The 42,534-nt window shown below is 39.6% G+C and carries 34 protein-coding genes and 1 pseudogene; 11 read left to right on the top strand and 24 right to left on the bottom strand.

What is annotated here, in order from left to right; genetic code table 11:
- Both JOC31_RS10100 and JOC31_RS09945 read left to right on the top strand, forming a co-directional pair.
- On the top strand, nt 1–2,607 hold a 2,607-nt coding region (locus tag JOC31_RS10100; protein WP_476715126.1), incomplete at its 5' end, for an MSCRAMM family adhesin.
- 1,026 nt (nt 2,608–3,633) lie between these two features.
- The gene (locus JOC31_RS09945) at nt 3,634–4,134 is read left to right on the top strand and encodes a hypothetical protein (protein WP_275586108.1); all 501 of its coding nucleotides are present in this window, start codon (nt 3,634–3,636) and stop codon (nt 4,132–4,134) included.
- Between the two features lie 296 nt (nt 4,135–4,430).
- Here JOC31_RS09945 and JOC31_RS09940 read toward each other — a convergent pair.
- From JOC31_RS09940 to metK, 7 genes and pseudogenes are all read right to left on the bottom strand, one after another.
- A pseudogene (locus JOC31_RS09940) lies at nt 4,431–4,511 on the bottom strand (KxYKxGKxW signal peptide domain-containing protein); the annotation flags it as partial.
- A gap of 336 nt (nt 4,512–4,847) precedes the next feature.
- The gene (locus JOC31_RS06240) at nt 4,848–5,723 is read right to left on the bottom strand and encodes a glycosyltransferase family 2 protein (RefSeq protein ID WP_205017302.1); all 876 of its coding nucleotides are present in this window, start codon (nt 5,721–5,723) and stop codon (nt 4,848–4,850) included.
- Nucleotides 5,724–7,466: an SP_1767 family glycosyltransferase gene (locus tag JOC31_RS06235; protein WP_338058833.1), complete on the bottom strand. Its 1,743-nt coding sequence runs from the start codon at nt 7,464–7,466 to the stop codon at nt 5,724–5,726. It lies immediately after the preceding gene.
- On the bottom strand, nt 7,459–8,445 hold the full coding sequence (locus JOC31_RS06230) for a sugar transferase (protein WP_205017300.1): 987 nt from the start codon (nt 8,443–8,445) through the stop codon (nt 7,459–7,461). Before JOC31_RS06230 ends, JOC31_RS06235 begins: the two co-directional genes overlap by 8 nt.
- 5 nt (nt 8,446–8,450) lie before the next feature.
- Complete coding sequence (locus tag JOC31_RS06225) at nt 8,451–9,329, bottom strand: glycosyltransferase family 2 protein (protein WP_338058832.1); 879 nt, start codon at nt 9,327–9,329, stop codon at nt 8,451–8,453.
- 276 nt (nt 9,330–9,605) lie between these two features.
- A complete protein-coding gene (locus JOC31_RS06220) occupies nt 9,606–10,865 on the bottom strand; it encodes a UDP-N-acetylglucosamine 1-carboxyvinyltransferase (RefSeq protein ID WP_205017299.1) in 1,260 nt (419 codons plus the stop codon).
- A gap of 454 nt (nt 10,866–11,319) precedes the next feature.
- Nucleotides 11,320–12,510: a methionine adenosyltransferase gene (gene metK, locus JOC31_RS06215; RefSeq protein WP_205017298.1), complete on the bottom strand. Its 1,191-nt coding sequence runs from the start codon at nt 12,508–12,510 to the stop codon at nt 11,320–11,322.
- Between the two features lie 251 nt (nt 12,511–12,761).
- Between metK and birA the strand changes: the two genes are divergently transcribed.
- Nucleotides 12,762–13,700 (top strand): bifunctional biotin--[acetyl-CoA-carboxylase] ligase/biotin operon repressor BirA, encoded by a 939-nt coding sequence (gene birA / locus JOC31_RS06210; protein WP_205017297.1) that lies wholly within the window; start codon nt 12,762–12,764, stop codon nt 13,698–13,700.
- Here the strand turns inward: birA and JOC31_RS06205 are convergent.
- From JOC31_RS06205 to udk, 10 genes are all read right to left on the bottom strand, one after another.
- Nucleotides 13,681–13,875 (bottom strand): DUF3272 family protein, encoded by a 195-nt coding sequence (locus JOC31_RS06205; protein ID WP_205017296.1) that lies wholly within the window; start codon nt 13,873–13,875, stop codon nt 13,681–13,683. The genes birA and JOC31_RS06205 overlap by 20 nt on opposite strands.
- 51 nt (nt 13,876–13,926) lie before the next feature.
- Nucleotides 13,927–15,588, bottom strand: coding sequence for a DNA polymerase III subunit gamma/tau (dnaX, locus tag JOC31_RS06200; protein WP_205017295.1), 1,662 nt, complete (start codon nt 15,586–15,588; stop codon nt 13,927–13,929).
- Nucleotides 15,588–16,085, bottom strand: a complete 498-nt coding sequence (locus JOC31_RS06195; protein ID WP_338058831.1) for a GAF domain-containing protein — start codon at nt 16,083–16,085, stop codon at nt 15,588–15,590. The genes dnaX and JOC31_RS06195 overlap by 1 nt, the downstream gene beginning before the upstream one ends.
- Before the next feature lie 45 nt (nt 16,086–16,130).
- Nucleotides 16,131–16,655, bottom strand: a complete 525-nt coding sequence (locus tag JOC31_RS06190; protein WP_205017293.1) for a GNAT family N-acetyltransferase — start codon at nt 16,653–16,655, stop codon at nt 16,131–16,133.
- Nucleotides 16,656–16,734: 79 nt separating this feature from the next.
- The gene (gene leuD / locus JOC31_RS06185; RefSeq protein WP_205017292.1) at nt 16,735–17,325 is read right to left on the bottom strand and encodes a 3-isopropylmalate dehydratase small subunit; all 591 of its coding nucleotides are present in this window, start codon (nt 17,323–17,325) and stop codon (nt 16,735–16,737) included.
- 11 nt (nt 17,326–17,336) lie between these two features.
- Nucleotides 17,337–18,722, bottom strand: a complete 1,386-nt coding sequence (gene leuC / locus JOC31_RS06180; protein WP_205017291.1) for a 3-isopropylmalate dehydratase large subunit — start codon at nt 18,720–18,722, stop codon at nt 17,337–17,339.
- Nucleotide 18,723: 1 nt separating this feature from the next.
- The gene (locus JOC31_RS06175) at nt 18,724–18,996 is read right to left on the bottom strand and encodes a DUF1294 domain-containing protein (RefSeq protein ID WP_205017290.1); all 273 of its coding nucleotides are present in this window, start codon (nt 18,994–18,996) and stop codon (nt 18,724–18,726) included.
- Nucleotides 18,993–20,027, bottom strand: a complete 1,035-nt coding sequence (leuB, locus tag JOC31_RS06170) for a 3-isopropylmalate dehydrogenase (RefSeq protein WP_205017289.1) — start codon at nt 20,025–20,027, stop codon at nt 18,993–18,995. Before leuB ends, JOC31_RS06175 begins: the two co-directional genes overlap by 4 nt.
- Nucleotides 20,028–20,046: 19 nt before the next feature.
- Nucleotides 20,047–21,609, bottom strand: coding sequence for a 2-isopropylmalate synthase (locus JOC31_RS06165; protein WP_205017288.1), 1,563 nt, complete (start codon nt 21,607–21,609; stop codon nt 20,047–20,049).
- Between the two features lie 496 nt (nt 21,610–22,105).
- Nucleotides 22,106–22,729: a uridine kinase gene (gene udk / locus JOC31_RS06160; RefSeq protein WP_205017287.1), complete on the bottom strand. Its 624-nt coding sequence runs from the start codon at nt 22,727–22,729 to the stop codon at nt 22,106–22,108.
- 95 nt (nt 22,730–22,824) lie between these two features.
- On the opposite strand from udk, the gene JOC31_RS06155 reads away from it, so the two are divergent.
- Nucleotides 22,825–23,907, top strand: coding sequence for a DEAD/DEAH box helicase (locus JOC31_RS06155; RefSeq protein ID WP_205017286.1), 1,083 nt, complete (start codon nt 22,825–22,827; stop codon nt 23,905–23,907).
- 224 nt (nt 23,908–24,131) lie between these two features.
- Here JOC31_RS06155 and JOC31_RS06150 read toward each other — a convergent pair whose 3' ends face one another.
- The 6 genes from JOC31_RS06150 to acnA all read right to left on the bottom strand — a co-directional run bounded on the left by JOC31_RS06150 (nt 24,132) and on the right by acnA (nt 32,989).
- A complete protein-coding gene (locus tag JOC31_RS06150; protein WP_205017285.1) occupies nt 24,132–25,559 on the bottom strand; it encodes an NADP-dependent glyceraldehyde-3-phosphate dehydrogenase in 1,428 nt (475 codons plus the stop codon).
- A 278-nt stretch (nt 25,560–25,837) separates the two neighbouring features.
- Entirely contained in the window at nt 25,838–27,571 is a 1,734-nt protein-coding gene (gene ptsP / locus JOC31_RS06145) for a phosphoenolpyruvate--protein phosphotransferase (protein ID WP_205017284.1), read from the bottom strand.
- A 2-nt stretch (nt 27,572–27,573) separates the two neighbouring features.
- Entirely contained in the window at nt 27,574–27,837 is a 264-nt protein-coding gene (locus JOC31_RS06140; protein WP_205010018.1) for a phosphocarrier protein HPr, read from the bottom strand.
- Nucleotides 27,838–27,997: 160 nt separating this feature from the next.
- Nucleotides 27,998–29,188: an NADP-dependent isocitrate dehydrogenase gene (gene icd, locus JOC31_RS06135; RefSeq protein WP_205017283.1), complete on the bottom strand. Its 1,191-nt coding sequence runs from the start codon at nt 29,186–29,188 to the stop codon at nt 27,998–28,000.
- Nucleotides 29,189–29,205: 17 nt separating this feature from the next.
- Nucleotides 29,206–30,324 (bottom strand): citrate synthase, encoded by a 1,119-nt coding sequence (locus JOC31_RS06130; protein WP_205017282.1) that lies wholly within the window; start codon nt 30,322–30,324, stop codon nt 29,206–29,208.
- Between the two features lies 1 nt (nt 30,325).
- Complete coding sequence (gene acnA / locus JOC31_RS06125) at nt 30,326–32,989, bottom strand: aconitate hydratase AcnA (protein ID WP_205017281.1); 2,664 nt, start codon at nt 32,987–32,989, stop codon at nt 30,326–30,328.
- A 315-nt stretch (nt 32,990–33,304) separates the two neighbouring features.
- Between acnA and nrdH the strand changes: the two genes are divergently transcribed.
- The 7 genes from nrdH to JOC31_RS06090 all read left to right on the top strand — a co-directional run bounded on the left by nrdH (nt 33,305) and on the right by JOC31_RS06090 (nt 41,350).
- Nucleotides 33,305–33,529 (top strand): glutaredoxin-like protein NrdH, encoded by a 225-nt coding sequence (nrdH, locus tag JOC31_RS06120; protein ID WP_205017280.1) that lies wholly within the window; start codon nt 33,305–33,307, stop codon nt 33,527–33,529.
- Between the two features lie 144 nt (nt 33,530–33,673).
- On the top strand, nt 33,674–35,833 hold the full coding sequence (gene nrdE, locus JOC31_RS06115) for a class 1b ribonucleoside-diphosphate reductase subunit alpha (RefSeq protein ID WP_205017279.1): 2,160 nt from the start codon (nt 33,674–33,676) through the stop codon (nt 35,831–35,833).
- A gap of 214 nt (nt 35,834–36,047) precedes the next feature.
- Nucleotides 36,048–37,010, top strand: a complete 963-nt coding sequence (gene nrdF, locus JOC31_RS06110; RefSeq protein ID WP_205017278.1) for a class 1b ribonucleoside-diphosphate reductase subunit beta — start codon at nt 36,048–36,050, stop codon at nt 37,008–37,010.
- Nucleotides 37,011–37,374: 364 nt separating this feature from the next.
- Nucleotides 37,375–38,736, top strand: coding sequence for a GHKL domain-containing protein (locus tag JOC31_RS06105; protein ID WP_205017277.1), 1,362 nt, complete (start codon nt 37,375–37,377; stop codon nt 38,734–38,736).
- Nucleotides 38,717–39,988: a hypothetical protein gene (locus tag JOC31_RS06100; protein ID WP_205017276.1), complete on the top strand. Its 1,272-nt coding sequence runs from the start codon at nt 38,717–38,719 to the stop codon at nt 39,986–39,988. The genes JOC31_RS06105 and JOC31_RS06100 overlap by 20 nt, the downstream gene beginning before the upstream one ends.
- A gap of 287 nt (nt 39,989–40,275) precedes the next feature.
- On the top strand, nt 40,276–40,656 hold the full coding sequence (locus JOC31_RS06095) for a CidA/LrgA family protein (protein WP_205017275.1): 381 nt from the start codon (nt 40,276–40,278) through the stop codon (nt 40,654–40,656).
- Entirely contained in the window at nt 40,649–41,350 is a 702-nt protein-coding gene (locus tag JOC31_RS06090; RefSeq protein ID WP_205017274.1) for an LrgB family protein, read from the top strand. Before JOC31_RS06095 ends, JOC31_RS06090 begins: the two co-directional genes overlap by 8 nt.
- A gap of 134 nt (nt 41,351–41,484) precedes the next feature.
- Here JOC31_RS06090 and JOC31_RS06085 read toward each other — a convergent pair whose 3' ends face one another.
- Nucleotides 41,485–42,402, bottom strand: coding sequence for an LPXTG cell wall anchor domain-containing protein (locus JOC31_RS06085; protein ID WP_205017273.1), 918 nt, complete (start codon nt 42,400–42,402; stop codon nt 41,485–41,487).
- Between the last annotated feature and the right edge of the window lie 132 nt (nt 42,403–42,534).

Raw genomic sequence — 42,534 nt, 5'->3', positions numbered from 1 at the left:
ACTGACTCACTTAGCGATTCTGAAACCGACTCACTTAGTGACTCTGAAATTGACTCACTCAACGATTCTGAGACGGATTCACTTGTTGATTCTGATATTGACTCACTTAGGGATTCTGATACTGATTCGCTTAATGATTCTGAGATTGACTCACTTGAAGTTTCTGAAGCGGATTCGAGTAGTGATTCTGAAACTGATTCACTCAATGACTCTGAAGCCGATTCGCTCAATGACTCGGAGACTGACTCACTTAGCGATTCTGAAACCGACTCACTTAGTGACTCTGAAATTGACTCACTCAACGATTCTGAGACGGATTCACTTGTTGATTCTGAGACTGACTCACTCAAGGATTCTGAAACTGATTCGCTTTGTGACTCGGACACTGACTCACTTATTGATTCTGAAACCGACTCGCTCAACGATTCTGAGACCGATTCACTTATTGATTCTGATACTGATTCGCTCAACGATTCTGAGATTGACTCACTTGAAGTTTCTGAAGCGGATTCGAGTAGTGATTCTGAAATTGACTCGCTCAAGGATTCTGAAACTGATTCGCTCAACGATTCTGAGACTGACTCACTTAGCGATTCTGATACTGATTCGCTCAACGATTCTGAAACGGACTCACTTAGTGACTCTGAAACTGATTCGCTCAAGGATTCTGATACTGATTCGCTTATTGACTCTGAAGCCGATTCGCTTAATGACTCTGAAGCCGATTCGCTTAATGACTCTGAAGCCGATTCGCTTATTGACTCTGAAGCCGATTCGCTCAAGGACTCGGACACTGACTCACTTAGCGATTCAGATACTGATTCGCTCAATGACTCGGAAAGTGACTCACTCAAGGATTCTGAAACTGATTCGCTTTGTGACTCGGACACTGACTCACTTAGGGATTCCGAAACGGACTCGCTCAATGATTCGGAAAGTGACTCACTTAACGATTCTGAGACGGACTCGCTCAAGGATTCTGAAACTGATTCACTCAATGACTCGGACACTGATTCGCTCAACGATTCAGATACTGATTCGCTTATTGACTCTGACACTGACTCACTTAACGATTCTGAAATTGACTCGCTCAACGATTCTGAAACTGATTCACTTGTTGATTCTGAAATTGACTCACTTAACGATTCTGACACTGATTCACTTTGGGACTCGGAAACTGATTCACTTAGGGATTCAGATACTGATTCGCTTATTGACTCGGAGACTGACTCACTTAGCGATTCTGAAACTGATTCGCTCAACGATTCTGAAACTGATTCACTCAATGACTCGGAAACTGATTCGCTCAACGATTCTGATACTGATTCGCTTTGTGACTCTGACACTGACTCGCTCAACGATTCTGAGACTGATTCGCTCAATGACTCGGACACTGACTCACTTAGCGATTCTGAAACTGATTCGCTTTGTGACTCGGACACTGACTCACTTAATGATTCTGAAACCGACTCGCTCATTGATTCTGAAAGTGACTCGCTCAAGGATTCTGAAACTGATTCACTCAATGACTCGGATACGGACTCACTTAGCGATTCAGATACTGATTCGCTCAATGACTCGGAAACTGATTCACTCAAGGATTCTGACACTGACTCGCTCAAGGATTCTGAGATTGACTCACTTGAAGTTTCTGAAGCGGATTCGAGTAGTGATTCTGAGATTGACTCACTTAGCGATTCAGATACTGATTCGCTCAATGACTCGGATACGGACTCACTTAGCGATTCTGAAACCGACTCACTTAGCGATTCTGAAACCGACTCACTTATTGATTCTGAAACTGATTCGCTCAACGATTCTGAGACGGACTCACTTAGCGATTCAGATACTGATTCGCTCAATGACTCGGATACGGACTCACTCAATGATTCTGAAACCGACTCGCTCAAGGATTCTGAAACTGATTCGCTCAATGACTCGGAAACCGATTCACTTGTGGATTCGGAAACCGATTCGCTTAACGATTCTGAAACTGACTCGCTCAACGATTCTGAAACTGATTCGCTCAATGACTCGGATACTGATTCGCTCAAGGATTCTGAGATTGACTCACTTAACGATTCTGAGACGGATTCGCTCAATGACTCGGATACCGATTCGCTAGTTGACTCAGAAACAGATTCGCTCAACGATTCTGAGACCGATTCACTAATTGATTCTGAAACTGATTCGCTCAATGACTCTGAAACTGACTCACTTAGCGATTCTGACACTGATTCGCTTAATGATTCTGAAGCCGATTCGCTTAACGACTCTGACGCTGACTCACTCAACGATTCTGAAACTGATTCGCTGGTTGACTCGGAGATTGACTCACTCAACGATTCTGAGACTGATTCACTTTGGGACTCGGAAAGGGATTCATTTTGTGATTCTGAGACTGACTCACTCAATGACTCAAGACTTGATTCGGAAGCAGACTCACTCAATGATTCCATTAACGATTCCGAAACAGATACACTAGCAGATTCTGACAACGACTCACGCATTGATGCTGACGATGACTCAGAGGCCGACTCTGATAATGATTGGAGTTTCAGAGATTCTGACTCACTCTGCGATGTGTTATCGACAATCTTTTCATAAACATATCGAACATTTTGTCCTTGCTCTTTATAAGGACTTGCCACCGTTACATAGTGATTCAAATCATACCTAGAGTCCGTTGGGTCTGGATACGTATCCTTGATGTATGGATATTTACCACCAATAACCCCCTCATTATTACCCAATGGCTCAATAGTTATAGGACCTGTATATGGCTTAGTTGTTCCATCAGGATAATTAACATCTCCAGTAAATGGAGAACCATTTTTCAACAATTCAACACTCATGGTTCCCTTATCGTCAATCTGTGTATAACGGAAAGTCAATCCACCAGTGTAAGTTTTATCAAACGTATACCCTTTAACAAAATTAGAGAATGTTCCTTCCGTTTCCGTAGGTACTTCAACTAATTGATAACCATCATATTCTTTCGGTCCAGGTATCGTATAAGTCTGTCCAGCAAGACCTTCTAGAGTCTTAGTTTCAACAACTGTCTCTGTACCATCAGCCTCACGCAAGACGTACTGTGTTATTTGTGTTGATTTACCTGGAATCAACTCATTAATTTGTTTATAAGCTTCTGTGTTAGCATCTTGATAAATCGAATATTCCTGGAACATCAAGTTCTTATGAGTATCAACCTCAACTGGATCATCACCTACGCGGATATTGTAGGTATTTGTCCCTTTTGTGATATACCAGTTTTCACTCGCTTTAGCATACTGGTATACCCATGTTTTAGAAGATGAAATTTCACGGGCATTCCGATAGACAGAATTATCAGAACGTTTGACAATCGTCATGTAAAGTTTACCGCTACCGTCACTATCAGTTGATAAAACAGCATAGTAATCTGAACCATCTTGAGTTCCTGTCGTCGTCAAACCAATGATTTGGAAGGAATAACGTCCTGTCGCAGTATCTTTCCAGTACTTATCACTAGGATACTTATCATCATGAACAACACCCTCAGAATCTACTGCAAGACCATTACTGACACTATTCGAATAAATCGCTTTAGCACCAACTAACTCTTTTTCATCTAATTTTGACGATGTCTCAAGGGTGGTTACTACCATAGCAGATAGAGCTGTTGAGGTTGCTGAAGTATCATCAAGTAAACTTTGTGCTACTTGTAAAGTCTTTGCCTCAACAGAGACATCAATCCCACGGTTTTTCGCTTCTGTTATTGATTCTTTAAGAGTAGTGATGGCATCCGCCAAATCAGCACGATCTTGTGTTACATCTTGCTCAGAATTATTTTCTGCTAACGTTGTGCTAGTACTATCAGTGGTTCTAGTTGAACGCGGTGTTAATTGTGACACTTCTGAACGACTACTGCTTTCTGACTCAGACGATGACAAAGATTCTGATGTTGATAGTGACTCAGATGCTGAAAGCGATTCCGATGTCGACTCGCTAACTGACTCAGAGATTGATGTTGATACAGACTCTGAGACAGATTCTGAAATTGATTCAATTACCGATTCTGACACTGACACCGAAACAGACTCTGATACAGAAGCTACTTGCAAATCTGAATTCGGTGCTTCACTACTCTCTTGAGTCACTTCTGAAGTCACTTGAACTTCCGTCTGTGCCGGCTCAACAGTTGTTGTCTCTGAAGCAGTTGTCTCAGTTGACATGGCTACAGTATCAGTCCCAGCAAGGACAGTTGTTGTACTAGAAACCTCTAGGCTCTGTGTTGCAACATCTTCATCGGCGTAAACCTCATGTTCTACAAGAGCACCAGCACCTACAACCGCTCCTGCAGCTACTGCTCCACGTAACAGACCAATCATAGCAGAATGACGATCTGTCATGCTTGTCACATCTTTTACCCTAAGAGGACTTGTTGTCCCTCTCTTCATAAATCGGATAAAACCAATCTGTGACATCACTGTTGTTACCCAGTGTTTACCAGATTTGTGCATCTTAACACGTGTTTTACGTGAAGACTCTCCATAAGAATGATCAAATTTTTTTTACTCATTCAGTTCTCCTTACGTTATCCTATATATCTATATTCTACAGTTCCGTTGCTTATTTTAACATTTTTTTGCCCTATATACAACAATAAAAGAAAAGATAAATTAAATTTTAAAACATCTCTAAAATCATAAACCTCGATTTAACAACTATATAAGCATTATTTTTTTAAGTATGTATTTGAATATCTCGAATATTCTGATAATAATAGTTTTATTTCTACTACAATAGGTTCTTTTGTTTCTTTTTATGCAAAAAAGGTCCAAATATTTCAGACCTTTAGTTTTATACTATTTCCATTTCTCCAAAATAGACAGTTTTTGAAGACAATTATGATATTCCTGCATTCGACCAGCCTCCAAAAAAGACTCACGATGCAATTGTAAACGCCAGCGATAAGCTCTTAATTCCTCTGAAATATCAAAACCAATCAAAGCTAAAATCGCTACTCGCTCTTCGATGCTACGCAAAGGAAAGACAAAGGACTTGTCTACCGTCTTAGTGACACTTGTCGAACGCTTTCTGTGAAAATAAATACCGGTATTAGAATAGACAATACGATCAGCCATTAGATACAGTTTCCAAGTTGTGTAGTCATCTTCCACCTTTTCCTTTTCAGGATAGACAATATTCTCAAACAAACTAGCCTTGTAAAGCTTAACCCAAGGAACAGTGAAGCATTGGCTAAAAGCAAAGTGACCATCATATTGCTTTTTAAACCATTCCTGAGGCGTATAAACCTGTTGAAAATAATCCTCTGGACGAAGGTGAAACGAAAACGTCCCACGTTCCTGAATAAATTCTGTGAAATTGGCAACAGCGATATCACTATCAGTTTCCTTCAAGGAATCATATAAAACACGAATATGATTTTCCTCTAGCCAATCATCATTATCCACAAAAAGAACATAATCACCTGTTATCAAAGGTAAGGCTGAGTTACGTGCAGCACCGACACCACCACCACCCAAGGCTTTATTGATCAGACGCACACGCGCATCCTTTTGGCGGTACTCCTCACAAATCGCTGCCGAACCATCTGTTGAGCCATCATTGACAAGGATAATCTCTAGATTGTCATAAGTCTGATTGACAATACTGTCTAAGCATGGTCTAAGAAAGTCACCTGCATTAAATACCGGCACAATTACTGAAACTTTTTCCATCTATTCCCCTTTCCGACGAAATCGGTCATACAAATCAAGCTTAGCAGATAACTCTTGATAAAGACTAATTTGACCAGAACTAAGAGCATCCGACTGACATTTTCGTAAACGACCAAGATAAGATTCAAGTTGCTTACTTGGGTCATAGCCTAATAGGACCATAAGAGCCAATCTTTCCTCTGCATTAGTCACCATTGTTGCCACATCCTTGAGCATACCGTTTCGTGATAAGCCTTCTGAACGTTGCGAATAATAGTAAGGACCGGCATTCGTATAAGCAATTTGATTAGCCTGCAAATACACCTTATAGATAGTGGCATCATCTTCTCTCAAGCGCCCCACTGGAAAACGAACCAAATCCCATAACTCTGCCTTATACAATTTAAGAGGTGAGAAAACCCAGGCCAGATGCAGGTTATGCTTCATATTCCCTTCTTGGTCTAACCAATCTTGAACAGTATAAACACGTTGGAAATAGTTATCCTGATTGTGGAAAAAGAGAAAACTTGACCGTTCTTCGTTGAAGGAGGTAAAGCTTGTCGCTGCAATATCAGAGCCTGTTTCCTTGAGGTGCATCAACAGATTTTCCAGATAAGTCTCTTCGATGAAATCATCTGAATCAATAAAAGTAATATAGTCACCAGACACATGGTCTAAGGCCAAATTACGAGCAGCAGATGGACCAGCATTCTCCTGATGAAACAGTTGGAAACGCGAATCCTGTTCGACAAAACTCTGACACATTGCTGCACTACCATCTGTTGAGCCATCATTGACTAAAAGCACTTCAAAATGAGAGTGGGTTTGTTTTGAAATTGAGGTCAAACAACGCTCTAGATAACCTCTCACATTGTAAACAGGAACAATAATACTGATGAGATCAGACGCTGCTTTTTTCGGAACAACTTGTTTAGACTCTACCCCAATAACTTCAAGAATCTGCTCATTGTAAAAGTCGTCGTCAACAAAGGTGATATCTAAGTCTTCATTGAATTCTGCTGTGTGCTTATGACCCAACTTGACTTTGTAAGGAGCTTGCATCTGAAACCACTCATACTCTGAATCGATATGCCCTAAATCAATGGCTTGATGCCCTAACCTAGATAAGTCATAAGTCAAGACCTTAGCAGTTGGACCTAACATCAAAATAACCAACTTATCCTTTTTGTGCTTGATAATAGCAGACAAAATGTCATCATAGTAAGCAAAGGCGTCTCGCGATGGACAAATCAAGCGTGATACCGATGTGGCGTTGGCAAATAAATCATTTCCGACACCAGAGCGTGACGTCACCCCTTCAACAAGCAAGATGTCGCGGTCTTGCCATAATTTCTTGATTTCTGTGAAATATGCTGCAGAGGCAGTCTTGTCCTCTAAGTCAATGTAAGGGCGCGATAAAAAGGTAGAACCATACCAGTCTGACCGACAGTTTTCCTCATAGAAATCCTCATAACGCTCAAAATGACCCTTCCAAAACTGACGCGCATTTTGATTATAACGCTCCAAGCCGTCAAAGACGTCTGGCAAACAAACCAAGAGTTCTGGACTACTTGGTGTCTGTAAAATATGCTTCAAAGAAGCAGCCAGTTTAGGATCATAAGACTGATAAGGAATGCTCAAACCTGTCATCAAATCAATCTCACCATCTCCAAAACGAGCTACTGACGAATGATGCTGATTAATAAACTGTAAGGACTCCAAAATAGGACGCACTTTGATTTCTGATAATTTTTTCTTAATCACATAACACCTCAAACACTGCATTTGTTAAAAGTCGACGTGTGAAGTAACCATACCTCAACAAACGGTTAAATTCTCGAACACGACCGATCATTTCCTGATAAGTTTCTTGATTCATTTGCTGTATAATAGCAACTACTTCATCAAGACTATCCACAACAAAACCAAGATGATTTTTTTCAATGATATCTTGATTAGCTATTCCTCTTTGGACAAAAACAGGAATTCCTGCAGTCAAAAAAGTACCAAGTTTGTGGGGGCAATACAAGGTTTGATACTCCTTATCATGGTCATCCATCCACACCAAACCAAACCCTCCTTGAGACAGAGTCAACAAAAGCTCCTCATCAGGCATATAGGTATGATAATGAACTTGTGATGGTAGATTATCCCCATGTCGTGAGTAAAGGTGCAAAGGAATATCATACTCCCAAGAACGAACAAAACTAAAGCGTTCCAAATCACCTGGAAAATGAATTTCTTTTTTAAACTGCGCAGGCAGACTTGGAATTTCTGTCGGGTGATCCCACATTCTTTGCACAATCGTTTTAGGAACCGTCAAGCCATAGTGACGTAAAGTATCAATCATAGCTTGACTAGGTGCAATAATCAAATCCGCCTTGTTGTAATAAGCAATAGTCCGCTCCATTAGATAGAAATTTCCAGCAAACATCAAAGGCACAACATCATGAATAAAAATAACAATTTTAATACGATAAGCCTGCAATTTTTCCATCAAGCGTTCATCAAAAACAGTTGTATTCCAAGTTGGAGTTTGAAAAACAACAACGTCTCCATGATGTAAACCCGCAATAATCCCATCAATTCGCTTACTAAGTTCAGCAGGACTATCTGCATTGATATCATATCGGTAAATCCCAAGCTCACGATAGCCCAAAGCAACACCAATATCGGTAACCATATTTTGAGCAAACTGGGCCGTTCCTGCTAAACCATTTATATTTGTAATGTAAACTCTCATGTTAGTTATCTCTTATATTTCTCAATGAGGCGCATGCGGAATTCTAAATCACGATAAGCTTTCATATCACCATCTTTTAGTTTACTATCACGATTAATCTGAGCACGCCATTTGTATGCGGCAATTTCTTTGCTGAGGTCAAAACCTAAAAGACTCAACACCTCTAAGCGCTCTGCTATAGGACCTACTTGAAAAACAGTTCCCTGATCAGCTGTCTGTGTCATGCTAGTCGCATTAACACGATAGACATAGCTCGAACGATGCATGTAGGCAATTTTATCTGCCATCAGATAAGTCTTCCAAGTTGTACGATCATCTTCACCAAAACCATCTGTATAATAACGAATAGTGTCAAATATAGAACGCTTATACATTTTACACCAAGGTACTGTAAAGCAAAGACTCAAATTATGCCCGTGACCGTACTGGAAAGCAAACCAGTCTTGTGGACTGTAAACCGCTTCGTAATAATCTGCTTCTGTCAGATGAATATTGTAAGAACCATTTTCCTCAAAATACTGGGTAAAATTAGCAATGGCAATATCACTATCTGTTCGCTTCAAGAGTTGGTACAAATCTTCTATATGATTAGGGTCAATCCAATCATCAGAATCTACAAAAATAATATAATCCCCAGTAGCTAAATCAAGCGATGTATTTCGCCCTGCTCCCAGACCTTCATTGGCTGGTTTATGAAAAACACGAATACGCTCATCCTGATGACGAAGTTGCTCACAAATAAGGGCCGTCTTATCTTTAGAACCATCATTGATAATAATAATTTCCAACTGTGAATAAGTCTGTTTGAGGACACTTTCTACACATTGTCTCAGGTACTTTTCCCCATTATAAACAGGAATAATAACACTAACTGTCTCCATCATTTTCCTTTCTGACCAAAAACTAGCTACACATCACTTAAAAATATGGACATTTTTAATTATCTTTTACTGATTAACTAATCAGATGATATCCTTATCCAATTATTACTCATTATATCACAATTTTATCCGTTCTTCTTTTCCCTAAAAAAATAAAATAGTCAGTTATATTAAAGCTATTTATCCCCAAAAAAGCAAGCCACTTCCTAGTAGCTTGCTTTTTGGCTTTTTTGATAAGTTTATTTCAAAAATCACTTTCTTGAAATCTAGCTTATCCATTTAATCCTCAACAATTCGGATGTCTGCACCTAGAGCAGTTAATTTTTCGATGATATTAGAATAGCCTCGTAAAATAAACTCAATATTAGTAATCTCCGTCTGGCCTTCTGCCATCAATCCTGCAGTAACTAGAGCCGCACCAGCACGAAGGTCTGTCGCCTTAACAGGAGCTCCCGTTAACTGATTTGGACCTTCATAAACAATACGTCCTCCGACTGTTGAGATATTGGCACCCATACGAGCCATTTCTGGCACATGGTTAACACGTTTCTCATAAATCGTATCCACAATGCTAGCACGACCGTGCGCTGTCAGCAATAAGGGGGTCAAAGGTTGTTGCAAGTCTGTAGCGAAACCTGGATATGGTGCTGTCTTAATATTGACTGCCTTCAACTGCTCTTGTTTCTCCACAAAAATAGCATCTTCTTCAATGGTCATACGGACACCCATCTCATCCAATTTAGCAATGAAGGACTCCAAATGTTCATACAAGACATTTGTTATCTTGATTCCCTCACCGACAGCAGCAGCCATAGCAATGTAAGAACCTGCCTCAATACGATCAGGAATCACTTGATGGCGTGTTCCGTGGAGCGATTTCACCCCTTCAATCGTAATAATATCTGTCCCTGCACCACGAATGTGAGCCCCCATGTTGTTTAGTAGAGTTGCCACATCAATGATCTCTGGTTCACGCGCTGCATTTTCAATAACAGTACGACCTTCAGCTTTAGCAGCGGCAAGCATCGTATTGATAGTCGCACCAACCGTCACAGTATCAAAGAAGATATGAGTACCTTGAACAGGCGTTCCCCCTGTCGAGAGACGCATATTGTCTCCCTCATAAGTGATCTTAGCTCCCATAGCTTCAAAAGCTTTTAAATGAAGATCGATTGGACGTGGACCGAGGTCACACCCTCCAGGAAGTCCAACAACTGCTTCACCAAAACGACCTAACAAACTACCATAGAAATAGTAAGAAGCACGAAGACTATTGATCTTACCATAAGGCATAGGTTTGTTTTCCACACCTCGTGGATCAATTTCTAAAGTTTCGCCTTGACGTTTAACTTTAGCCCCCATGACTTCCATAATGTCAACCAAACTATCTACATCACTGATAGCTGGAACTCCATCAAGGGTAACAATATCATCTGCCAAAATAATAGCAGGAATCAAAGCAACAACACTATTCTTTGCACCCGAGACCGCTACCTCTCCTGACAGAGGCTTTCCGCTATTAATTACAATTTTTCGCATACTCTCTAAACTTTCTTATCCTAGAATTCAACCTTTTTATTTTAGCACATTTATCCCTATAACACAATTAAAGTGATGAGGCATTAGTGAAGTTTTTTCATCAAATTGAGATATTCTCGTAACCTCTATGTTACATTTAAGAGAAGTTTTTTAGTCTTATTAAGCTTTAAAATAGCTAACTACATTAAAATTTTCGATTGTTTAATACAGTTATTTAAAGGCTTCCTAAGCTACATGATGGACTAAAACAACAGCTTTAGTCTCTCGTCCAAGCCAAGGCCTATTTTAAATCTTTTATGCAAAAAGGGACTAGGTCTGTAAGAGTCTGATTTGTAGGTACTAAAGCGCCTAATAAATGATGCCAAGGAGAAAATCTACCCCCAAAAATAAAAGGGTAAACAAAAGAAGCTTGAGATTTTTGTCTCAGCTTCCTCTTTTTTATAAAGTAAATTCTCTATCCTATTGCTGCTTTAAGAGCTTCTACCTTGTCTAATTTTTCCCAAGGTAAATCGATATCTGTACGTCCCATGTGGCCATAAGCCGCTGTTTGTTTGTAGATTGGACGTTTCAAATCAAGCATTTGAATAATACCTGCTGGGCGAAGGTCAAAAATCTGACGCACCGCTTTTTCCAAATCACTCTCTGAAACCGTTGATGTGCCAAAAGTATCGACACGAACAGAAACTGGCTGAGCAACCCCAATAGCATAAGCAAGTTGTACCTCTGCTTTTTTAGCAAGACCTGCTGCGACAATATTTTTAGCAATATAGCGGGCAGCGTATGATGCAGAACGGTCAACTTTAGTGGCATCTTTACCTGAGAAAGCACCGCCACCATGACGTGAGTAGCCACCGTAAGTATCAACGATAATTTTACGACCTGTCAAGCCAGAATCCCCTTGAGGTCCACCAATAACAAAACGACCTGTAGGATTGATAAAGAATTTCGTCTCATCATCAAGGTATTCTGCTGGAATAACCGTTTTAATCACTTTTTCAATCACATCTTGATGAATCTGCTCATTTGTGACTTCTGGATCATGCTGAGTTGAGATAACCACTGTGTCCACACGTACAGGACGATCATTTTCATCATACTCAACAGTAACCTGACTTTTAGCATCTGGACGAAGGTAAGAAACCTCACCTGATTTGCGAAGGTCTGCCAGTTTTTTCACCAACTTGTGACTTAATGAAATTGGCAATGGCAAGAGCTCTGGTGTTTCATCAATGGCAAAACCAAACATGAGACCCTGGTCACCTGCACCAATCAAATCCAACTCATCTTGGTCGTCATTACCACGAACCTCAAGGGCTTCGTTAACTCCTTGGGCAATATCTGGTGACTGCTCAACTAATGACGGATGAACGCCAACAGACTCAGCTGAAAAACCATATTCTGCATTGGTATAGCCAATCTCAGCAATGGTATCACGCACGACTCGGTTGATATCCACATAGGCTGTTGTTGAAATTTCACCAAAGACATGGACTGACCCTGTGTAGACAGCTGTTTCAGCTGCAACGTGAGCATCTGGATCTTTCTCCAAAATCGCATCCAAAATCGCATCGGAAATTTGGTCAGCAATCTTATCAGGGTGCCCCTCAGATACTGACTCAGACGTGAAAAGTTTACGTTCTGACATAAAAAATGTCCCCCTTTTAATAAATCATTGACCGCTTAAAGCGGGTTAAAAAGTTACAAAGAACTGATAAAAGCACGAAGGCTCTACCACCTTTTCGGGACTTAATAACGTTTCTAGTATACCATACTTAAGCAAGAGAAAATAGCAATTTCTTATAAAAATTTAACGAAGAGATGATAGAAAAAAACTATAGCTGTAACTTCTTTTGAAAATCTTTAGGCAAATAACCAAATTTATACTATACTAATAGTATGAAAACCTACGAAAAAATCTATGAACTCCTCTCAACCTGTTCAGATTTCATCAGTGGCGAAGAACTTGCTAGCCAGTTAGCCATTTCTCGAACAGCTATTTGGAAAGGCATCAAGACCCTCGAAACTAAGGGAATCACGATACAATCACAAAAAAACAAAGGCTATCACTTAGTTTCAGGAGATTTATTAGTCCCTTCACTTATCGAAAAAAAGAGCCCTCCTCTAAAAGTCTTCTTAAATGAGCAAAGCATCTCTACACAAATTGATGCTAAGGCAGGCATCGAATTAGGTCATCCTACTAACACACTCTATCTAGCTCCAAATCAAACTGGTGCTAAAGGGCGATTTGGACGCCCTTTCTACGCTAGCTCACAAGGTGGCATTTATATGTCACTTAGGCTATCGCCAGACTGTGACTTTCACAACCTAAAACCTTACACTGTACTGGCTGCTGCCAGTCTTGTCAAAGCTATTCACCGTTTGACAGGAATTCAATGCCAGATTAAATGGGTCAACGATGTCTACCTAGGCAATAAAAAAATCGCCGGTATCTTGACCGAAGCGATTTCATCTGTGGAAACAGGGACAGTTACCGATTTAATTATCGGTATTGGTATCAACCTTGTAATCAAGGATTTCCCTGACGACCTTACCGATAAAGCTGGCTCTCTCTTTACTGAAGAATGCCCGATAAGTCGTAATGATCTTATTTCTGAAATTTGGTCAATTTTCTATCAGACTCCTGAAAAAGACCTTATCCGCTACTATAAAGAACAGTCTCTAGTATTAGATCGTCTTGTCTCCTACCAAAAGGATGGTCATGAGTACAGAGGACTTGTAACCGATATTACTGATAGTGGTCAACTCATCATTTCCCTAAAAGATGGTCAAAAAGACACCCTCTCTAGCGGAGAAATTAGTCTGACTTCTTGGTAAGCTTATCTGCTGCTTTCAATAGCTTTGTAATGATAAAGCTCGTGTAGAGACGGCGCAACAATAGATAACCAAAAAAGCTAGCAAAAAAATACTGTTTGTCAAAAATAGCTTGATTAAAACAGTAGGTCTCTATAATAGTGATAAGGGTCAAAAAAATTACTTGTCGATTTAACATGACTCCATTATAACAAAAAAGCTGTGCAATCCAAAAGGATTACGCAGTTTTTTAATCTTCACTAATCGATAGTTTTTCTGTTAAAAAGGCAAAAGACTCTGGAACTGAGGCTGTAGCGTTCTTTTCCTCGGTTTGAGGTGTAGAGACTTTCATTTTTCGGGCAAACTCACTTCTAATATGATTAAAGTCTGACTTTGGAACTGCCATAATATTTGGAGAAAAACCTGCAGCTTTACTCATAATATTCCCAAACATATCATTAAGATCTGTTCGTTTCATAGCTTGCTCTGCATTGAAAGCAGCTTCAAAAGCTAATATTGCGTTATCTGCATTGGCTAGAACAGGCTCTGAGCCCATCAGAAGCGCTCGATTTTGAGGACTTATAGCATCTAAAATTTCATTCCAAGCAGCTTTTAGAGCTTCAAGATACTCTTTTGATCTAACAGAATCTTCTACAGTATCTTCCATAATTTTCATGATTTTATCTTTATCTACCTTGAAAGAGAATCCTGATTTCATCTTTGGTTTCGGTGCCTCACCAATCGGTTGTCGCCCTAAAGCTGTCAATTCTTGTTTGAGTTCTGCAATTTCCTGACGCATGGCTTCAAACTCTTGAACAAGATTGTCAGGTAACTGCTGATTTGAGTTAACACTCAATCCAGCTAACTGAACAGTCATCATCTCTGCATAGATTTTCGGCTGTGTACCTGTTTTGATGGCAGAAAGGTTTTGAGTAACACAATCAATCATGGAAAAGATAACGTCTTGTGCCATGATCAGATTCTCCTCAAAAAGGGAACTCTGGTGGGTATTGTCTCCACCCACTTTTACGATAAGGAGGTCTCTTAGGTATTCTAACAAATCTGTCGCCAAACGACTCATGGACTTACCGTTATCAAAAAGCACTTGTAAATCAGCTAGAGCTTCTGTCGTTTCCCCTTGTCTAATATGTTTAACATACTGATCCAAAGTTGATAAACCAATAGAACCTGTGATTTCTTCTGCTACTGCGATAGATACACAATTATCTGACGATAGAGAGAGTGCTTGATCTAAGATAGACAGTGCATCACGCATCCCACCTTCTGCACGGCGAGCAATAATCACTAAAGCTTCCTCATCAAAAGCAATCCCCTCTTTTGATAAGACACTAGCTAGATGATTTTGAATAGCCTTCTGCTTAATCGCCTTAAATTCAAAGCGCTGTACCCTTGATAAAATTGTCGCTGGAATCTTATGCAGCTCCGTTGTTGCTAAAATAAAGACAACATTTTCAGTTGGTTCTTCCAAGGTTTTCAAAAGAGCGTTAAACGCTCCTGTTGATAACATGTGAACCTCATCAATGATATAAACCTTGTAGGTCGCACGGCTAGGAGCATAGGTCGACTTGTCACGAATGTCACGAATTTCATCAACACCATTATTTGAAGCAGCATCAATTTCAATAACATCTTCCAAGCTACCATTTGTAATATCCCGACAGATATCACAGTGATTACAAGGTTCGCCATCTACTTGATTTGGACAGTTCATCGCTTTGGCAAAAATTTTAGCAGCACTGGTCTTACCTGTTCCACGTGGACCAGAAAAAAGATAGGCATGACTAATTTTCCCAGTAGAGACAGCCTGTTTAAGCGTTGTTGAGATGACAGACTGACCTACCATCTCATCGAAGGTCTGACTTCGGTATTTTCTATAAAGCGCTTGGTACATCAACCCTCACTCCTAAACATATCAAAATTAAAAGATGTCTTCTCTAACAAGACCCTAACAAATTTTTCTAAATAGTCTTGATCCACCTCATCATAGTCTCCTACTAGAGAAGAATCTAGATCTAAAACACCAATCAAACGATCATCTTTTATCATCGGAACGACAATTTCACTCATCGCAGCAGAATCACAAGAGATGTAGTTCTCATGTTTCGTCACATCATCGACAATCACTGTCTTTCTCTCCTGTGCTGACTGACCGCAAACCCCTTTACCCATTGCGATATGTACACAAGAAACACGACCTTGAAACGGTCCTAAAATCAATTCTTGACCATCAAAAAGATAGAAACCTGCAAAAACGGACTTTGGTAGGGTCATTTTTAATAGTGCAGAAGCATTTGATAGATTAGCGAGAGCATTATTTTCATTAGCAAATAGCGCCTTGGCCTGTGCTAACATCACTTCATAATTACCTTTTTTAACATTGTTTTCCATACTGCCTATTATATCAGAAAAGCACAGCATCTGCTGAGCTTTTTCTCACCTTCTCCTGACTTGAAATCTAAAAGTCGCGATTGAAGATAATAATCTTTCATAACTTGCAGGTTTAAAAGGACCACGACACAAGATATCAAAAGACAGCTTCCCATATTCTAAAAGGTATCCTGTCTCAGTAAAATTATTTCTTTCATAAAAACGCCATCTAGCTAAACGTTCTCCTCTGTTGACACAGTCTTCATCCAGACGTTCAACTTCTAGACAAAAGCTACGATGGGGATAACGACTAGAAATAGCATCTAACACTCGACTACCGTAGCCATTCCCTCTAAGCTCACTCTGAACAGCGAAGAACGACATGTAGACAAGATCATCCGAAGACATCAAAACAGCAAATCCAATAAATGTATCTACCTCATAAAAGGCCAACATTTCTCTGCCATTTTCTAGGCTATAGGCTATCAAGTCAGCCAGTTCCACGCGCTCATCATCTGGAAAAGCTTCCTTGTTCAGATGATCAAGAAGTACCATATCTTTAAAATCAAATGTAACACGTACAAGATCCATAATATTCCTTCACTCCACTTCAACTAATAAACCCATCTAGGAAGTGGTTCACTAGATGGGTTTAGAGCTAACTTAGCTATTACTGCCAATAAGCAGGACGTTGTTTTTCATAAGCTGAAATCAAGTCTTCATATTGAAGTGTGATTCCAATATCATCAAGTCCTTCAACCAATTTACGTTTCCACTCAGCATCAATATCAAAATGGAAATCTCCTGCAGAAGATTTGATGACTTGATTTGGTAAGTCAATAGTGATTTCCTCACCAGCTGGTAGCGCAGCCAATTTCTCACGAACATCAAGAGGCTGAACAATTGGTAGCATACCATTTTTCAATTCATTATTGTAATGAATATCTGAGAAAGAACCTGCAATAACGCAACGGAAACCATAATCTTCAAGCGCCCAAGCCGCATGCTCACGTGATGAACCTGACCCAAAGTTGTCTCCAGAAATCAAAATAGTTGCATCACGATAATCTGGTTTATTAAAGATGAAATCTGGATTTTCATCATAGTTATCATTAAGGTAGCGCCATTCGAAAAGTAGGTTTTTACCAAAACCTTTTTTATCAACAGCTTTTAGGAATTGTTTTGGAATGAGCTGATCAGTATCAATATTATCATTCATCAAAGGGACAGTTTTCCCAGTATATACGGTAAATTTTTCCATTTTTTTCTCCCTTATCCTTGAACTTCTGGCATATCACGAACATCGACAAATTTACCAGCAATTGCTGCTGCCGCTGCCATAGCTGGGCTACAGAGGTGAGTACGTGCTCCATAACCTTGACGACCTTCAAAGTTACGGTTACTTGTTGACGCACAGTGAACACCTTCTGGAACGTGGTCTGGGTTCATACCAAGACACATTGAACAACCTGGATCACGCCATTCAAAACCAGCATCTAAGAAAATCTTGTCAAGACCAAGACGTTCTGCTTCTTTCTTAACAGGACGAGAACCTGGTACTACAATAGCTGTTAAGTTAGGAGCAATATGTTTGCCTTTAACAAACTTAGCAGCTAGCTCTAAGTCAGACAAACGAGCATTTGTACATGAACCAATAAAGACATAACCAAGTTCAATGTCTTCTGCCTTATCCCCAGGTTTCACATCCATATAGTGATAAGCACGCTCATCATTCATATCTTTCATTTCTGGGAATGGTTGGTCAAACTCAACACCCATTTCTGGGTTAGTTCCCCAAGTCACCATTGGCGCTAATTTAGACACATCGATTGTAATCACTTTGTCGTACTCAGCATCTGGATCAGATACAAGCGTTTTCCAATCTGCTACAGCTGCATCAAAATCTTCTGGAGCACATGGACGACCTTGAACGTAGTCATAGGTTTTTTGATCAGGATTCATTAATCCCATCTTAGCACCAAACTCAATAGACATGTTAGCAATCGTCATACGCTCATCCATAGAAAGTGCATCAATAGCCTCACCACAGTATTCAACAGCATATCCAACCCCAGCATCAACACCATAGCGTGCAATCAAAGCAAGGATAAAGTCTTTTGAATAAACTCCTTTTTGAGGCGTTCCAACAAATTCAACCTTCATCTTTTTAGGTTTAACTTGCCATAGACATTGCGTTGCAAATACATGTTCAACCTCTGATGTTCCAATACCAAAGGCAATCGCACCAAAAGCACCATGAGTCGCTGTGTGGCTATCTCCACAGACAACAAACTTACCTGGCTGACTACGACCTGTTTCAGGACCAACCATATGTACAATACCTTGACGATCTGTCCCATGAGTTGCAGCATCGATACCAAAGTCTTCAACATTACGAGCTAGAGTATCAATCTGATTTTTTGAAATCAAATCACGAATATTAAAAATATCTACAGTTGGCACGTTATGGTCAGTTGTACCAAAAGTCAAATTAGGACGACGAACTGTACGACCTGCGTCACGAAGCCCTTGAAAGGCTTGTGGACTAGTTACTTCGTGGATGTAATGTTGATCCACATACATTAGTTGAGGTTCACCTTCTTTACCAGTTACGACATGGCGTTCCCAAAGTTTATCAAAAATTGATTTTCCACTCATATTATATTCTCCAAACTAAATAAATCACAATTACATCACCTAAGAGTCCTAGATACCACGCTAAACGAAAATACCATTTACGTGTTTTATGGTGAAAGACAAGACCTGCTAAATAAGCCCCCAGCCCACCTAAAACATAACTTTCTATTAGCAGTAGCTTCTCTGAGATTCTCCAAACTCCTCGCTTGGCCTTTAGCTTGTCTGCACCATAAGTGATAAAAACAAGCAAATTCCAAAGCAATAAGTAAAGCAATAAAATAAAACTTAAACTCATAGGTTGGCAATGATAGCTGCAGTCATCTCAGCAGTATCAGCCTGACCTCCCAAGTCACGTGTCAAAACACCTTGTGTCAATGTTTTATCAACTGCAGTTTCAATCAATTGCGCTGCTTCTTCAAGACCGAAGCTTTCACGCAACATCATAGCTACCGATAAAATCATTGAAATAGGATTGGCGATACCTTGTCCAGCAATATCTGGTGCAGAACCATGAATTGGTTCATAGAGGCTTGGTCCATTTTCAGAATGGCTAGCTGATGGCATTACGCCAAGAGTACCTGGTAGAACTGATGATTCGTCTGACAAGATATCACCGAAAAGATTTTCAGTTACAACAACATCAAAACGAGCTGGATTGGTAATCATAATCATAGCTGCGCTATCTACCAACTGGTGCTCTAAAGTAACATCTGGGTACTCAGTTGCTACTTCTTCAGCTACCTTACGCCATAATTTAGACGTTGCGAGTACGTTTTGCTTATCGATACTAGTTACTTTTTTTCCACGACCACGTGCAATATCAAATGCTTTACGCAAGATACGACGAATTTCATCTGCTGAGTAATCATTAACATCACGCGCTGACGCCTCATTCAAGGTATGTTCTCCAAAGTAGATACCACCAGTCAATTCACGAACTACTACAAAGTCAACCCCTTCGATTCGTTCTGGTTTAAGAGGTGATAAATGCTTCAAAGCATCAAAGATGCGAACTGGACGGATATTTGCAAATAAGTTCAATTCCTTACGAATAGCCAACAAACCTTGTTCTGGTCGAACTGGTGCATTGTCATACTGTGGGCTACCGATAGCTGCCAAAAGAATAGCATCTGCTGATTTTGCTGCCTCTAGAGTATCTTGAGGAAGTGGATGGCCTTCGGCATCAATTCCAGCACCTCCAAACGCTTTTGCTTGTGTCTCATACTCAAAACCGACTTTTTGAGCAACTACTTCCAAAACCTCTAAGCCGGCTGACATGATTTCTGGACCGATACCATCCCCTGCTAATGTTACGATTTTTTTCATTTTACCCTCTTCTCTAATTCTACGCGTTTGGGATATCACGGAAAGAAACTGCTTTCCCAATTTCACCTGAGTTTTCTTTCTGAACAAAAGCATTGGCATTAACATAAGCAATAGCACCTGCTTTTAAGACATCAAAATCAATTCCAGAAGCATTGAAAATTGTTCCTGAGTCAATATTTTCAACAGAAACCGATACACGGGCCTGAGAATCAATACCTTCTGTCACAGCATCGATATTGTAGCTGAGCAATTTAACGGTTTGATTGAAGAACTTATCAATCGCATTAAAGATAGCTTCTACAGAACCCTTACCATTTGCAATCACTTCAACATCTTCATTGTCTTCATTTGACATAGTAACGACTGCAGTTACGGTATCATCTGGATTAGAAGTCAATTTTAAGTCATCAAAATGGAACCCTTCTGGGTTAGAAATTTCATTGCCATCTACTAAAGCAACAATATCAGCATCTGTAATTTCATGTTTTTTATCAGCCAATTTCTTGAAGTTGGCAAAGAGAGTTGCGATTTCAGACTCTTCAAAATCAAGTTGCAATTCTTTCAACTTTTCAACAAAGGCATGGCGACCTGAGAGTTTACCAAGTGGAAGAGAGTTTTTCTTAACACCAACCAATTCAGGTGTAATGATTTCATAAGTGAGTGGGTTTTTAAGAACACCATCTTGGTGAATACCTGATTCGTGTGAGAAGGCATTACCACCCACAATTGGTTTATTCTTAGGAAGGGGAATACCTGAGAAACGAGAAACCATTTCAGAAGTATTCATCGTTTCGTTCAAGACGATATCAGATGTAGCTTGATAGTAATCTTCACGAATATTAAGCGCAACAGCAACTTCTTCGAGGGCTACGTTACCAGCACGCTCACCAATACCGTTAACAGTTCCTTCAATACGCCCCGCACCATTTTTAATAGCAGCAAGCGTGTTGGCAGTTGCCATTCCAAGGTCATTGTGACAGTGTGGACTGAAGATGATTTCACGGTCAGATTTGACGTTTTCAATTAAATATTTGAAAATATAACCGTATTCCTCAGGCGTTGTGAAACCAACTGTGTCTGGAATATTGATATAAGTAGCACCTGCATCTACAGCTGTTTGAACTACTTGAAGAAGAAAGTCCAACTCAGTACGTGTTGCATCCTCTGGTGAAAACTCAACGATTTCAAATTTTGAACGTGCATAAGAGACATGTTCTGTTACACTTTCAAGAATTTCTTCCTTAGTTTTTTTCAGTTTGAACTCACGGTGGATAGGACTAGCAGCAATGAAAACATGAATTTGTGGGAATTTTGCATCCTTGATAGCTTCATAACAAGCATCAATATCAGATTTGACAGCACGTGCCAGACCAGAAACAGCTGTTTTTGTCATTATTGCTGCAATTTGTTTTACTGCTTCAAAGGAATCTGGACTTGCTGCTGGGAAACCAGCTTCGATTGATGAAATTCCCCATTTTTCCAACTGCTTAGCAATTGCGACCTTCTCTTTGATAGAGAAGTTTACACCCGGCGTTTGTTCGCCATCACGAAGACTTGTATCAAGAAATTCAACTGTACGCATAGTATACCTCTTTCTAAGAATACTCTCGATAGTAAATCGAGAAAGCATGGATGGTAGCTGTCTTTGAGGGACTCTGATGAGAGCACGCTAACTTGTCGCAATTCTCTGAAAATCATAGCTAAACTTCAGAAGTTAAATTTTTAAGAGAATCTCAGACAGGCACCAACCAATCCTAACAATAAAATTAAAAACCCGCTAGGAGAATTCCAAGCGAGTTTCTCTTTCCCGCTTGGTAAGCCAAACAGGACTAATGCTTCTTCATGCACTAGCCCTCATTACGCAATAGCAAAACAGTTTTTGTTGCGAATGTCATTTGACTTCTCCTTATCGATAGTTATTACAAATATCTTAACCTTTTCTATGAAACTTGTCAAGAAAATTCACTTTATTTATCGAATTTTCTGAAAAGTTGGTACAATTAGTGACGGATTCATTTCTTTCTGACTATAAAAAAGAATTTAAGACTATCCTATCTTAAATTCTTCTCTATTAATTATTAGTCACTCAAAATCGCAGCAACCTTGGTATTGATCAAGTCAATAGCTACAACGTTTGAAACACCTTCTGGAATCACGATATCAGCATAACGCTTGCTTGGCTCAATAAATTGATGATACATTGGCTTTACAACACTAGTATATTGCTCAATAATACTATCAAGACTTCTGCCACGCTCTTCCATATCACGCTTGATACGACGAATAATACGAATATCATCATCTGTATCAACAAACAATTTAATATCCATCAAATCACGAAGACGCTTGTCCTCTAAAACAAGAATACCTTCCACAATAAACACATCCTGTGGCTCTTGACGATACGTTTTATCACTACGCGTATGTTGCGTGTAATCATAGATTGGAATATCAACAGGGCGACCTGCAATCAATTCATCAATCTGTTCAATCATCAAATCTGTGTCAAACGCTAAAGGATGATCATAGTTCGTTGAAACACGTTCTTCAAACGTTAGATGACTTTGATCCTTGTAGTAGGAATCATGCTCAATCATAGCAATCTTGGCATCCGGAAAGTTAGCAAGAATCGCACGAGATACACTCGTCTTTCCTCCTCCTGAACCACCTGTTACGCCAATAATAATCGGTTTTTTTCTCATGATAAACTCTTCCTGTCTAAAATTGTCTTTCTATCTATTTTACACCAAAACATGATATAATGAAAGAAATATCATTTTAGAAAAAGAGTAACAACATGATTAAAACGTTTCCCACAGTATGGCAGGAAAAATTAGCTGCCCTCAATTTCAATCAGCTCACCCCTATTCAAGAGCAAGCATTTCCTCTCATCAGCCAAGGCGATAATTTCCTTGGAATCAGTCCAACAGGTACTGGAAAAACCCTCGCTTACCTTTTCCCTAGCTTGCTAAAACTAAAACCCAAAAAGTCTCAGCAACTGCTCATCCTAGCTCCAAACACTGAATTGGCCGGTCAACTTTTTGAAGTAACCAAGGAATGGGCTGAACCTCTTGGACTAACAGCTCAACTTTTCCTATCTGGTTCTAGTCAAAAACGTCAAATTGAACGTTTAAAAAAAGGACCTGAAATTTTAATTGGAACACCTGGACGCATCTTTGAATTAGTCAAACTCAAAAAAATAAAAATGATGTCTGTCGATACGATTATTCTCGATGAGTTTGATGAACTCCTCAGCGACTCTCAGTATCACTTCGTTTCAAAAATTACAACTCACGTTCCACGTGACCATCAATTTGTCTATATGAGTGCTACTAATAAGGTTGATACAAGCAGCCTAGCTGAAAATACAATTGCTTTAGATCTTTCAGATCAAAAACTGGATACCATTTCACACTATTACTTACAAGTTGATAAACGTGATCGCCTTGATACTCTGAGAAAATTGTCTAATATCCCTGATTTTAGAGGACTCACATTCTTTAACAGTTTATCTGATTTAGGAGCAGCAGAAGAACGTCTTCAATTCAACAATTCTTCTGCAGTATCCTTAGCCAGTGATGTTAATGTTAAATTCCGAAAAGTTATTCTCGAAAAATTCAAGAACCACGATATTTCCCTCCTACTAGCAACAGACCTTGTCGCACGTGGTATCGATATTGATAATCTGGAAGTTGTTATTAATTTCGAAGTTCCTCGTGATATCGAATCATATACTCACCGCGCTGGACGTACTGGACGTATGGGAAAAACTGGAAGCGTCATTACCTTTGTAACACACAAAGAAGACCTCAAAAAATTGAAAAAGTTTGCTACCGTCTCAGAGATTAACCTCAAAAATCAACAACTACATCTTAAATAGACTTTTATAACAAGTGGGCTAGTAACAAGAGATACATTCTCCCTGTCACTAGCCTATCTTTTTATATGTGTTAGATAACGTTACGTTACTATCATACAAAACTTAATAAGGATGATAGATATCATTATTAGTTTCTAGACACACAATATAAAAACTCCTGAGAGAACAAACCTCTCAGGAGTTTTTATCAATCAGACTAATAGTGAGTAACCATTAGTGACCATTTATTTAATATCAAATACTACTGATTTAACTGAAGTCATTGCTTCGATAGAGTATTTAACACCTTGAACACCGGCACCAGATTTCTTAGCACCCAAGAATGGGAAGTTATCTGTACCACGTTGTGTTTTGTTGTTGATGTGAACAGTACCCACTTCAAGTTGCTCAGCAATCTTGAAGGCAAGTGGGAAGTCATTTGTGAAAACTGATGCTTGCAAACCGTATTCTGATTTGTTTGAAAGCTCAATTGCTTCTTCTACTGATTTCACACGGATAATTGGAAGAACTGGACCAAATGGCTCTTCCCAAGCAAGACGCATGTCTGAAGTCACTTTATCGAAGAGAACTGGGCAGATAAGGTTACCGTCACGTTTGATTTCAGTAACAGCTTCTGCACCTTTTTCGCTAGCATCGTTAATAAGACCTTCAACAAAGTCTGCCGCTGATGAATCAATAAGTGGTGTGATGTCTGCATTGTCTTCTGGATTACCAATAGTTAATTTAACAACTTTTTCACGGATTTTTTCAACAAGCGCATCTGCAACGTCTTCCATTACAAGAACACGTTTAACAGCTGTACAACGTTGACCTGAGTAACCAAAGGCACCATCAACGATGTTTTTAGCTGCTACATCAAGGTCAGCATCTTCAAGAACGATTGCTGAGTCTTTACCACCAAGTTCAAGCATAATTGGACGCATACCAGCCAAGCGACCGATACGTTCACCGATTGGTGTAGAACCTGTGAAGTTGATGAAGTTAACTGCTTCGTGTTCAACAATGTAGTCACCAATAATTGAACCCTTACCAGTGATAGTGCTGAAGACACCTGCTGGCACGCCAGCTTCTGCAAATGCTTCTGCCAAAAGAAGACCTGAAATTGAACCTTGTGTTGGTGGTTTAAGGGCTACAACGTTACCTGAGATAAGGGCTGGAGCAATCTTAGAACCTGCCAAGTTAACTGGGTAGTTAAATGGTGAGATTGCAAGAACAAGTCCAAGAGGTTCGCGACGAACAATAGCAATTTTTTTCTTGCTTCCTGCTTCAAAGCTACCACCTTCAAGCACTTCACCTTCAATACGAAGTCCTTCTTCAGCTGCGTAACGGATAATGTCCGCTGTACGAACAACCTCAGAAACAGCTGCTTTATAACCTTTAGCAACTTCTTTAGAAAGAACAGCACCAATTTTTTCAGCGTCACGAACAAGGATGTCCGCTGCTTTGTGAAGGATAGCTGCACGTTCCACGTATGAAAGAGCACGCCAAGCTGGCTGAGCTGCTTTTGCAGTTGCGTAAACGTAATCAACTTCTTCTTGGCTCATCGCTGGTACTGAACCAAGTTCTTCGCCTGATGCTGGTGCATAGATTTTAATTTCGTTTTCAGAAAGTTTCCATTCACCATTGACAAGGTTTTTGTATTGTTTTGTCATTTAATAGGTCTCCTTTTTTTATTTATGAGGTTAATAAAACTAAAATTCCAAAACCTGTACCAATTGGTACAAATTTTATAAACTTATTTTAGCATGATTTGAAATTAATTCAACTATTTACTATGTAAAATAGACCTCATAACTACCATAAGTTTATTCTATCATTTTTCATAAAAAATTCAATATATTGAAGTCAATAAATTCAGAAAATTTCGAATTGATAGCGTTTTCTATCAAGATTAGAATAAAAAGGGGAAAGCCCCCCTTTTTATTAGTTATTAGTCAAAATTGACATATTCTTTTTCGAGCTCAAGAACTTCCTCAGCAGTTGAACATTCTGTAAGGGCACGGTTTGCGTACTCTTGCATTTTTGCTGTATCAAGTTTTTTCATCAAGCTACGTGTACGAAGAACTGAGGTTGCTGACATAGAGAACTCATCAAGTCCCATACCAACAAGAAGCGGAACCGCTTGTTGATCACCTGCCATCTCACCACACATACCAGCCCATTTACCTTCAGCATGTGCTGCTTTGATAACATTGTTAATCAAACGAAGGATAGATGGGTTATATGGTTGGTAAAGGTATGAGACTTGTTCGTTCATACGGTCAGCTGCCATTGTGTATTGGATAAGGTCATTTGTACCAATTGAGAAGAAGTCAACTTCTTTTGCGAATTGGTCAGCAAGCATTGCTGCAGCTGGAATTTCAATCATGATACCAACTTGGATATCATCTGAAACAGCGACACCTTCAGCTTTAAGGTTAGCTTTTTCTTCATCAAATACAGCTTTAGCTGCACGGAATTCTTTAAGAAGAGCTACCATTGGGAACATGATACGTAATTGACCATGTACTGATGCACGAAGAAGGGCACGAATTTGTGTACGGAACATTGCATCGCCTGTCTCAGAAATTGAGATACGCAAAGCACGGAAACCAAGGAATGGGTTCATTTCATTTGGAAGGTCAAAGTAAGGAAGTTCCTTATCTCCACCGATATCCATTGTACGAACCACAACAGGTTTTCCGTTCATTCCTTCAAGAACAGCTTTATAAGCTTCGTACTGTTCATCTTCAGTTGGGAAATCTTGTGAATCCATGTAAAGGAACTCTGTACGATAAAGACCAACTGCTTCTGCACCATTATCGTTTACACCCTCAACGTCTTTAGGTGTACCGATATTAGCTGCCAACTCAAAGTGTTTACCATCAGCTGTAACAGTTTCTGCGTCTTTAAGAAGAGCCCACTCAGCTTTTTGTTGAGCGTAAGCTTCACCAGCTGCTTTAAATTCTGCAACTTGTTCATCTGTAGGGTTAATGATCACTTCACCAGTAATACCATTAACAGCAAGAACATCACCATCTTTAACAAGTTCAGTAATGTTGTTTGTACCAAGAACAGCAGCGATTTCAAGGGTACGAGCCATAATAGCTGAGTGACTTGTACGTCCACCGATGTTAGTTACAAAAGCTTTAACAAAGTTTTTGTCCAACTGTGCAGTATCTGAAGGAGTCAAGTCATGTGCAATAACGATTGACTCTTCGCTGATAGCTGCTGGGTTAGGCAATTTAACACCAAGAAGGTTAGCCAAGACACGTTTTGTAACGTCACGGATATCTGCAGCACGTTCTTGCATGTATGGGTTATCTTCCATACCTTCGAAGATTGTGATGAACATATCAGTAACTTCTGTCAAAGCACTCTCAGCGTTAACTTGTTTCGCACGAATTGTTTCTTTAATTTGACCAGTCATTTCTGGGTCAGCAAGAACCATCAAGTGTGCATCAAAAACGGCTGCTGCTTCTTCACCAAGCGTATCTACTGCTTTCTCACGGATAACAGAAAGCTCGTTTTGTGATGCCTCAAGGGCAGCATCTAAACGAGCCTCTTCTGCACTTGTATCCTCGACTGAGACAGTCTCGAATGACAAATCCGGTTGAACAAGTAGATATGCTTTAGCAACGGCAACACCATCAGATGCTGCAATTCCTTTAAGCAATTCTGTCATTATTATGCCAATCCTTCTTTTGTCATTGTTTCGTCGATAGCTGCGATTGCATCGTCTGCGTCTGCACCTTCAGCTGAGATTGTAACGTCAGCACCTTGACCAACACCAAGGCTCATAACACCCATGATTGATTTAAGGTTTACTGATTTACCTTTGTAGTCCAAAGTGATGTCTGAAGCGAATTTGCTAGCTGTTTGAACAAGCAAAGTAGCTGGACGTGCGTGGATACCTGTTTCTGCAACAATGTGGAAATCTTTAGAAGCCATAGTGGATTCTCCTTTTTAATGTTTGAATTTTTGGGGTTATTTTGATAACCCTTACATTTTTTAGTATAGCATATCTTGACTATTTTTTCAAGGTAAAAAATTGTTTTGTGGAAAAAACTTGAAATCCCTTTCCACTTTTTTCATTTTTCTTCTATATATATTACCTTGCTATTTTTTGTAAAAGACAAGATGCAAAATCAGTTGTTGATAGAGGAGTTACACCTTCAATTTGACTAGCTAAATCAGCAGTCATCTCGTGGTTTGACAAAGTGTCCTCTAAGGCTCTTTCAATAAACTCTGCTGCTTCATACCAAGAGAGATAGTTAAGCATCATACAAGCCGACAACAAGAGTGACGAGGGGTTGGCGATATTTTGCCCTGCTATATCTGGGGCTGTCCCATGTGTCGCTTCAAAGATAGCATGACCTGTCTCATAATTGATATTGGCACCAGGTGAGATACCTATTCCTCCCACTTGAGCTGCTAGAGCATCGCTAGCATAGTCACCATTGAGATTGGTCAGAGCCACAACATCAAAACGCTCTGGATTAAGTAAAATTTGCTGTAAAAAGTTATCTGCGATAATATCATCCACTACCAAACGTCCATCAGATAAAGCGTCAGCATATTCTTTCTGTGCCAACTCATAGCCCCACTTTCTAAAACCACCTTCTGTAAATTTTTGAATATTTCCCTTATGAACAAGGGTAACTTTTGTTAGACCATTTTTGAGGGTATAATCAATCGCAGAGTGAATCAGGCGTTTACTACCCTCGCTAGAAATCGGTTTTATCCCGATACTAGATGTCTCCGGAAAACGAATTTTTGATACGGCCATCTCCTCTTTTAGAAATCGAATCACTTTATTAACTTCTACCGATTCGCTATCCCATTCGATTCCCGCGTAGATGTCCTCGGTATTTTCACGAAAAATGGTGATGTCTGTCTTTTCAGGATGTTTCAGAGGGCTCGAAACACCCTCAAAATAACGGACAGGACGTACACAGGCATATAAATCCAAGTCTTGACGAAGAGCAACATTCAATGAACGAATACCTCCTCCAACAGGAGTTTCAAGCGGTCCTTTAATCGCAACAAGATGCTCTTTGATACTGGACAAAGTCCCTTCTGGTAGCCATTCTCCTGTCATGTCGAAGCTTTTCTTACCCGCTAAAACCTCCTTCCACTCGATAGAGCGCTCGCCTGCATAAGCCACCGAAACAGCACGGTCAATTATCTCCTTAGAGGCTGCCCAAATGTCCTTACCGATACCATCCCCTTCAATGTAGGGAATAACAAGATGATCAGGGACAGCCAACCCTTGACTTGTCATTACTAGTTTTTCTGCCATCGCTTCTTCTCCTTTATTTAGCGTCTATTGATTGGAATATATTCCAAGTGAGATAAGCCTTTATAAGCTGATCTAGGTCGAATCAATTTATTGTGTTTTTGTTGTTCTTGAATATGGGCAATCCACCCAGACACACGGCTCATTGCAAAAATCAAGGTAAAAATACTACTATCAATCCCCAAAACATGATATACCGTCGCTGAATAAAAATCGACATTAGGAATCAACCCTTTCTTCTCTTTCATAAAAAGCTCTATTTGTCGAGAAATATCAAAGAGTTCTTGCTCCTGTGTTCCTGCTGTTAGAGCCTGAGCCATCTCTCTGAGATAAGTCTCCCTTGGATCAACCGTTTTATAAACACGGTGGCCAAACCCCATAATTTTTTCCTTAGATGCTAATTTTTCAGATAGGTAAGCCTCTACGTCTCCTAATTCTCGAATTTCAACCAACATATCAAAGACACGTTCATTAGCGCCACCATGCAAGGGACCTTTGAGAGCACCTATAGCTGTTGTCACACAAGAATAGATATCTGTCAGAGTGGATGCACAGACACGCGCTGCAAACGTTGAGGCATTCAATTCATGGTCTGCATGAAGAATCAAAGCTTTGTTCATGGCTTCAATTTCCAAGTTAGACGGTTCTTCGCCATTTAACATATACAAGAAATTAGCTGCAAAGCCTAAATCTTCCCTAGGTTCAATAGGTTGTTGTCCTGTTCTAAGTCGTGCAAAAGCTGCAATAATAGTTGGTATCTTAGCCATCAACTGAACACTTTGTTCATAAACAGCTTCTACCGATCTTTCTTCTGCCTGTAAGTTATAGACTCCCAAGAGGGAAACCGTTGACCGTAGCACACTCATAGGATGAAGGTGCGGACGTGATTGAATCAACAGACATTGCTCGATGGCATCGCTAATCGTGTAATTAGCTCTCAGTTCTTTGACAAAATGATTGTACTCTATTTGTGTCGGTAGGTGACCATTCCAGAGCAAGTAAATCACTTCTTCAAAAGTCGCTTTATTAGTCATCAATTCTGAAATATCATAGCCACCATAAGATAGCCGATCATCACTTATCGATGAAATACGCGTGTCACAGGCTATCATATCTTTCAAACCATTACTTACTGTCATATTAAACCCCTTTCAACTTTTTACGAACCACCATAGGTAAGATACCACCATTTTTATAATAGCGAATATCGGCATCTGCATCAAAACGCACCAAAGCAGAAAATGTTTTTTCAAGGCCATCAGAAAGAGCTGTCACTGTCACGATATCGTTAACACCAGGATCTGTTGATAAATCAACAGAGTAAGTCTCTTTCCCTGTTAAACCGAGACTCTGTGCTGTATCTCCCTCCAAAAATTGCAAAGGTAAAATCCCCATCATAACCAAGTTAGAACGATGGATACGCTCAAAGGATTCTGCCAAGACAACCTTAACACCTAGAAGATTCGTTCCTTTGGCAGCCCAATCTCGGCTAGAACCCATGCCGTAGTCTTTTCCAGCGATAACAATAGTCCCTTGCCCTTTGTCACGGTATGCCATAGCGGCATCATAAATCGGGATGATATCCCCCTCATAATCCGTGTAACCACCAATTTTCCCTTGAGCCAACTCATTTTTGATCCGAATATTGGCAAAGGTACCACGCATCATAACTTCATGATTCCCACGACGACTGCCGTAAGAGTTGAAATCCATATAATCAACACCATTTTGCTTCAAATAAGTGGCAGCTGGACTATTACGCGCAATATTTCCTGCTGGCGAAATGTGATCTGTCGTTACAGTATCACCAAACTTAGCTAAAACACTGAGATCCTTTAAAGTCTTAATGGCTAAGTCATCCGTTAACCCTTCAAAATAAGGAGGATTTTGGATATAGGTGGATGACTCATTCCAATCAAAAACCTGACTAGACTTAGTTGGAATAGCATTCCATTTGTCGCTATCGGTAAAGACTTGTTTGTACTCTGTGGCAAATAGCTGACGTGTCACATAGGTCGAAACATAGTCTTCAATCTCATCTCTACTTGGCATGATGTCATCTAAATAAACTGCTCTGCCATTTTTATCAAAACCAAGTGGCTCACTGGTCAAGTCAATATTAGTATTGCCAGCAAGCGCATAAGCGACCACAAGCGGTGGACTAGCAAGGTAGTTTGCTTTCACTAAAGGATTGATACGTCCTTCAAAGTTACGATTTCCAGAAAGAACCGCCGAAACCAGTAAATCTTCATCTACAATGGCTTTAGCCACCTCTGGCATCAAATTACCTGAATTACCGATACAAGTTGTACAACCGTAACCAACAACATTAAAACCAAGTTGGTCTAAGTAAGACTGCAAGCCACTCGCTGCCAAATAAGCTGTGACCACCTTAGAGCCTGGAGCCAAAGACGTTTTAACAGTTTTAGAGACAGCAAGTCCTTTCTCAACAGCATTTTTAGCTAATAAACCTGCCGCCATAAGAACATAGGGATTAGAAGTATTGGTACAAGAGGTGATAGCAGCAATCGCAACATGTCCAGTCCTAATCGTTTCATCATGATCTTCAAAATGCACTATTGCTTCTTTTTCTAATTCGTCTTTTTCCAAACCGAATCCTTGAACACCTGCTTCACGAACAAGGGCATCTTGAAAGGCATCCTTGGCATCTGAAAGCAAGATTAAATCCTGCGGACGTTTTGGTCCTGAAATAGATGGTTTAACATCTGACAAATTAACTTCAACAACCTTGCTGTAAGTAGGTACTGTAGTTGGGTCGTAGAACAAATGATTAGCTTTTGCGTACTGTTCTGTCAAGGCGATATGGTCTTCATCACGATTCGTTAACCGCATGTAATTAAGCGTCTCGTCATCAATTGGGAAATAACCACAAGTCGCTCCGTACTCAGGTGCCATATTAGCAATCGTTGCTCGATCAGCTAAAGAGAGTGACGACAAGCCGTCACCAAAATACTCCACAAATTTGCCAACCACATTTTCCTGACGTAGTACTTGTGTGATTTTGAGCGCCAGATCTGTAGCAGTCGCAATTTTCGGTAAACTTCCTGTGAGGCGAACACCAATAACCTCTGGTACTGGGAAGTAAGAAGCTTCTCCAAGCATGGCTGCTTCAGCCTCGATACCACCGACACCCCAGCCTAAAACACCGATACCATTAATCATCGTTGTATGACTGTCTGTTCCAAACATTGAATCCGGATATAGCATCCCATCTTTTTCGATAACAACATCAGAAAGAAATTCAATATTGACCTGGTGGATAATACCCGTTGCTGGTGGAACAGCTCGATAGTTATCAAATGACGACTCTGCCCATTTTAAAAATTCATAGCGTTCATTGTTACGCTTAAACTCCAAATTGACATTATCCTCAAGCGCTGTATCACAACCAAAGAAATCCACTTGGACACTATGGTCAATCACCAAGTCTACCGGAATTTCTGGATTGATCATATCGGCAGTCCCGCCGTTTTTGACAATCGCATCACGCATAGAGGCTAAATCAACAACCACAGGAACCCCTGTAAAGTCTTGGAGAATTACACGACTCGGTTTAAACGGAATCTCTTCACTAGGTAGGTTGTTTGGAAAATTCAAAATATTCGAAATGTGATTTTTAGTAACATCCAAACCATCCAATTTACGCATAAGACTCTCTAATAGGATACGAAGTGTGTAGGGATAGTCAGATACAGGGCGTTTACTTTTTTCAAAAATAGTCTTCAAATCATAATAATGGTATTTTTTTCCATCTTTCAACAATACATTTGTATATTCAGTCATAACAACCTCCTGTTTTATGTTATGTTTTTTAACATAATAACACCAAATAAAGACTTTTTCAAATCTCATATGTCACATAATGTTACAAAAAGTAACATTTTCTGTTAAAAGTCTTTAAAAGCCTACAACCACAAGATATAGGGATACCTACGCAATAAAAGCACAAAATATTGTGTTAGAGAAAGAAAAAATCGTTGCTTTTTTTCCATAATTTGGGTATTCTATTTAAGTCCTGTTTTATCAAGAAAAAAGTTTTATCACAATTTTCCTCGGTAAAACAACTTACATTTAAAACACTAAAAGAGGAGAGATATCATGGCTACTATCACGCTATTTTCAAAAAATAATTGCATGCAATGCAAGATGACAAAAAAATTCTTGGAAAAAGAGGGCGCTGATTTTGAAGAAATCAACATTGACGAACATCCTGAAAAAATCGATTACGTCAAAGGTTTAGGATTTACAGCCGCTCCTGTTATTGAAGCTGGCGATATCGTCTTTTCTGGTTTCCAACCTGCTAAATTAAAAGAAATTATCTAAATGCAATAACAAGGCTTGATTCACTGAGAACAAACCTTCATCAAATCAATCTAGTAAAGAGGACTGCTGACGACCGTTAGACTATTTTTAAATCATCTAACAACCTTCTCGTCCTCTTTCTGACATCAAAAAGGAAATCCAACAATGAGTCTTAAAGATTTAGGCGACGTATCCTACTTCCGCCTCAACAACGAAATTAATCGCCCTATTAACGGAAAAATTCCACTCCACAAAGATAAGGAAGCTCTTGAAGCTTTCTTTAAGGAAAACGTTCATCCAAATACAATGGCTTTCGATAGCATGACCGATAAAATCAGCTACCTCATCGAGCACGATTACATCGAGTCTGAATTCATCGCCAAGTATAACCCAACCTTTATTGAACAATTGGCAAGTGATCTTAAAGAACAAAACTTCCAATTCAAGTCTTTCATGGCTGCTTACAAATTCTATCAACAGTACGCTTTGAAGACAAACGATGGTGATTACTACCTTGAAAATATCGAAGACCGTGTCATGTTCAATGCCCTCTACTTTGCTGACGGTAACGAAGCATTAGCACATGACCTCGCTATGGAAATGATCCATCAACGCTACCAACCAGCTACACCATCTTTCTTAAATGCCGGTCGTAGCCGACGTGGTGAGTTGGTATCATGTTTCTTGATCCAAGTCACTGATGATATGAATGCAATCGGTCGTTCCATCAACTCTGCACTGCAATTATCTCGTATCGGTGGTGGTGTTGGTATCTCACTTAACAACTTACGTGAAGCTGGTGCTCCTATCAAAGGCTACGAGGGAGCAGCCTCAGGTGTTGTTCCTGTTATGAAGTTGTTCGAAGATAGCTTCTCTTACTCAAATCAACTCGGTCAACGCCAAGGTGCTGGTGTTGTTTACCTAAACGTCTTCCACCCAGATATTATCGCTTTTCTATCAACTAAGAAAGAAAATGCCGATGAAAAAGTACGTGTTAAAACACTGTCACTTGGCGTAACCGTTCCTGATAAATTCTACGAGCTAGCACGCAACAACGAAGACATGTACCTTTTTAGCCCTTATACTGTCGAAAAAGAGTACGGTGTGCCTTTCAACTATATCGACATCACTGAAATGTACGATGAGCTAGTTGCCAATCCTAAGATTACCAAAACTAAAATCAATGCTCGTGATCTAGAAACTGAAATCTCAAAACTACAACAAGAATCTGGCTACCCTTATATTGTCAACGTGGATATCGCTAACCGCTCAAATCCAATTGATGGCAAGATTATTATGTCTAACTTGTGTTCTGAGATTCTCCAAGTCCAAAAACCAAGTCAACTTAATGATGCCCAAGAGTTCACTGAAATGGGGACAGACATCTCATGTAACCTCGGTTCAACCAATATCCTCAACATGATGACATCTCCTGACTTCGGTCGTTCTATCAAGGCTATGACACGCGCCCTTACCTTCGTGACAGACTCATCAAGTATCGAAGCCGTTCCTACTGTTAAAAATGGCAATAGCCAAGCTCATACCTTTGGACTGGGAGCAATGGGACTACATAGCTATCTAGCACAACACCATATCGCCTATGGTAGTCCAGAGTCTATCGAATTTACTGACATCTACTTTATGCTTATGAACTATTGGACTTTGGTAGAGTCAAATAACATCGCCCGTGAACGAAAGGCTACTTTCGTCGGTTTCGAAAACTCAAAATACGCTGACGGTAGCTATTTCGATAAATACGTAACAGGACGTTTCGTTCCGAAATCAGACAAGGTTAAAGAACTCTTTGCAGACCACTTCATTCCTCAATCAGAAGACTGGGAATCCCTCCGTCAAGCCGTTATGGAAGATGGCCTCTATCACCAAAACCGCCTTGCCGTAGCACCAAACGGCTCTATCTCATATATCAATGATTGCTCTGCTTCTATCCACCCAATCACTCAACGTATCGAGGAGCGCCAAGAAAAGAAAATTGGTAAGATTTATTACCCTGCCAACGGATTGTCAACAGATACTATCCCATTCTACACATCAGCCTACGACATGGATATGCGTAAGATGATTGATGTTTATGCCGCTGCGACAGAGCACGTAGACCAAGGTTTATCTATGACGCTCTTCCTTCGTAGTGAGCTTCCAATGGAACTCTACGAATGGAAAACAGAAAGCAAACAGACGACACGCGACTTGTCAATCCTACGCAACTACGCCTATAACAAAGGCATCAAGTCAATCTACTACGTCCGCACTTATACCGATGACGGTGAAGAAGTTGGTTCAAACCAATGTGAAAGCTGTGTGATTTAAGCGATTAAATCTGCTAAAACTTAATAGACACCAAAAAACCTGACGTTCGTAAACTTCAGGTTTTTACTTTAACTAAAAACAAACACCTCAAACAAAATACAAGAAACACTTACACAAACTTACCTTCTCAAAACCCAAAGAAGCCCTTCTTTATTTCCTTCCTTGCATCACTTTTATGGTATAATAGAGGGTAACTATAAACAAGGAGAAAGCCATGACAACCTACTATAAAGCTATAAACTGGAACGAAATTGAAGATGTCATCGATAAATCAACTTGGGAGAAATTGACAGAGCAGTTTTGGTTAGATACTCGTATCCCTCTTTCAAATGACCTTGACGACTGGAGAAAACTCTCCGACGAGGAGAAAGACCTGGTTGGTAAGGTCTTCGGAGGATTGACTCTTCTTGATACCATGCAGTCTGAATCTGGTGTAGAAGCTATCCGTGCTGACGTGCGTACACCACACGAAGAAGCAGTTCTCAACAACATTCAGTTCATGGAGTCTGTTCACGCCAAATCCTACTCATCTATCTTCTCAACTCTCAATACCAAGTCAGAAATTGAAGATATTTTCGAATGGACAAATAACAACGAATTCCTTCAGAAAAAAGCAAAAATCATCAATGATATTTATGAAAACGGCGATGCTCTTCAAAAGAAAGTGGCATCAACGTATCTAGAAACGTTCCTTTTTTATTCAGGTTTCTTTACCCCTCTGTATTATTTAGGTAACAACAAACTCGCCAACGTCGCTGAAATTATCAAATTGATTATCCGTGATGAGTCTGTTCACGGCACTTACATCGGCTACAAATTCCAACTCGGTTTCAACGAATTACCTGAAGACAAGCAAGAGGAATTCCGCGAATGGATGTATGATTTGCTTTATGAACTCTATGAAAATGAAGAAAACTATACAAAAACCCTCTACGATAATGTCGGTTGGACAGAGGAAGTTATGACTTTCCTTCGTTACAACGCCAACAAGGCTCTTATGAACCTGGGACAAGACCCGCTCTTTCCTGATACTGCAGATGATGTCAACCCTATTGTTATGAACGGTATTTCAACAGGAACATCAAACCACGACTTCTTCTCTCAAGTCGGAAACGGCTACCTTTTGGGAACAGTAGAAGCAATGACAGATAGCGATTACGATTACGGTAAAGCTTAATCAAGTTAGAAAGACTCGTCAAAGAGTCTTTTTTTGATACTTTCTCCAAGGAGTACACAAGGTCATCAACCTCTCATTTCACAACTAATAGTGACGTCGAAAAGTTCAGAGTATAGCGAAAATCTCCTATTTTAACACTCAAAAACCAGAGATTGCAATTAACATATAGCAGATCCACACTCCTACACCTTAGATAAATAACGTTTATAAAGACTATAAAAAATTCCCTCCATAACTCTTGCCACTCAACGACCACAAACCTTAATAACAAAACCAATCATCCCCAAACTCCATACATTTTATGATATAATTAGAATGATAACTTTCTTGTTGAAATCATCAATATTACTTTCAGGAGAGCTCCATGCTTCACTCTATCTCATCCAGCTTTCCAATTTGGGGAGTCACACTGACTTATCTGATTATTTATATCACACAACTCAGTGTTTTCAAGTACATTAGCACAATTAAAATTCCTACCAGCATTTACATCGGCTTTGCTATCATCTACGTGCTCAGTACTCTCATACCGATTCCAATCCTACCTAGCATCGTTATGATTTGTTTCTTCCTATACTGGACTTGGACAAAGGCATCTTCTTTTTCAGAACTTGTCTTCTACTCTCTCTACCCTATTGTCAGCTTTGACACCCTCTATAAATTCTATTCACTCTATGTCCTACCGACATTTTTAAAACCTTTCCATATCACTGATAATGCTTACTACGAACTCTTTGGTATTTTACTCATTTTACCTATGATTCATGGATTTTTCATCCTTGTCCAATTCGACCCGATTGCAATCAAAAATCTCGAAACTTCAAATAAGCATAACTACTTAAGATTCTCACCTTTTACAATACTCGATGTAATATTAGTTCTTTATACAACATTTTCAATAAGCATATCTTATATCGACCCTACTATTGAGAGCTACCTCTCAAAATTTATTTTCTTCAGTCTAACGCTAGTCCAAACCTCTATTCTATCCCAGATAGGAAAAAAAGTTCAAACTTATTACAAACAAAAATTAGAGGAAAAATGTACCGAACACCGGCGATCTCTTACAGAGTACAACCTACTTCTAGAGAGCATCTACACCGATATCAATCACCAACAAAAACAGTATATCAACGATTTTAACGCTATTCGTCAGGCTATATCAACTAATCAGACAGAAGCTTTGGAACTTTACCTTGATAAGAACCAAAACAACGATGACAAATGCCAGGAATATTATAGAAATAAACAAAATTTGGAAAATATTCAACTTCCTTACTTAAAACAACTCTTAGTGGCTAAGTCACTGGAAGCTCAGCACAGAGGTATCCAAGTCAGCATCGAAATTCCTGATACCATCGACAAGTACCCTATCAAAGACCTACCCTTTATCACCCTAGTCACCGAACTATTCGAAAATGCTATCAACTTTGCAGCTATATCTCCCAATAAAGCTATCAGTCTAGCTTTATTCATCGAAGAAAACAACACTGTTTTTATCATCGAAAACAGCACCAAAGAGAAGCAGGTTGATCTGACTGATATTTTCAAAGAAGGCTACAGCAGTAAAAAGAATGGTAAAGGCATGGGACTAAAACGTGTGCGTGATATCCTAAATCAAAATCACGCTCTCTCTCTGAATACACTTAGTAGAAAATACATCTTTAGACAACGATTAGAATGTCCAACAGAAAGTAAACAGACTTATGAACGACCTCATCTATAACTTTTTAGAGTACCCCGCTCTCTTTCTGGTCGAGTGGTATATCTTTAAACAATTCACAGGTATCTCAATTAAATCAAATCAATTCATCTTATTTGGCGTTATTTATTTTCTAGCCAGTAGCTATTGCGCTCAATTCAGCCTCCCTATCGCGCCACTCTTTTTCCTTATCATCATCAATAGATTCCACCCCAACCAAGCTCCTGGTATTCGCTTTATCCAAGCTTGTTACCCATCACTTGTCACAACCTATTTGAGAAAAATGATCTACCTGTTGATTCTACCAGCAATCAACGGAGGTCACTTCTCTATCTCGGCATTCAATTTTTATACTGCCCTTCTATCATTCCCATTCTTTTTCTCACTGGTTAAATTATCCGCTATAGATTTTTCGTTAATTCAAAAACTGGATAAAGCACATTATCGTGCAGCAGCTTTTAGAAGTACTGGTTTACTGATTGCTTTTTACCTTCTCTACCTATTGCAAATGGTACTTCACCACGCCCTTCCAAATACATTTCCACAAGCCTATCTGGATAATCATTTTTGGCAGTTACCTAGCTTTGCGATCTACACAATCCTTATCCTTTGGGATCTGGTCAACCTAAGTCACCAAACCAAAAAACAACTTGCTTTTAACATCGACTCAGAAGAGAGACGTCACTTGGAAGATATTGATTACTACAACCACTATATCTTTAATCTCCTAAGCGATAAGAGTAGGTATCAAAAAAATTATTACAGCTACCTAGAGAATATTTACAAAAAAAATCAAAAAGTACATTCTCTCAGAGAGACTCCTTTTTTCTTGCATCAACTAGATCGCAACATCCTAAAGCAGCTTGGTCACATCAAAATTAATATTATCCGTAACCAACTTCATGAACACTTGCTGAAAATGAGACAACAAGGTATCACACTACAAGTGAATTTTTTAGCCGACTTGAATCACGTCCCTATCAGTGATCTCGAGTTTTACCAACTCATTAATTTCATTTTTCATCATATTTCAGCCTGCCCTAAACGAAAACCAATCCAATTTCACATTTCTTATTTCCGTATCAACAACAAGCACATTTTCCTTTTCGAAAGCTTTACATCTCAACAGCATTCGGATAACTGCTTTACCGACATCAAGTCATCAACCTTAAAACTGTATCCGGAAATCTCAAACCTCCTCGCAAGGTCTCCTCAACTGTCTATGGAAATCACTAAAACTACCGAACAGATTAACTATATTATCGAAATGAGCTAGAGACCTAACTCCTCTTTAAACTTGTAAAAGAGAAGTCTAGTTTTAGTCATCGCTACTAAAACCTCCGATAGAATGCGTGACTAAGAAAATGAAAAAAAAGAAGCTCAGGATGTATGTACTATCCCAGCTTCTTTTTCTTGAAAAAATCACTTAAAATAGAAGTTTTCTAAAAAAACAACTTGAAAAACCATTTTAGAGTAGTAAACTAAAAGACATGACTGCACTTCTACACCAATCACCCAGACAATCGGTGCAGAAGTAGAAACACTATCTAAAACGAGGTCGATATGAAACTTTATGTTCAATTTATGATAATCCTCTTTTTTTCCTTAGTCGGAGAAGGGATATCATCTTTTTTCTCACTCCCTGTCCCAGGATCAATCATTGGTTTAATCCTGCTATTCATCGCACTACAGGTCAAAGTGGTCAGAATACGACACATCTTTACGGTAGGGGAATTTTTATTGGCTAATATGACCATCCTCTTTTTACCCGCAGGTGTCGGAATTATGGAGCGTTTTAACATAGTCGCTCCCAATATCATCCCTATCACACTGATCACTTTAGGAGCTCTACTCCTTAATCTGGCGACTATCGCACTAGTCGTCAATTGGGTCAAAACACACTTCGAAGGGGACTATCAAAACAAGGAGAAAAACCATGACTGAACTCACTACTAGTCCTATTTTCGGCTTAAGCCTCTCCATTTTTGCCTATTTGATAGGTATTTTAGTCCACCGTCGTTTTCCGAACCCCTTAACCACTCCTCTACTTTTTGCTACGGTGCTCATCATTCTATTTCTTGAAATCACCAAAATCCCTTACAAAAATTATTATGTCGGAGGAAGTTACCTCAATACACTCATCGTCCCTTCAACAGTAGCTCTAGCCATTCCACTTTATCGAAATTTCCATCTTATGAAACACCATTACCGTTCTATCTTAGCCGGTATCAGCATCTCTACACTAATCAATACACTGTACACCGCTTTGATTGCAAAAATATTTGGGATGGATTATTTTTTAACTATCTCCCTCTTTCCAAAATCAGTTACAACTGCTATGGCAATTGGTATCAGTGACAAGATGGGAGGTATGACCACCGTCACCTTAGTTGTTGTCGTTGTTACCGGCATTTTGACCAGTGTTATTGGACCTAGTTTCCTTAGACTCCTCCATATCAATGACCCTGTCGCTGTTGGATTAGCTCTAGGAGGTACAGGTCACGCTGTAGGAACAGGTGCCGCCCTTCGCTACGGACCAGTACAAGGTGCTATGGCAGGCTTAGCCATAGGAATCACAGGAATCATGTACGTCATCATCAGCCCAATTATCGCCCAACTCATTCTCAAACAGTATTAAAAGCCTACAAAAGTAGCGTCAAAATGAGAAACAGGTTTTCCCGCATCTATCCCCGATAGTCCAAATAATAGTCAAGACATAACAAAAGAGCCTTACGGCTCTTTTTAGTTGCTTACACTATTGGTAGCTAAAGATTACTGTTGTTTACGTTTTTTGATACCAACCAAACCAAGTGTAGCCATCATCACACCTGCTGCAATAGCTGTAACTGATGATTCTTCACCTGTTGTTGGCAATTCAGCTTTTTTAGTTTCTGAAGCTTTTGCAGTATTATCAGCATACGAAGGTTTACCTCGACGATCAGTCACCGCTTCTGTTGCAGCTTGAGTAGCTTTTTTGACGTCGTTAGTTTGTTTATTGTCATCAGCTTTCTTGATGTCATCAGCTTTCTTGCTGTCGTCAGCTTTCTTGATGTCATCAGCTTTCTTGCTGTCATCAGCTTTCTTGATGTCATCAGCTTTCTTGCTGTCATCAGCTTTCTTGCTGTCATCAGCTTTCTTGCTGTCATCAGCTTTTTTGCTGTCATCAGCTTTCTTGCTGTCATCAGCTTTTTTAGCCAAGTTTTGTTCTGAAACTTCTCGTGCTGCAGTATAGATAGCATCGATATCTGCACTCGCTTGTTCTGAAAGTTTAGCAAAATCAGCACCTTCTGCATCTGCTTTTGCAGTATAGTCAGCTACAAGATTTGTTAAAGCTGTCAAATAACGTTGCAACTCTGAATCTGCTGAATCTTTTGAAAGACCTGCCAATTCTGAGATAGCTTGTTTCTTGTAGTTAGCATCTTTTTGAAGAGCGGCAATAAAGGCATCTTTTGCAGCTGTATCTTCTGCCTTCTTACTGTCGTCAGCTTTTTTAGCCAAGTTTTGTTCTGAAACTTCTCGTGCTGCAGTATAGATAGCATCAAGGGCTTTGCTTGCTCCATCAACATCGTTTGAGTTACGGTACTGTCCAACAACATTTGAAACAGCATCAAGTTCACGTTGCAACTCATCTGTTGACAAACCTTTCAATTCTGAAATGGCTTGTTTTTTGTAGTTGGCATCACGTTCCAAGTTGTCATTGTAAGCATTAGTAGCAGCTTCTGAAGCTCACGACAAACGCATGAAGAAAATATCGTTTTCAGAAATTAATTTCATAAACTAGATAAACGACCTCCGGTATAATAGTAGTGGAGGTCGTTGTTA

The sequence above is a fragment of the Streptococcus saliviloxodontae genome, assembly GCF_016908655.1.
GTDB lineage: Bacteria > Bacillota > Bacilli > Lactobacillales > Streptococcaceae > Streptococcus > Streptococcus saliviloxodontae.
The sequence above is the reverse complement of the archived record's forward strand: the minus strand, read 5'-3'. Positions and strand labels throughout refer to the sequence as shown.

Bases quoted from the DNA above. Each gene is read 5' to 3' on its own strand.
- JOC31_RS06090 (WP_205017274.1), top strand. From the start codon at position 40,649: ATGACTGAACTCACTACTAGTCCTATTTTCGGCTTAAGCCTCTCCATT.
- JOC31_RS06195 (WP_338058831.1), bottom strand. From the start codon at position 16,085: ATGGAAAACAATGTTAAAAAAGGTAATTATGAAGTGATGTTAGCACAG.
- JOC31_RS06165 (WP_205017288.1), bottom strand. From the start codon at position 21,609: ATGCGTACAGTTGAATTTCTTGATACAAGTCTTCGTGATGGCGAACAA.
- JOC31_RS06150 (WP_205017285.1), bottom strand. From the start codon at position 25,559: ATGACAAAACAATACAAAAACCTTGTCAATGGTGAATGGAAACTTTCT.
- acnA (WP_205017281.1), bottom strand. From the start codon at position 32,989: ATGACTGAATATACAAATGTATTGTTGAAAGATGGAAAAAAATACCAT.
- metK (WP_205017298.1), bottom strand. From the start codon at position 12,510: ATGTCAGAACGTAAACTTTTCACGTCTGAGTCAGTATCTGAGGGGCAC.
- JOC31_RS06225 (WP_338058832.1), bottom strand. From the start codon at position 9,329: ATGATGGAGACAGTTAGTGTTATTATTCCTGTTTATAATGGGGAAAAG.
- JOC31_RS06190 (WP_205017293.1), bottom strand. From the start codon at position 16,655: ATGGATCTTGTACGTGTTACATTTGATTTTAAAGATATGGTACTTCTT.
- icd (WP_205017283.1), bottom strand. From the start codon at position 29,188: ATGGCAGAAAAACTAGTAATGACAAGTCAAGGGTTGGCTGTCCCTGAT.
- JOC31_RS06140 (WP_205010018.1), bottom strand. From the start codon at position 27,837: ATGGCTTCTAAAGATTTCCACATTGTTGCAGAAACAGGTATCCACGCA.
- birA (WP_205017297.1), top strand. From the start codon at position 12,762: ATGAAAACCTACGAAAAAATCTATGAACTCCTCTCAACCTGTTCAGAT.
- JOC31_RS06240 (WP_205017302.1), bottom strand. From the start codon at position 5,723: ATGGAAAAAGTTTCAGTAATTGTGCCGGTATTTAATGCAGGTGACTTT.
- ptsP (WP_205017284.1), bottom strand. From the start codon at position 27,571: ATGACAGAATTGCTTAAAGGAATTGCAGCATCTGATGGTGTTGCCGTT.
- JOC31_RS06230 (WP_205017300.1), bottom strand. From the start codon at position 8,445: ATGAGAGTTTACATTACAAATATAAATGGTTTAGCAGGAACGGCCCAG.
- leuC (WP_205017291.1), bottom strand. From the start codon at position 18,722: ATGAGTGGAAAATCAATTTTTGATAAACTTTGGGAACGCCATGTCGTA.
- udk (WP_205017287.1), bottom strand. From the start codon at position 22,729: ATGAGAAAAAAACCGATTATTATTGGCGTAACAGGTGGTTCAGGAGGA.
- JOC31_RS06100 (WP_205017276.1), top strand. From the start codon at position 38,717: ATGAACGACCTCATCTATAACTTTTTAGAGTACCCCGCTCTCTTTCTG.
- JOC31_RS06175 (WP_205017290.1), bottom strand. From the start codon at position 18,996: ATGAGTTTAAGTTTTATTTTATTGCTTTACTTATTGCTTTGGAATTTG.
- dnaX (WP_205017295.1), bottom strand. From the start codon at position 15,588: ATGTACCAAGCGCTTTATAGAAAATACCGAAGTCAGACCTTCGATGAG.
- nrdH (WP_205017280.1), top strand. From the start codon at position 33,305: ATGGCTACTATCACGCTATTTTCAAAAAATAATTGCATGCAATGCAAG.
- leuB (WP_205017289.1), bottom strand. From the start codon at position 20,027: ATGAAAAAAATCGTAACATTAGCAGGGGATGGTATCGGTCCAGAAATC.
- JOC31_RS06095 (WP_205017275.1), top strand. From the start codon at position 40,276: ATGAAACTTTATGTTCAATTTATGATAATCCTCTTTTTTTCCTTAGTC.
- JOC31_RS06105 (WP_205017277.1), top strand. From the start codon at position 37,375: ATGCTTCACTCTATCTCATCCAGCTTTCCAATTTGGGGAGTCACACTG.
- JOC31_RS06155 (WP_205017286.1), top strand. From the start codon at position 22,825: ATGATTAAAACGTTTCCCACAGTATGGCAGGAAAAATTAGCTGCCCTC.
- JOC31_RS06130 (WP_205017282.1), bottom strand. From the start codon at position 30,324: ATGACAGTAAGTAATGGTTTGAAAGATATGATAGCCTGTGACACGCGT.
- leuD (WP_205017292.1), bottom strand. From the start codon at position 17,325: ATGGAAAAATTTACCGTATATACTGGGAAAACTGTCCCTTTGATGAAT.
- JOC31_RS06205 (WP_205017296.1), bottom strand. From the start codon at position 13,875: ATGTTAAATCGACAAGTAATTTTTTTGACCCTTATCACTATTATAGAG.
- nrdE (WP_205017279.1), top strand. From the start codon at position 33,674: ATGAGTCTTAAAGATTTAGGCGACGTATCCTACTTCCGCCTCAACAAC.
- JOC31_RS06220 (WP_205017299.1), bottom strand. From the start codon at position 10,865: ATGCGAAAAATTGTAATTAATAGCGGAAAGCCTCTGTCAGGAGAGGTA.
- nrdF (WP_205017278.1), top strand. From the start codon at position 36,048: ATGACAACCTACTATAAAGCTATAAACTGGAACGAAATTGAAGATGTC.